Here is a 57,671-nt window from a genome sequence, read left to right as displayed (position 1 = left end):
CATTATCTCTTCGCTGCTGTGCGCCAGCCCGGCGCCATGCAACCCTCCATAGACGGCACAGGTGCCGAAGGCGATAATGGTTTTGCAACTCTTGCGCATCTCGATGGCCGCATGACGATCGTGTTCAGTCCGTATGGAGCCGGTCAGAATACCGACATCGGCCTCAGGATAGTCTTTTACATCGGTGAGCACCGGGCATTTTTGGATCTTGACATCGTCCAGCACTTGAAGAATCTTTTCATGCATATCGACAATGGCAACATGACATCCGCCGCAGTCACAGAGCCACTCAGTATTCAGGCGAACTTTTTCACCACTCATAGTACACTCCTCTAACGAGATATTTACAGCTTATCCATCAACGCTCAGGACCTTCAAACAGGCATTTTCACCGGCATGCTTTATTTCCAGTGTTGCCTTCTTTCCCATAATGCTTTCCAGTGCACCGGCGAAAAAGCCATACATCATATTGCACAGGGAGCCTTGCTGGGGATGACCGAAGCGAAAAAGCGCCTGACGAATCATGCAGTCACGAAAAACCAATTGTATCTGGGACTGTCCCTGTTCATTCTTCATTATCATTGCACTCTGGGAGGCGGGCTTAAAAGGTTCGAATCCCCACAGGCAATGATTCTGCATCAGGATTCTGCGCACTTCGGCTATCGCCTCCATTAGATCATCGGTCTGTTTGGCCCCTTCGGAAAACTTTCTTCCCAGACTGCGACCTGCCGACATTGTCATACTGCTGGCGCCGCGCCCGAGGATGGGCTCGATCCCTGCAGAAAGCGCTGCCATAAAGTTCATCGTCTCCTGCAAAGTGCGTCTCTTTTTTAAGATTTCATCCACCTTAAAGCTCCTCCTTGCGGCAATATTTCAATTCTGGAAATGAGTACCTTACAGATTGTTTCATGTTTTTTTTGCAAAAAATAATCTCCAATCTTTGCTGCTATTTTTCGTGAGAATCTTTCTCACGAATTCCCATCAAGCTACAATAGCATCGGACCTTATTCAAGTTTATTTCTACTTTTCGACCATTTACCTGTAAAAATATATGAAAATATATTTTTGATATGGCACTATAATCATTTACCTGATTACACTTAATCCTCAGCTCAAGGTCAAGGCTGCTCTTTTCACGGGTCTCTGCTGCCCGGACGGCTGCAGCGAAGTCCCCATGGACGGATTTATAGCGTCCCGATGAAAAGAGCAGTCTCGGCCCGGGCCAGAATGCTGAGTTTCAGGGGTAACCAGAATCATTAATGCGGATCCGCTGAATAGATAGTATTCAATACTCCAGTACAAGGCAGATCCGAATGGTAATGGATATAGGCAAAATATGGATGGAGATCGCAGACCATCCTGGAATTTGGCGCTGAGCATTTTACGGGATTATCATGGATGCCATTGACGATAGAATAAACAACCACAGGCTTTCCGCTACAGACCATGCAATCATTACCTGTAATCGAGACGAGATAATTACCGGATGGGACCGGCGTGCCGAGCAAACCTTCGGATGGTCGAAACAGGAAGCTCTCGAACAGAATATATTCTACCTTCTGTTGCCTCCCACCCCCGAATCAATGCCCAAACTGACGCTGACTGACATTATCTCCACCGGGGAGGAAAATCAATCCGAACAATTCACGCTCTCTCGGAGAGCCCAACATAAAAACGGCTCAGCCTTCGATGCCCATTTCCTCATTTTTAATATTAATGAATCGGATACCATTATAGTGTTGGTCAGAGATCTAGGCAGGCAACAGCGTTTTCTTGAAAAAATTAACACCTCTTATCATCAGCAGACCATTCTTGACCAGGTTCTCAAAATATCGGTCCAACCGCTTCCACTCGACCAGCAACTCGGCAAAATTCTTGATCATCTTTTTTCGATACCGCAGTTGAATCTACTGCCGAGAGGCGCCGTCTTTCTAGCGGAACCGGATAGTGACATCTTTATCGTAAAGACTCGAAGAGGATTTGCCGAACACAGTGAAATGTCTTGTTCGGAACTACCGCAGAGATTATGTTCCTATGGGCAATCGGCTCAATATGACGCAGTAGATGTTGACTCCTGCACGAAATCAAAAAGCGCCGCCAACTGTCGTCTGGCTAAACCACACGGTCATTTCTGCTCACCCGTCAAAAAAGGGAAAAAGGTGGTTGGCGTATTATGTCTCTATACACGCAAAGGGCATAATTCCCAGCCTGCCTTCAAGCAGCTCTTTGAATCCATATGCAACATCATCGCGGGCATGATTGAAAGTCGGGAGATGGACCTCCAGCTCATCACACTTGTCCACGACCTGCGTCATTCCATCCACGAAATCAAGGAAGAGAAGAAGTTTTCCGAATCGATTATTCAGGGTTTGACCCATGGCCTCATCGTTACCGACCTCGATGGCAATATACATACCTATAATGAACTTGCAGAGTCGATCATGAGCACCTTCACCGCTACCCTGGACGGCAAAAATCTCATCGACGTGGTGGGCCCGGATGCCGCGGCAAGGCTGCTTGACATTAATCACGGCAACAGCAAACACCTTGATCAGGAGTTGACGATTACCTCAGGGCATGACGGCCGGAAGATTATCGGCTATTCCGTTGTTCCCCGAGAGGATGCACACGGTAATCAGGTGGGCCGCATCATCTCCATCGATGACATATCGGAATTGAAATATGTGCGCAAGGAGATGGAGAAAATGAATCGGCTGGCCACCGTTGCGGAGATAGCCTCCGCCGTTGCCCACGAAGTGCGTAATCCCCTGGCCGGCATCAAAATCATGGCCCAATCCATTCAGGGGCAATCGGTTACCAAGGAAGAGCAGAACGAGTGTTTGACCAGGATCATCCGGCAGGTGGACAGGCTCAATTCCCTGCTGACCGAATTTTTTTCCTATGCCAGACCCGCAGAACCGCAGATCCGTTCTACTTCCCTGCTGGACATCATCACCGAAACGCAGCACCTGATCATAAATAAAATGGTGAAAAATCACATCATCTTCAGGGAAGACTACCAGAACGTCCCGCCTGTCGTAGCCGATCCAAACCAGGTGCAGCAGGTTCTTCTCAATCTCTTTCTCAATGCCATGGATGCTATCCAGCAGGGTGGCGTCATTGATCTGAAAACAGCGCACATCAAAGGTGCCGTCTTGTCGAACCATCGCAAGAAGAACCCCGGGCTGCTGCCGCTCTCCTCATATGTCACGCTTTCGGTTGCCGATAATGGAGTAGGCATGACTCCGGAGATCACTGAAAAGGTATTTGAACCATTTTTTACCACCAAATCGACGGGTACAGGCCTGGGTCTCTCCATCGTTTATCGAACACTGCGGGAAAACAGCGCCGCTATAACAGTTGAGAGCACCCCCAAAAAGGGCACCACCTTTACCCTCTATTTTTCGACGGGGGAATAATGGCAACCGTCCTTATAGTCGATGATGCTGATGACCTCATCTTTGCCCTCGGCAATATTGTCAAGCATGCAGGATATTCTCTGCTCACAGCCGTTACCGGCGGAGAAGCCCTTGCCCTGCTCAAAGCCAACATCATCGATTTGATTTTCCTGGACATCGGCCTGCCGGACACCAACGGCATCGATCTTATCCCGGCACTTCGTGAAATATCGGGCGATAGCGACATCATTATGCTGACCGGTAAAAATGACGCTAAAACCGCGGTTGAATCACTCAAGGCTGGGGCTCTTGATTATATCGTCAAACCATTCGACATCATTGAATTCACTACTGCGCTCAACAGGATTATGCAGTCCCGGCTGATCAGCAAGCGGGTCATGCTCACCTCCCACGAAGAGGGGCAGCCGGAAATGATCTGTTATTCCAGGGCCATGCTCCCGGTAAAAGAGGCCATCGCCGCCGCCGCCGGGGTGGGCGCCCCGGTGCTGATAACCGGCGAGACCGGCACCGGCAAGGAACTTGCCGCTCGCGCGATACATAATCTGCAGCAGGGCAAAAATGGGGTTTTCGTCAAAGTGGACTGCGGCACCCTATCGGCCAATCTCATTGAATCCGAACTCTTCGGTCATGAAAAAGGCGCCTTCACCGATGCCTTGAACAACAAAAAAGGCCTTGTGGAAATTGCCGACGGCGGCACGCTTTTCTTAGATGAGATTGGAAATCTGCCAATTTCACTGCAGCCCAAACTTCTTCGTCTTATTGCAGAATCGATTTTTCGCAGGGTGGGCGGCACCCAGGACATCCAGGTCTCTGTTCGTATCATTGCCGCAACCAATAGCAACATATGCGAGTACATCAAAACCGGGAGTTTTCGCCAGGATCTCTATTACAGACTCAATGTCATCCCAATCACGCTGCCTCCTCTCCGCAATCGTGAAGACGATATTCTGCAGCTCGCTGAGTACTACCTTCACTTCTTCAATCGGGAATTGAAGAGAAACATCAAAGGCTTCACCCACTCCGCCGCCGCTTCTCTGCTGTCACATGACTGGCCCGGCAATATCAGAGAACTGCGCAACCTTGTGGAGAGAGAGATGATCTTCTGCAAATCCGAATGGCTCTCATTTTCAGATCACACAACAATCACCGACAGAAAAAGTGTCTTCCTTAATCTGAGGGACATGGAAGTGGCGCATATCCGCGATGTTCTCAAGGCAACCGACAACAATAAATCCAAGGCCGCCGAAATTCTTGGGATCACCAGAACTACTCTTCGCGCCAAGCTCAACTCCGGTTAATAAATAACCAGGCGGTTATTTATTAACCACTTCAGCCCTTCCCGAGCCACGGTAAATCTTTGTAAGATAATGATTTATTACATTAATATTCAATTCCGACTTTCCGGCACTAACCTTGCTATATTCTCTGAAACAGAGTATAAATACCCATTATCCCTTGTGATTGGATATTTACACTGCATCCCAAGAACAAGGTGCTTTACAGACAGTCAAAGGAGAATGACGTGGCAATGAAAAAAGTCCTGATTGTTGACGATGAAGAAGACATGCTGTGGATGCTGCAAAGGAATCTCGATAATGGAATTCCCAATATCGAAACGTTCACGGCACAATCGGGAAATGAAGCGCTGAACATCCTCAACGAAACCGCCGTCAGCCTGGTCATCACCGATATCAATATGCCGGGAATGAGCGGACTTGAGCTTCTTACCGAAGTCAGCACCAAATGGAAAGATACCAAAGTTATTATCATGACGGCGTATCCATCCAACGCCTTTGCCAACAAAGCCAAAAAAGACGGTGCTGTGCAGTTTGTTGAAAAACCATTCGATATCAACGAAATGCGGGAGATTGTCGAAAATGTTCTGGAAGAAGGCGGCAGCGGCCAAACGAACGGAGGAATTGCCCTCCTCGATATCATTCAGTTTAACGGACTCGCCAAGTCCACCTCGGCATTAAAGATCACCGCCGGCGGCAAAGAGGGCATGATCTTTTTCAAAGAGGGGAAGGTCATTCACGCAATGTTTGGCAACGATACCGGAGAAACGGCGTTTTTCAACATTATTGAAACAGAGGGGGCAGAGCTTCAGAGTGTCAATGGAGTGGACCCGCCTCTGGTCAGCATGGGAAAATCAGTTGAATCATTAATGCTTGAAGCGGCGGTGATGAAGGATGAGGCGAAAAGCAAAACTGCTTCCGGTGTGAATGCCCTGGCCTTCTCGGAAAAAGAATTTGAACTACCACCGGCAGGAGACATAAATGCGCCTGCCGCCGAAAAGTTAGACGATATCACAACCAATTCAGGAGAATTGGAAACCACAGAGGAAAATGACATGACAGAAATCCAGAAAATCTTAGCAGAGTTTACGAACATTGATGGCGTCCATACAGCATGCCTGGTTGGACGAGATGGTTTCCTGCTGGACAGTCTGGCCAGAACCGGCATCGATGCGGAAATGATCGGCGCCATCGCCTCCTCCGGTTTCGGGTCGGCAGAAGCGATGGGAACCCAGCTTGGTCAAGGCGAACTGAACATGACCATGCTTGAATACGCTGAAGGCCCTGTTATGTTCGCACCCGTGGGCGAGGATGCCTTTCTGGTTATTGTTGCAGATAAAGATACCAATCTCGGCTGGATTAGAATCGCAATCAAGAAAAATTCGGCAAAGATAGAAAAAGTAGCTTTTTAGTGCCTTATTCCTGAAAAACTGCCCTAAAAAAACGAAAAATGTATTTAAAACTCCGTGAATCTGCCTCTATAACCATGGCACTTATCCAGCTCAGCTGGATTAGAACTTTACAGACTGTTTTCAATCTGTCTAAAAGCTCTCATCCAGCTCAGCTGGGCTAGTACCTATCCAGTTCAACTGGTTGAGAACTTGAAAATACGATTTTGGAGGAGGATCCCTGCCAACCAAAGACCCTCCGGCGCGTGCTTAAACCGCTTTTCAGCCATCAAACTCAGGTAAGGTGTTCCAGTGCCTCACGCAGACCTACGAATTTTGGTTCATATTTTTTAATGAGCATCCTCGCCTTGGCCAGCCATTCCTTTCTGCTCGTCATCAGGAAAATAAAAAAGGGCTGCTCCGGCATATGCCTGATGATAAAGTGATATTGATCGGTAGTTATCAGAATATCATCAATCAGATCATCATCGGCCAGAAGGCTGATTGCCTTACTATTCGATTTAACGATAGAGGCAAGATACGCCGAAGCTGCCGCCGTCTCAATGCCTTCCCGGCGAGTCGCCTCTGCGATAGACATGCCGTCATCCACAGTCACAACCGCCACAGCCAGAATATGCGGCAGCTCCAGCGACATTTCCTCAACAAGGCTCTGAATTTTTTTTATCATGAATTTTCCTGCTCGGCTGAAAAACTAATATGATTTACGGTAACCTCGCAAAAAGATATTGAAGTTGCCGAGATGGACCTCTGCGATAAGCGCAGATTTCAAAAAAGCCGGAAACACCAGACGAAGTATCTTAAACGGTGATTTGGCAGTACTTGTGGTACGGCGAATAGCCGTTTCAGATCTACAACGACGTAGATCGAGCTTTTTACAAGCCCATCGTTTGTTGATATTCAAGCAATACTACCATTCCAGGTGAACAATGTTAACAGAATAATGGCGCATGAGAACCATTCCAAGATTTTTTCTTGATAAACTAAGGAATTATAAGGAAAGAGCACCTTTACAAATCGCAGAGGTGCGGGTGCAGAAAGGACAAGGTCGTGCCCGGAAACGTCTGAGAGCGACAGCCCACAAGAAAACTCTGGTAAACAGAGAAAAACTTCATCAGTCCTTGGAGGAGAGCGATGTGGAGCTGTAATCCGTTACGGGCACAACCTTATTGCTGTCGAAGAAAAACTTCTGCCAAATTCGAACAGCTTGACCGGGCACGGGATTCCCGGTGTAACTCCAGATATGCAAAAATCAATCCCAGCAATTGACAATCCCATAATACACCGGAATCATAGAATTTTTCAATATAACAGTATCGGCTGTTATACAATGCGGTTCAGATTTTCGCATCAATGCGAATACAAACAACCATTAGAAGGAGGATGCAGCAGTGTGACTTGGCGGCGATTCTGCAAAATATATTACATTTCCATATATTTACAAAACCCCGGAAGGAATTTTTTAATTTTAGCATTTGCGCGAATTATCCGGCACCGATGCACTGTTTCAAGGGAAATTGAAAAGGTAAATTTACATATAGCTCCGTATTTATGGCATTAATTGAAACCCATTAACACCTCTACAGAAATGCAATTTTGAGAAAAACAGATTACCTGAGGTTATATTTTTTTATCTTCCGATAAAGAGTGGCCACATTCACCTCGGCCTTCTCAGCCGCTCGCTCGACATTGTTGCGATTTCGCTGAAGCAGAGTGGCAAAATAATCCTGTTCGAATGAGCTGAGGGCGTCGCTGTATTTTGGCAGACCGGCCAAATGGGCATTATTCTTTCTAAATTTTTTAACATCCATCAACCGCGACAACCCGTCAATCCCAACAAGACTTTCACTTTCAATGGCCAGGGTCGCTTCGATGACATTCTTCAACTCACGAATGTTGCCGGGCCAGTCATAGCCGATCATCACCTCACACGCCTCTGGAGTGAACCCCTTCACTTTAGTGCCGAAGCGGCGATTCATGATCTCGACAAAATGCGCCGCCAGTAAGGGAATATCAGTTCTCCGTTTACGCAATGGAGGTATCTCCAGGCGGACCACAGCGAGCCGGTAATAGAGATCCTCACGAAAATTTCCCGCAGCCATCTCCTCTTGCAGATCGGCATTGGTAGCGGCAAGCACCCGTACATCAACGCTGGTCGGCGTGGTTTCCCCGACCCGGTAAAACTCTTTTTCCTGAAGAAAACGAAGCAGTGCCTTTTGTACATTCATAGGAAGATTGCCGACTTCATCAAGCAGAAGCGTGCCATGGTCAGCCATTTCGAAAAGTCCCTTCTTTTCCTGATCCGCTCCAGTAAAGGCGCCCTTGGCGTGGCCGAACAGTTCACTTTCCAGAAGCGACTCCGGCAAAGCACCGCAATTAATAGCAACAAAAGGCTTGCCCCGCCTGGCCGAATGCTCATGGATAGCGCATGCTACAAGTTCCTTGCCGGTTCCGGATTCGCCGCTGATAGTCACTGAAATATCCCTGCGGGCAATCTTTCGCGCCGTATCCAACACTGTTGTCAGGGCCGGAGATTTACCTATCACTTCACCAAATCTGTCGTGGTTGGCCAACTCCTGACGCAGCTGTTTGTTTTCCTCCACTAGTGAAGTCTGCCGCAAACCATTGCGAACCCGCTGCATCAGCTCTTCGGGTTCGAAGGGTTTGGTCAAAATATCAAACGCACCGTTTCGCAGCGCATGTATCGACATTTCCACAGTGGCGTAACCGGTAATCATAATCACCGGAACGTCGTCATCCTGCTTTTTGATTAACTTTAAAACCTCCAGTCCATCCATTGCCGGCATCTTCACATCGGTTATCACCATATGGAAGTGACCTGGGTGAAAAACTTCCAGAGCTTTCTGTGGCTCGGTAAAGGCGGAAACTCGATAACCGCTGTCGGTCAGCACCGCTTCCAACATCTTACAAAGACCTTTTTCATTATCTATGACTAGAATATGAGCTCCCGCTGTCACCCGCTACCTCCATTTTGTTGCATCTCTCATGAAATAATACTGGATCGTGGCTATCTGAACATTGATGGACTTGTAAAGGGGTAGAATCTGTGATGGCTAAGTAAAAAGCTTCATATTCGAGGCGCGCAAATTTTCTATTATTTCGTCGTACTAAGGTACGTCGTAATGATAGAAAATTTGTAGCAACGAAGAAGATGAAGAGTTTTTACGACGCCATCAACATTCATTTAACCGGTAAACGCATAATTACCGTTGTCCCAACTCCGACGGTGCTTTCTATTTCGATTGTTCCCAGATGGGCCTCCACTATCTGCTTGCTTATGGCAAGGCCTAATCCGGTCCCCTTTGCCTTAGTGGTAAAAAATGGTTCATACACCTCGTTAAGATTTTCCCGGGGAATTCCCTGACCGGTATCTTCCGTAACAATCTGCAGCATCTCACTATCAAGAAAGGTGGAAATTGTCAGCGTTCCTCCCTCTTTCATGGCTGCGGCGCCGTTGAGGATAAGATTCATCATGACCTGACGGAGCTGGTCGGCATCAATGCTGATCTCGGGTAGGCCGTCCGAGAAATTCTTCTGCAGGGAGATATTTTCCGTTTCGGCATGGCTCCGGGCAAAATCAACTATCTGATCAAGAAGATCGTTAATATCAACCTGCTCAAAGGATAGTTTTGGCGCCCTGGCAAAATCGAGCAGATTCTGCACAATTTTTACACATCTCTTGCTCTCCTGTTTGATTTCCTGAATGAAGTGAAAGTTGGGATCATTTTCATCAAGCTTTTTTTCAAGATGACAGGCATATCCCAGGATCACCCCCATGGGGTTATTGATCTCATGGGCGACACCGGAGGAGAGGACTCCGATCGATGCCATTTTTTCCATTTTGGCGAGCTTTTCCTCAAGGACCTTATCCCTCTGGATCAAGTCGGACATGGTATTTATGGCGATAGCCAGTTTTTTCAGCTCTTCGGCTTCCGGAACGGTTATTTTTCTTACCAAACGGCTTCCCCCGGCCCGGGCTATCTCCTCGGTCATCATGAAAATTGGAAAAGTGAAGCGTTTGGCAACATAAAATGTAATCAGACCGGCTACACCTGAGACCAGCAGGCTGAAAAATATCACACTTGCCATGATATGCTTCTTGGTTGCCGCCGCCCTGCCGAAAAGTTCATCCTCGTAGGCCTCGACGAAGACCACCCAGTCCCAGGGAGGAAAATATTCCAGCTTAGCAATTCTGACTCGAGGTTTTTTATCCGGCTCCTGCTCCTGGAGTGACCGCATCCAGCCGGAGGTCTGTTTTTTTTCACAAAGCCGGTGCAGCATCTCCTGTCCTTCTCCATCCAGCCAGAAATTCACACTCTGCCCCTCATAGTGGGGGTGAATGGCCAGCCTGCCGCTGCAGTCCGCCGCATAAATAAATCCTGATTTGCCGACCTTTTTCTCCTTCAGCTTTTTTTTGAGATCATCAAAAGCACGGTTTTTAAAAGGTTGTTCATCATAAATTTCATCAAGATAATTGCCGGCGGATATGACCCACCCCCATTCGGAAAAGAAACGGTAGGCCACAACTTTTTCACGGGGACGAGTATCGCCAAGGAGTGCATTCTTCCAGGAATAGGCAGTAAATAAAACCTCGCCGGGAGGAGCCTTGACGGCTGAATCACACATTTCCTTGATGAAATACCGCCCGGCCTCATCCTTTGAATCGAAGATATTCTTGCCCTCGGAAACCGGATGGACCAGCAGCTTGCCGCCGCTGTCCATCACGGTTATATACCCGCCCTCACCGATACTGGCAAATTTGAGGCCGTTTTTGGCGGCTATCTTGGCGCCTTGAGAGGGCAGCTCACGACGGATCGACTGTTCATACTGCGTCTCCACCAGGTTATAGGCCAGATCGACTATATCACGAAGTTTTCTGCGAACCGCCTCTTCCCTTTCCTGCTGATAGACTTCGTACTGGCGATAATGGCCGTCAATCAGATCCAGCGAGAAATCACTCATATGCTGGAAATCGTCCCTGGTGGCGCGGGTGATACCTTCATATGCCAGCTCCATAGAGACATTGCTGACAAAAAAAGCGATGAGCAGCAGAGGGACGAGCACAAGAGGCATGACCATTATCAGCAATTTCCAGCGCAGTTGCAAATGGCGAAACCAATACATTTTCCGTACCCCCTGCAATATCAGGCTGTACAGCCCTGAAGACCGATTAACGGAAGCTTCCCAGAGCAATATCAAAATTGATAATCTTGTAAAAAGTCATCGAAGTCGCAGAGATGGTTTCTACGATAAGTGTCCGTATGGGCATAAACTCCGACTTCGAGAAAGCTTGATCTACAACGACGTAGATCGAGCTTTTTGCGAGTCCGTCAGATTGAAGAATTCATCTCTCACTCAATCATATCTCTTAAAGTCACTCCACGCTATGGCGAAACTTTCCGCACAAGATACCAGAATTCTATTTTATACTCAACATTGGTGCTTTCCGAACAATGATGGGTATGTGCCGGACCAGGAAAAAGATTCGGCTCTCCATAAGCGGTTGACACCTAAACCGAGCAGTTGTATATGCCATAACTGTTAGAAAAAATATCAGGGAGCCATCCATGCAATTTGTCACCTATTTAACTCTCGTCCTGACCATGCTTTTCTGGGGAGGGACCTTCATCGCCGGAAGAGCGCTGGCAGGCGAAGTAAATCCGGCCAACGCCGCTTTCATCCGATTCGCGATCGCCACGGTCGCCCTGTTCTTCCTGACACTTCTCTCCGACGGCAGAATTTCCATCCCTCCGCGAAAGACGTGGCTTCCTCTTCTTCTTCTCGGCCTGACCGGTGTGTTCAGTTATAATGTCTTCTTCTTCACGGGGCTGCAATATATCTCTGCGGGAAGAGCGGCACTGATCATCGCCCTGAACCCTCTGGCAATCACGATATTCGCCTCCCTCTTTCTCAAAGAACCTCTTACCGCCAAACAGTTCGGTGGCATTCTGCTCTCTCTTACCGGTGCTGTTTTCGTGATCAGCAACGGGCATCCCGCTGAGATTTTTTCCACAGGTTTCGGAGTTGGAGAAATCACCTTACTGGGCTGTGTTGTCAGCTGGGTAGCCTACAGCCTGATTGGCCGCGTTGTCCTGGTATCGCTGTCGCCGCTGGCTTCTGTCTTCTACTCGTCGCTCATCGGCTCCATCCTCCTGTTTTTTCCTGCCGCTTATTACGGGTTATTTTCAAATCTCGGCCATATTGACGCTATGAACTGGCTCGGCCTGACCTATCTCGGTTTTTTCGGAACAGCGTTGGGTTTTTCTCTGTATTATAGAGCCATCAAGAATATCGGCGCCACACGTTCCGGAGTATTCATCAATCTTGTACCGCTCTTCTCCATTCTCCTCTCCTGGATTTTATTGGGGGAGTCCATCAAAGGCGTGGTAATTCTGGGTGGCATCATGCTGCTGTCAGGTGTTTCCATTACGAACTACTTCCGCAGCAGAACCTGAGGCTTTGCCGGTCAGGACACTCAAGCTGTTTTCATTTCAATGAAAATTGTGTATCCTGCCGGATCATGCTGCCGATCAGGTTCCGGTAAAGTGCAGATCATGAGAACCGGATCACACCCTTTGATACGGCAGCGGATATACACGACAACGGAAGAGGAACAGATATGCGGGCGGTCATACAGCGGGTCAGCCGGGCAGCAGTTACGGCAGATGGTGTAACAGTCGGAGAAATAGCAGACGGTCTCCTGGTGCTTCTGGGTATTCATGCCGAGGACGGCGACGCCGAAATTAGTTGGATGGCAGAGAAAATCGCAAATCTTCGAGTATTTGCCGACAATGACGGCAAGATGAACCTTTCTCTTTTGGATATTGCAGGAGAGATGCTTATTGTTTCACAATTCACCCTTTATGGGGATTGCCGCAAAGGTCGAAGGCCCGGTTATTCAACTGCGGCGCCGCCGGAAACAGCGGAACCGCTCTATCATAAATTCATTACACAGGTGCAGGCTCTTGATATCAAGACTGCCACCGGCCAATTCGGGGCAATGATGCAGGTCACGCTGACCAACGACGGCCCGGTAACATTGCTGCTTGACTCGGATAAAATATTTTAACTCAACGCATAAGGCCTCTCAATGACATATACAGTCGGACAAAGCTACCATGGCTTTACCTTAAAAGAATATCAGCATATCGAGGAAATCCACGCCAATGTCTACCTCTTCATCCATGATGTTCTCGACTGCCCGCTCCTTGCTATAAAAAATGATGACGTCAACAAAACTTTCACGGTTTCCTTCAACACCGTACCCACCGATTCCACAGGGGTTGCCCACATTCTTGAACATTCGGTCCTGATGGGATCGAAGCGATATCCGATCAAGGACGTTTTCGGGGAAATCAATAAAGGGGGCTTGACGACCTTTCTCAATGCCATGACCGGCTCAGACATCACCTATTACCCTTTCGCGACCCGCAACATGAAGGAATATTTGAACATTATGGATGTCTATTGTGATGTGGTCTTCCATCCGCTTCTGCAGCGCACTACCTTCGAGCAGGAGGGCTGGCATTACCATAAAGAATCCCAAGAAAGCGAACTGCAGTTTCAAGGTGTGGTCTACAACGAAATGAAAGGGGCCTTCTCAGACCCGATAAGGTTGATATTTCACCATATATTCGGAGGCCTGATGCCCGGCTCCACCTATGCCCATGAATCAGGCGGCGACCCGAAAAACATTCCCGACTTGACCTACGAACAATTCTGTGAATTCCACAAACATCACTATCATCCTTCCAACGGCACCTTTTTCATTTACGGTGATGCCGATCTTGACCGCGAGCTCGAATTTCTGCAGAAAAGATTTTTGCTTCGTTATGAAGACAAGGAAGAACGCCGAGAGATCGAGGTAGGCGGACTGGCCTCCGAAACTGTATTCATAGAAGACAGTTACGGCGTCGAGTCCGAAGATATCGAAGGAAAAACATTTATTGCCGTGGGCACCACGGTTTCAACCGTGAAAAACCGGCAGCGCAATACGGCCTTCCAGATTATTGCCAACATTCTCTATAATTCCGACGGCTCCCCCTTGAAGCAAGCCATCATATCGAGTGGAATATGCAAGGATTTCGGGGGATTTTATCTTTCTTCATCCTGTTTTCGCACCTTTATGATCACCTATCTTGTCGGTTGCGAGGTAGAGAAGAGAGACGCCTTTCTGGAACTCTACCATTCCACCCTGAAATCGATGGTAGCAGACGGCCTCGATCGCGACCTGGTCATCTCCGAACTCAACAAATATGAATTCACCGCCCGTGAAGAATCTTCCAAGGCTCAACGCGGTCTCGATTTAATAAGCAAGGCCATGGCCGCCTTTAAATATGGCACCGATCCTTTTGAAAATCTGGTTAACGAAGAGCTGATCCGCACAGTGCGGGACAAGGCGCTGAAGGAGAACTATTTTGAAGAGCTCATCAGCAAATTTCTGCTCGGCAACGACTCCACCGTGGTTGTCACCCTGAAACCCGATCCGGCAAAGGGTAAGAAAACCTTCAAGGAAGAGGAGGCCAGACTGGCCGAATTCAGCAAAACGCTGGATCAGGAGAAAGAGAAGCAACTCATAGCCAGAACCCATGAACTGATGAACCTGCAGCTTCAGCCCAATGACGAGGAAACCCTGAAAAAACTGCCCCATCTTGAAATTTCCGATCTCCCTGTTTCCGTTGACTTCCACACCGTCGAGCCGACCCGGATGTTCGACAGGGAGGTTCTGGTAAGTGAGCTGATCACCAACCGCATCAGCTACCTCGACGTCGGTTTTGATTTTAAAGCGCTGCCGACCCGGCTGCTGCCCTGGCTTGATCTCTTTGGAACAATCGTTACTGAAATCGGCACCGAAAAGATGGATTATATGCATTTTGCCAAGGAGGTCGCCACCTGCACCGGCAATTTCTTCCACTCAGTCAATACCTACATGAAAAAAGGGGAGCCCGGCCTGGTGCGGCCTGTCTTCTGGCTGCATACCAAATGTCTGCCGGCCTACCTGGAAAGAACCCTTGATCTCATCAGCAGCGTCCTCTCGAGCCCATCTCTTGCCGACCGCAGGAGGATCCGGGAAATCGTCAGCCGCGAATTCGCCTGGAGCGAGCACTCGGCCCAGAGTGAAGGATACAATCTGCCGGCGATCAGGGTGCTGGCCCATCTCAGCGAGGCGGGCTACTACAATGAGCTGATCAACGGCATCACCTCCTACCAGATGTTAAAGAAGCTGGCCACCAGCTACGATGCAGAGGAAGAACGGTTTCTTGAGGGATTGCAGGAAATTACCACGTTGCTCTTCAACCGCAATAATCTGATACTCGGCATCGCCGGTGAGGAAGAGGAAATCTCCACTTTTTCAAGAGCGGCCTCATCATTGATAGATGTCCTGCCGGATTCGCCGGTTTCACCGGTCCCGCTGGAGACTGCTCAGCTTCCTGCTCATGAGGCTTTCATCACTTCTGCGGAAATCGTATTTGCCGTCCAGGGCGGACAACTGCTGCCCCAGGGCAAAGGCTACAGCGGACAATTCGAGGTACTGAAAACCTTTCTCTCGCGGGATTATCTGTGGAACAGCGTGCGCCAGATGGGAGGCGCCTATGGCTGTTTTGTCCAGTTCAGCAGCATATCGGGCAACATTGCCTTTGTCAGTTATCGTGATCCACAAGTAAAGAAAACCTATGACGCCTACAGCAAAATCCCCGATGTCGTCGCCAAACTTGACCTGCCGCAGAAAGTTCTGCAGCAGATCATCATAGGGACCTATGGTAATTTTAACCCGCACCAGAGTCCATCGACTAAAGCGGCTGTCGCCAGAAATGAGTATTTCAGCGGCGTAACTGCGGAATACAAACAACAAAGACTCGAGGAGATCACTTCGACCACCGTTGATGACCTGCGCTCCTATGCCCCTGCGTTCAGGGAAATGATGCAGCACTCCCACAGGTCCATTATCGGCAACCGTGCCAAGATAGAAGCAGATAGAGACCTTTTTGATACTTTAACCGAACTATAGTGATGGAAAGTAACTTTGACAGAAAATCCCGGGATTGGGACAAGAAACAGACACGCAGGGAAATGGCTGCCGCTGTCACCCGGAGCATTGCCGAACTGCCGCTTCATTCCGGCATGCGTGCCATGGATTTCGGCTGCGGCACCGGGCTTATCAGTCTGCCCCTTGCCCCAAAGCTTGGCAAAATCATTGCCCTTGATTCATCACCGGGCATGATTGAAGTGCTGCAGCAGAAAATCGAAGAGCAAGGCATAACCAACATTGAAGGGTACCTGGGCGAAATAACCGTAATAGAACTAGCGCAGGATTTTGATTTCATCTTTACCTCCATGACTCTGCATCATATTGCCGATATCGACACGGTGCTGACCAGATTTTCCGAGCTGCTTATACCAGGCGGTCTTCTTGCCGTCGCCGATCTCGATGCTGAGGATGGCTCCTTCCACAAAGCCGGAGCAGAAGAGCAGCACCACGGTTTTGACCGGCATCTTCTGAGTACGAAACTTCAGGAGAGGGGTTTTGCCAATATTGGATTTCGGACAGTTCACACTATCAGCAAAGAAACAGAAGATGGGACGCAGAGAGATTTCACCGTTTTTCTGGCCACCGCCGAAAAGACATGAGGACATCAATAAAGCGCTAATTCGACGGCGTTATTATGCGTAACAACCGATAATTGAGTGGCCGTGATGATTATTGCAAAGGGGGAGCATAGAGAATCCCGCCCTTATTCCAGAGATTATTGAGGCCACGCTTTAACTTCAGCGGAGAGGATTCACCCAGGTTTCTCTCAAACGACTCGCCATAATTGCCGACCTGCCTGATAATCTGATATGCCCAGCCGTCGGCTAATCCAAGACCCTTGCCGCCGATGCCGGTTTGACCGAGAAAACGCTGGACAGCCTTGCTGGACCTGGCAGCAACCATGGAATCGACATTAGACGAGGTAATCTGCAGTTCTTCGGCATTTATCATGGCAAATACCGTCCATTTGACGATATCAAACCAGAAATCATCCCCCTGACGTACGGCAGGTCCTAGAGGAACAGCGGCAATGACTTCGGGCAGGAAATAGGTTTCAGCCGGCTGCTTCATCTTGCTTCTGATCCCCTGCAGCTGAGCCCTGCCGCCGGTGATAACTTCACACCTTCCGGCTTCGAAGTCCTTGATGATCTGATCGGGTGTATCTGAAACGATGGCTTTGTACTTTAGCTCGCTCTCCTGGAGGTATTCAGCCAGATTCTCTTCGTAAGTCGTGCCGTACTGCAGGCAGACGGAAAAGTCCTTCAGTTCGAGAATGCTTTCCGCCTTGATTCTTTCGGCGACAAGAAAACCCTGTAGATCAAAAAAGGTGATTGCGGCAAAGTTCAAATTCAACGAGCTGTCACGGGTAAGATTCCAGGCATAGTTTCTGGAGAGAATGTCAATCTTCCCCGCCAGCAGCGCCGTGGCCCGCTCTTTGGGGAGTAGCGGAACATATTCAACCTTCGAGGCATCATTGAGGACCGCTGCAGCTACTGCACGGCAGATATCGACGTCGATTCCACTCCAGTTGCCGCTGCCGTTGACATTGGAAAATCCCGGTATGCCCGTGGAAACGCCGCAAAGCAGATGGCCCCGTTCGACCACCTCATCCCGGACAAAGGCGAAAGAGAATGAGGCCCCGAAAAAGAAGAGCAGGACAAAAACGGTAATAGGAAGAAATCTCTTCATTATGAATATATCTGAATTGTAGAGGTTGGCTTCATTTCCGCTGACGGGAAAACTGAAACTTACCAACATTACGCTATATTGTCTACCAGAAGCGACTTAATTGCAACTTTTGCCGATCCTTGCGGGAGACATACCATTTTCCTTGGGCAATGCCGAGAGATTTTTTCTTTTCATGTAATGACTTGTATGAACAAATGCCATTGCAGAAGTTGATTGCCCGAGCAGACGAAATGTGTGATGATAGCAGATCAGAGCTTACTCCGACAACTTTTCCGTTATACAGCAAATGATCAGAACAAATTCCAGATTCATCGCCATTGAAACCCTCCATCAACTGCGCAGCACACATACGCCTCTGCCGCTGCTGTTCCAGCGGATCTGCGAGAACTACGCGCTTGAGGGAGCCGACCGGGCGCTGGCAATGAACCTCATCTATGGTGTTCTGCGTAATTATCAGTACCTTGAAATTGTGATGACCAGGCTGTGCAAAACCCCCTTGAAGAAGCTCCACCCTCTGGTGTTCCAAGGTCTTGCCGTGGGTCTCTACCAGATTCTTTTCCTCAGCCGCATACCGCCGTCCGCCGCGGTCAACGAAACCGTCAACGGCATAAAGGCCGCCAAGGCGCCCAGAAGACTGCATGGCTTCGTCAACGGTGTGCTGCGGCAGAGCATCCGCCAACGCGATTCGTTGCCGCAGCCAGGCGATCCTGGAGAAGACGGTGAACCGGTTCTCAACCATCCCGACTGGCTGACCACACGCTGGACCAGCCGTTTCGGCAAAAGAGGCATGCAGGCTATCTGCAAAAGCAACAACCTCCGGCAGCCGCTGACCCTGCGCATTAATCGCCAGAGAATTGAGCCCACGGAATACCTTTCTCTTCTGGCCAAACAAAACATAACCGCTGCCTCAGGCAGATATGCACCCGACGCCGTTATCCTGCAGGAATACAGTGGTGCGGTAACCGCCCTTCCAGGGTTTCGGGAAGGATATTTCCAGGTGCAGGGCGAGGCCGCCCAACTTACCGCGTTGCTTCTTCGGCCAGTCCAGCACAAAGGCAGCTACCTCGACGGCTGTGCCGGACTCGGCGGCAAAACCGCCCATCTCCTGCAGCTCCTTGCGCCCCACCAGGCACGGCTTATCGCCGTCGAACCGGAGGAGCGGCGCCGCAATAAACTGCTAAGCAGCGTTAAACCTCTTGCTTCGCCGGAAACATTCTCCCTGTTCGCAGGCAACCTGCAGGAATTCGTGAAGAGTGAGACACAGTCCTTTAACGGCATTCTCATTGATGCGCCCTGCTCCGGCACCGGTGTAATCGGCAGACAGCCTGATATTCGCTGGAGGCGACGACCAGAGGATATAACCAGATACAGTGCTATACAGAAAGAACTTCTCAACCTGGGCGGCTCGGCCCTGCTGCCCGGCGGCGTACTTGTGTATGCTACCTGCTCCCTGGAACATGAAGAAAACATTGATAATGTCTCTGCATTTCTCGAGGAAAGAAAGGATTTTTCCCTGTCCGACTGTACCCCCTGGCTACCTGAAGAGGCCTCCCCCCTCATCAGAAATCGATGTTTTCAACCACTTCCTTCGCAAAACATCGACGGCTTTTTTGCCGCTCGGCTTGTCCGTAATATCACTGATGATTAGTTTATGCCTGATTGCTTTTAGCCCGGCTAAACGCCGTTTTTGAAAAAGGATGAATTTGCCCCTGAGTCCGGACACATGCAGCGGGTTGAATTTTCTAAAATAATTGGAGTTTGTAACTATTCAGCAAGAAGTTAAAAACCGGCAGTTTGCCCTGAACTGTAACTGTTCAGCAGCGCTCCAGGTAAGCACCCTGACGGGCATAAACTCCGACTTCGAGCAGCCCGGAAAAAGCTATAGTGTGCCTATGTTTTTCGGGCTGATCGTATACAGATGGGGTGCTGCTGAATAGTTACTGGAGTTTTTTGATGACACATCAGCAGAACCTGTATTAAGTTCGGGTCTCTGCTAATCTCACAGATTGTTTTCTTGTTTTTCTTTGCAATAAAAGAATCTGTCTAAAGTTTCTTATTGAGCTCAGCCTGGTGAGTCAAATACAACCGATAGGATATATGTTATGGCGGAAATACGAAGCACCATTGATATGGTTATGGAACGAGCGGCCAAAATGGCAGCCGAATCCAAGGAAGAGACAAGGGGCGGCGATGCCGTCAGGGAAGGCATGCGTCTTGCCGCGGAATACCTGCAAAGCGGAGAGGGCAATAATCTGCATGCTCTGCTGCAAAAACGGGCCAAGGAGGAGCAACCAGCCATTCTCAGGGGCATGACCGATACCCTGCTCCGCAACATTGTTCTTCCCCGCGATGAATTCCTTCTGGAAAGCAGCACCAGGGCGTTGGCCGCCGTGGCCGAACTCGCCCCGGGAGATACAACCTCAACATGTCAGGAACTGCAGCAAATCCTGAACCAGTACAGTCAGCACAAAGAGCAGATGCAGCAGCAGCTTGACGACGCTATCAGGGCACAGCTCGAACAGAAACTGGCACAACAGGGAACGCAGCTTACCGAAGACATGAACATTAATCCGGCGATGCATCCGCAATACAGGGAAGAACTCGAGAAGATGCTGACCAATCTCAACAATCAGTACAACGAAGCACTGGACCAGAGAAAAGAAATGATCCGCCGGCAGCTTTTGCCGCCAAATAACGGCTGATCAATGGATTACTCAGCTCGTCTTGCTCTATTGAGGAAAAGTCTGGCGGGAAAAAAACTTGATGCAATTTTAGTCAGCCGCCCTGAAAACAGGCGCTATCTTAGCGGTTATACCGCTACAGATCATGGCATCTCAGAAACATCCGGGCTTCTCCTGATCACCCGCAAAGGCTCCACTTTCCTGCTCACCGATTTCAGATACCGGGAACAGGCTGAGCGGGAGGCTCGTGGTTTTAAAGTTCTTCTCAACACCAAGGGACTCTTCCATCAACTTAAAAGCCTCCTGCCCGATCTGGGAATTACGTCTCTGGGCTTTGAGTCCGATTACACCCTGCACTCAACCGCTGACAAGCTTTTTGGACTGGGGCGAGACCTGGCCATTAAAATGATACCACTAAACGGCCTCGTCGAGAAAATGCGCCTGGTAAAGAGCAAGGACGAGATTGAATGTATCCGTCAGGCAGTGCATCTTAATGAGCAGGTTTTTCAAAAAACGTTTAAACAGCTCAGCGGCAGGGAAACCGAGATTGAGCTGGCTTTGGAATTAGGCGCGGAAATGCGGCGTCGGGGAGCCGAACGGGAAGGTTTCGATACCATCGTAGCTTCGGGTAATACAAGTTCGCTGCCTCATGCTGTTCCCGGCAGGAATGTCCTTGCTGAAAATGCTCCCGTAGTGATAGACATGGGCCTGGTGCTCAATGGCTATTGCTCGGATATGACCAGATCCTTCTGTTACGGCACAGCCGACACCAGATATCTTGAAATTCACCGCATCGTACGCCGGGCCCAGCTGGCCGCCATCTCTGCAGTTCGCTCGGGGGTTTCGGCAGGATCGGTGGACATGGCCGCACGAAAAATCATCGTGGACGCGGGCTACGGCAAGCATTTCGGTCACGCAGTGGGCCATGGAGTGGGTCTGGCTGTACACGAAGAGCCCAGGATTTCCGCGAAAAGCAGAAAGAAGCTCAAAGCCGGCATGGTAATAACCATAGAACCCGGTATCTATATTCCCGGCTGGGGAGGCATCCGTCTGGAGGACATGGTGGTTGTCAGAGAAGATGGCTGTGAAAATCTGAACACCGATACCACCTGGCTTGACATATGAATGATCGGTTATCAGCTTTTTCGGAGAAAATCAAATAAGCGCCGTCATCACCGCGGAGTTTAATAACCCTAACCTTATTACATCTTAAATTATGCGCCAGATTGTCATAGACGAACTCTCTCCCATGGAAAGGGATAATATCGACTCCTACCTCAAACGATCACTCAAACAGGGACCGATGATCGGACTCTACTGGATTGAACTGAGCCCTGACCTTCTCTCCGAGGTCCAGCAGGGTCATAAAGAATGCGCACCCTTCTATCTCGGAGTGGAAATGGAGAATGAATCCGTCCGCTTCGAACTGCTGGTGCGCAGCGCCGCCAACCTCCACTGCGACTGCATTGCCCATGCAACCCCGGCACAGCGCCGCTTCGTCCTCGACTTTATCGATACCATGGTGGCCGCGGAACATATCAGGTCTTAAACAGCTAAACAATATTCCTTATGAAAGAAAAAGAAGAACCACAGGGAGAGCCAATACTGAGAACTCTGGCAATGCCCGCCGATACCAACCCTCACGGCGACATCTTCGGCGGTTGGATTATGTCTCAAATGGATATCGCCGGCGGCATAAAGGCCAAGGAGGTCTCCGAATCCAGGGTGGTCACTGTCGCTGTCGACTCCATCAAATTTTTAAGGCCGGTTAAAGTCGGCGACGTTGTCTGCTGTTATGGCAAGGTCATTAACATCGGAACCACCTCCATAACCATCTCTTTAGAGATCTGGGTAAAACCGATGCAGGGACCACATAAGGAAAGACGATACAAGGTCACCCAGGCAGCATTCACTTATGTGGCGGTCGATGACGATGGCAACAAACACCCTGTCCTGCAAAGGACATAGCTTCATTATCATTCATATATTCTCGGAGTAATTCTTGTAAGAATTGACTAGCGGAAATACCTTCACTAACGGAGGTAGGAAATGAAGTGTGAAAAATGTACAACCCCAATCTCCCCGGATGACAGCTATCAACATTCAGGGAAGAATCTCTGCGAAGACTGTTATATGGATGCTGTGGCGACTCCCCGGACTTGCGATCCCTGGGCTGTTTACAGTGCCAGGAACACTATGTCTCAGGAGCCGAACCTGACCGACGGGCAGCAAAGAATCTTTGATCTCATTAAAAGCAGAGGCCCCCTGACTATGGAGCAGATCTGCACCCATCTGGGTATCTCCGAAGGTGATTTCCGTTCAAATTTTGCGACACTGAGACATATGGAACTGGCCAGAGGCTGTAAGATGGAGGACGGTATTTTATATACACTATTCGATGAGAGATCAAAATGATACCGCATAGGCAATTTTGGATCAATCTACAGCATCACATCAAGGTAATACGAACAGACGTGTGTCATTGAAGGTTAAAATATTTTTTAAGACAGCTACAATTGCCTGCGGCAAGAAGGAAGCACAGCAGCTCCTTGAAGTAGGCCTGTTGATGCCTTCGGGGGCACTGCTCGCAGCAATCGTAGACAACGGCTCAATGCCCTCCTCAGATGGAGACCAGAAGAATATTAAGCTTATCGCCGGTCCCCTCGTAAAGCTCTCCACAGACGGTCTTTCTCTGCTATCCACCCAACCTGGATACCCAACTCTTGTCCGTGAAGATAATGAAACGACACTACGGATCACTATTAGTCTGGAGCCTCTTTTCTTAATAAGCAAGGATGCCTGGACAGCAAAGATGTCACTCTATCCATCTGCCGATCCAGATTCCCTGCCGGAATGTTCGACAATTCTGGAAATGCTCAAGAATGAAGGTGTCTGCTGGGGAGTCCGGGAAAAAAATATTGCTACGGCTCTCGCCACAATGGAAGCTGATAATCTGCCCCAAAAAAACCATATCGTCGCCCGTGGTCGACTGCCGGTCAATGGCGAGAACGCCAGGTTGCGCCTTGCCTTTTCGACAGCACCGCAATCCGGTAAGGTGCAGGGTGACGGCCGCATAGATTATCGTGAACGCCGTCTTTTCATAGGCGTTGACCAGGGACAGCTGCTGGCTACGAAGGTCAAGGCAACACCAGGGATTCCCGGTGTTGATATCTTTGGCCGTGAAGTTTCTCCAGTACCGGGTAAAGACCTTTTTTTTAAACCCGGTCCGGATATCCTATGCGACCTGGATACAGGCGAAATTCGCGCCGCCTTTGCCGGTGTGCTTTCCGTTATCAATGAAAACAATGTAAAGGTCAGTGCAAAACACGTCATATCCGGTGATATCGATTTCCACACCGGTAACATCGATTCCAGAGATGCGGTTGATATCAGCGGCACGGTAAAGCCAGGCTTCAAAGTAACCACAGGCGGAGACGTAGTTATCGGCGGGAATGTGGAGGCGGCCAACGTCGACAGCCGTGCCAACGTGGTTCTGCGCGGAGGGATCCTGGGTGAGAAGGCTCTTGTCCAGGCTGCTGGCGATGTTGATCTTAATTTCAGTGAAGGCGGTTCCGTTTTCAGCAGGGGGTCGACTATCATCAGGCGCGAGGTTTATTTCAGCACAATCCAGAGCCTGGGAGACATCATCTGCCAAAAGGAATCCAGGGTAGTGGCTTCTGACTTATATGCAGGTGGCAGTATCTCTGTTTTTCAGGTAGATACGGATTCAAGTCCCAATTCCCTGCTTGCTGCAGCCACCGACCCTCTGAGATATGAGCGATACCTCAAACTTCTGAAAAACCTTCATCTAGCTCACGCCAGGATAGAAAAATGGCATCGCCATTTTGGTCCCGGCGCACGCAATGAGGGCTTGGAGGAGCTCGAAGAAGAGCTATCCGATGCCCGCTCCGAACTATTGCCGTTCAATCTTGTCCCGGTTTCATCTGAACACGATAAAACCGGAGGGCTGCGCTATGCATGCAAGCAGAAAATTTCGATACGTGGCTGGATTCAGGCTGGTGCTCTCATCCGTATCGGTAATGCTGAAACAACCTTGCAAAATAACTACGGGAAAGGTTATTTTGCCCTTAACAGTGATACAGACAAGATAGAGTTTCATGGCGCAGCTACATAAAATGGACTCTCAAATGTGATATACAAGTGTTGTTGTTGGCAGATCTCCGACGATACAGACAACACGTCGCATGCCTCAACATCATGCAATGCAAAATTCAGCTTTTATGACGCCATCACACAAGATACTGTTGGCTAATCTGCAGATGCAACTCCATGAAATGCAGGAGGATGTCCCGATGTTTGTAAATTTATGGATGGTAACAGACCCGGTTACGGTCGATCCCGCACAAAACCTTCGCCAGGCAGAAGAACTATTTGCAAAACACCGGATACGCCGTCTGCCGGTAGTTGAGGATGATATTCTAGTCGGGGTGATAAGCCCGGGAGATCTTGAAAAAGCCATGCCTTCCATTCTGGATTCAGAAGGAGGCAATGAGGAGGAATATATTGCCGAGAATACCGAAATCAGAACTGTCATGACCTCCTCCCCCTTGACTGTCTCGGCAGATGATCCGCTGGTAGAGGCAGTTCGTAAAATGCGGATAAACAAAGTGGACGGCCTGCCGGTGGTAGACGGCAACAGGCTGGTGGGCGTAATAAGCATCTCCGATGTCCTTGAAGCCTTTATCGAAGTGATGAGCACGGATAAACCAGGTAGCCGTTTTGATTTGAAAATCGATCATCAGCCGGAGTCATTTTACACCTTGATGAAGATTTTCCAGAAGCAGAACAGGGAAATCCTGGCGATCTACCAGCACCATGGGTTCAGCAAAAATCATCAGCTGGTCACCATCCAGACAAGCGGAAACGATAACGAAAAACTGCTTGATCAATTATGGGACAACAAGGTTACGGTGGAGCGGGTCACACCTATTATTTAGAGGTATTCAGTACTGCGAAAAAGGTTGTAGACCCAGGACTGTACGAGCCTTGTCGCAGAGAAGGTTGCCGATATTCTCCTCCCATGACCTCCTGAACATCCTGCAGGTTGACGGACGATCGTTATAGATGAGGCAACTTACCTTCAATCCTATCTCACCCTGCAATGCTATACAGCGATGCGGCCTTATTTCAGTTCCCTTCATAACTCTTCTTAAATGCCCCGCAGGGAGGGACATGCTACTCAGAAGGTTATTGCCCGTACCTTCCTCTGCCTCATCCTCGGGAAAAGAAACGGGGAAAAATGCACAACAGGCCCCGCACCTCTCACAGATGCCCCGGACTAGAGTTACTTTAATGCGGCCCGGCGACTGAGCAATTGGCTGAGGTAAAGGTGGCGGAGCTCCGCAGTCGGCATGTCCTGCGACAGGGGTGAACTGTTCCGTCAACTGAGAACAGACCGCCCTCTTCCTCTCTTTTTTCCAGAACGTCCAAGGCATACCGGCCTCTCTCATGGTTGGTCATTGCGATGAGCAAAATCCAACAACAGGAATCCTGATTTCGCTTATTCATCTTGCAGCTGCTTCGCACGGCACCTCTTTTTCAGCCGCACTGGAAGACAATCACAATTACTCTATTTTCAGCAGGAGAGCTCCTTAAATTATCTGCAGCAAACGATAACTTAAATGGAGAGGTGAAGGTATGGTTTGAAAGGAATAAAAGAAGTTTATCTTTTTGCGTCTGGAATCATACCTCTATCCCGGGAAAAGTACAGGACAGGATATTCCAGCGTAATTTCAGCAACGAAAGAACAAACGGGAAGAGGCCTCGGCACCTTTTCCATGAAACTGTTGGGGGAGGAAATATTAGGCGGCAGGGTAGAATTTACCTCTTCAGCTCAAAACGGCACCGTTTTTAAGCTCGACTTGCCAGACGATCCTGAAAAAAAGATGCAGAAAGATGAATAATTCAGCTTTCTCAAAGACGGAGTTTATGCCCGTACGGGGCTTATCGCAGAGTTCATCTCGAGTAAATTGTTATCTAAAAAAAATCCCCTGATGCAATAAAAGCTTCAGGGGATTCTAACGTTTCATTCCTGACAATATCACACCAGGGCGTTGATACCGTCACCGGTGATGCCGTACTTGCAGCGCACCGGACTGTCCAGCAGATTGTTCTTTTTCAGCCTGGCAACAGTATCGCTGACCAACTTTTTATCGAGACCGGTTGCTTCGGCAATATCCTTTGCCCCTGCAGGCTTGCCACAGTCCCTGAATGCCAGAAGAACTTTTTTCTCATCTTCTGATAATGCCTTGCTTCTCCCGCATGCACATCCAGCCATCCCCTAATCCTCCCTTTCTTCTTGTTGTTTGCTACACCTCTCACACAATCCGGCAAATTCCAACCTATATCCGGTGATGGTATAGCCGTCTACCGAGGTGGGAGCCTCTATACCCAGATTTTTTTTGTCCAACTCCAGGTTGTCGACCCTGTGACATTGAACACAATAGATATGGTCGTGCTCCTCAGTATCCCAGTCGAAACGTTTCTGCCTGCCACTGACCTCAAGTTTTCTAATTAAACCGATTTCTGATAAAATTTCCAGGTTCCGATAAACAGTAGCCAGACTAATCCGGGGCATTTTCTTTTTCACTCTGGTATAGAGCTCATCAGCTGTGAAATGTTTCTTGCTCTTTTGAAGCTCTTCAAGAATCATTTCCCGCTGGTTTGTCATACGTAGCTGCATAGTTTCCTCATTTAGGAATTACTATTAAAAGTAAGTGATTACTGTTAGCATGTCAAGGCCGCATCAATTCTTCCTATTGTAATCTGCTAAAATTCCTTTCAGATTTATAATTATGACTTATACTCTCTATCGTTATTGTAATGTACATCTGGACTACCTTTCCTCAGCTTCGGGAAGGGTGGAATGAGTGGATGGGAAATGCGGATTGGAAAAAGCATTTCCGTAAGCTCTTCAAGACATGATCTGTTTGTAAGGTACACAGTACTTTCTACAAAACTATACCACGTGATATTCAATACATGCCGGAACAAAAACCACTGCTTGAGATAGCAAATCTTCGCAAAGTATATAAAAATACCGTTGCCGTCGATGATGTTTCCCTGAAGATTTATCCGGGTGACTGTCTAGGTCTGCTGGGCCCTAACGGGGCCGGAAAAACAACCACCATCGAAATTATCGAAGATATAATAGAGCCGACTTCCGGGCAGATTCTCTACCGGGGTGAACAGCGGAAAAGCTCTTTCAAAGAGGAGGTGGGCATTCAGTTTCAGCATACCTCATTACTGAATTTTCTTTCCGTCAAAGAGACACTGCGAACCTTCGCCAAACTTTTCACCGATCCCGAAGATTTTGATATCTTGGTATCCAGATGTGAGCTGGGCCCTCTGTTGGAAAGAAGAAACAATAAACTTTCAGGAGGGCAGCAGCAGCGCCTGATGCTCGCCCTGGCCCTTATCAACAGACCCAGACTGGTTTTTCTCGACGAACCATCGACAGGCCTCGATCCACAGTCTCGCAGAAATCTCTGGTCTATTGTCGAGCAGATCAAGGACGAAGGCAAAACCATCATCCTGACCACGCATTCCATGGAGGAGGCCGAGCACCTCTGTGAACGCATTGCCATTATGGACCAGGGAAGAATAATCGCGGAAGGGAGCCCAGACGGCTTGATCAGGGAGCACTGCGGCACCAATTCCATATTTCTTCCCGCAGTGGCTCCCACTGATGTTCCTCCCGCCTTTCCCTATCCCTGGCACCAGGAAAAACGAGGGGTACGCATTGAATGCGCAGACATTCACGAGGCTATCGGGCATCTCAGCAGGATGAATGTCGCACTCTCGGGACTGTCGATATCATCTGCCAATCTAGAGGATGTTTTCCTGCAGCTTACCGGAAAACAGCTGCGGGACTAAAAATTATAACCTTGGATATGCCCCCATTTTTACTATGAATCTTAAACGCGTATGGTCTCTTTTTCTGGCGAGAAATCTGGAATTTTTCAGGGACAAGGCCGCCTTCGGCTGGAATTTCGCCTTTCCTTTTCTAATTATCATCGGATTCGGCTTCATCTTCGATGACCAGAATTACCAGAAATTCAAGGTGGGCATTTTCCCTGCAGAGGCGCAGGAGTCTTCCCTGCCGAATACTCTCCCCGAATCGTTTCTGGAAGAGGAGCGGATAACCTTCCTCCAGTTGCCTGATCGCCAGGAGGGAGAAGAGTTATTGCGGCATCACAAGATCGACCTGCTCCTCGACAGGCAATCTGATGAGCCGGCCTACTGGATAAACGACTCTTCTCCGCAGGGATATCTCGCTGAAAAAATCCTCCTCGCCTCTTATCTTCCAGAAGATCTGAAGATTGCGCAAAAGCGGGTCATCAAAGGAAGGGAGATCAGATATATCGACTGGTTTTTCCCCGGCCTGCTCGGCATGAACATGATGTTTTCAGCTCTTTGGGGTGTCGGCTATGTGGTTGTGCGCTACCGCAAAAACGGCACTCTGAAAAGGCTGAAGGCGACCCCTCTCACCCCCCTGGAATATCTGAGTGCGCAGACCTTATCGCGGATATTTCTGCTGATGTTCACTTTGACAATCGTCTGGATTGGCTCTGATCTCATTTTTGATTTTCAGATTCAGGGCTCCATTCTCTTGGTTTTCTTTCTTTTTTTCCTCGGGGGACTGAGTCTCTGTGCCCTCGGATTGATCCTTGCGGCAAGAGGGACCAGCGAAGAGTTTACCAGTGGCGTATTAAACTTTATCACCTGGCCGATGATGTTCCTCTCAGAGGTCTGGTTTTCTTTGGAAGGCTCACCGCAGTGGTTGAAAACGCTATCCCAGGCCTTCCCGCTGACCCACATGCTCCAGGGTGTTCGCAAGGTCATGAACGAGGGGGCGACATTCGTCGATGTGCAGTCGGAATGTCTTTTCCTTGTTGTCTTTACCGCCGCAGCACTGGCAGTGGGGGCGAAGATGTTCTCCTGGAATGAATAGCGGAATGTCCGTTTTATGATTAGATATGTTGTTGAGCAGGAATCATAAAGATAATGGTGTCACATCAGAAGCCGATGAAAAATGTGTAATGGAAAAATTCACTCGAATAATCAAATTGATAGGGAAAGAGAAGTTTGAACTGCTGCAGCAGAGCAGCGTTACCATCGTCGGTCTTGGTGCAGTCGGCGGCCACGCCATGGAAGCCCTGGCACGTGCCGGTATTGGACATTTTCGACTGATCGATTTCGACAACATCCAGCTCACCAACATCAACAGGCAGATTCTCGCGCTGACCACCACTCTGGGTAAGCCCAAGGTGGAGGCCGCCAGTGAACGGATCCTCACCATCAATCCAGACTGCACCGTTGAAGCGCTGGAAATTTTCGCCGCTGAAGAGACCATGGAGCAGATACTCGCCCCCGCGCCGGATCTTCTTATTGATGCTATCGATTCGCTCAATCCCAAAATCCAGGTTCTGGCCGCCGCACACTCTGCTGCAATTCCCATTATTTCATCCATGGGTGCGGCCTTACGAACCGATCCAACAAAGATACGCTATGGAGATATCTTCGACACCAGCAACTGCCCGCTTGCCCGGATGGTACGCAAACGGCTGCGCCGCAGAGATATCGGACGGGGTATATCCTGTGTATACTCAACGGAAAAAGTCGATTTCGAATATCAGATTGCCGAACCGGAGGAAAATGCACCGCTGCACGCAGACAGAGGGAGAACTCGCAACGTCCTGGGCAGCCTGCCTACATTAACGGGAATATTCGGTCTCTATATCGCCAACCAGGCCATCCTGCAGCTGAGCTCAGAGAAATAATCGATCATGCCGGTTCTGCCAGTTCCTCCCTATGTCCCAGCCTTCCCTTTCACCAGCGGTCATCTGCAAACGCTCTACCCCACTCTTTTCCGCAGGAAACCTATCCTTGATCCGCTGCCTGAACGATTGGAAACCGACGATGGCGATTTTATTGACATTGACTGGCATTTGCAGCGCAAAGGATCATACTCGCCTCGGCTGGCCGTGATCAGTCACGGTCTCGAAGGAAATTCCAGGCGCATGAACATGCTCGGCATGGCGGCCTGTCTGGTTGAACAGGGATGGGATGTGATCTGTCTCAATTTTCGCGGCTGCTCCGCTGAAATGAACCGGCTGCCCCGCCTCTATCATTCAGGCGTCACCGATGATCTTCACAGAGTTCTCCGCCATGGGCTTGCCACCGGTAATTACGGCCAAGCCGCTCTTCTCGGCTTCAGCATGGGCGGTAATCAAACTTTGAAATATCTGGGCGAGTCAGCTGATCAAGTTCCGCAAGCCGTTAAAGCCGCCGTGGTTTTCTCGGTGCCGGTTCAACTTGCCGACTCCGCTGCTCTCATGGGCCGCTGGCACAACCGCATCTATATGAAATATTTTATGAGCGGCCTGAAGAAGAAAATTTGCCTTAAGGCAGCGATGTTTCCAAAGCTATACGATACCGCAGGACTGGCGGGAATGAAAACCTTCGCCGCTTTCGATGACAAATATACCGGACCCATCCATGGCTTTCAAGGTGCTGCCGATTATTACTCCAAATGTTCGGCAAAACAGTTTCTGCCGGCGATTGAAGTGCCGACGTTGCTTGTTCAGGCGCAGGACGACCCTTTTCTGCCGCTGAGCTGCTATCCTGTTGAGGAAGCACGAGACAGCGATAATCTATTCCTGGAAATACCCAGATATGGCGGCCACGTCGGATTTATCGGCAAGAGGAAGGCTGCGAATTACTGGTTGGAAGAACGGACCGTCTGTTTCCTCGATGACATCCTGGGAGCCTTCCCGTGATCCGCTTCACTTACCAGGGGGAAGCTATGACAATTAACCACTACAGCACTATGGGCTTTTTATGATGCGCCTATTTATCGCCGTTCCCATTCCTGAATATATCGGCCCCCTGCTCCATGAAATGGGGCGTTCTCTGCCTGGAGGAAGGCCGGTACCCGTCGAACAGATTCATATTACCCTGCGCTTCATCGGTGAAGTGGAAGGTAGCGTCTATAAAGATATCAGAGAAAATCTCTCCACCGTCCGTCTCAGTCCCTTCAGCATAGGTATCCGGGGAGTAGGACATTTTCCTCCACGGGGCAAACCGCGCGTTATCTGGGCCGGATTGGAACCAGTGGAGGAGCTTATCCGCTTGAAGAGAAAAATCGATGCTTGTCTGGTGCAATGCGGTATAGCGCCGGACAGCAGAAAATTTTCACCCCATGTGTCTATTGCCCGTCTCAATAATGCTCCACTCAAACGGCTGACTCAATTTCTGGCAGGGAATGCTTTCCTGCAGTTCGATGAGTTTGATGTGAATTGTTTTGAGCTTTATTCGAGCAGGCTGTCCCCAAAAGGCGCGATACATACACTTGAGGAGAGATATCCCCTGCTACCCTATTGATTTTGAGGCGGAACGCTGGATCACAAACATGGCCACCAGCACCACCAGAACCCCTGGAATAACTTTTAACTCGGGAAGCCCCTTGCCGAGAAACATATCGAGAAGCAAAACCAGAGCCGGATAGAGATAGGAATAAGCCATTACTCTGGTTGGCCCGATGAAAGTCGTGGAATATTGGGTGAGGAAGAAGGTTATTACCGTGGTAAACAGGGCCAGGTAAGCTACTCCCAGCCAGATAGTGGGCGGAATCGCCCCCCAGTCCATCGTCAGCATATGACGGCCGGAAACGGGGAGAAGCCAGATACTGCCGGAAACCAGAATCCAGAAGGTCATGACAACCATGGGCTCATTCCTGTGCAGCAGGCGGACCAGCGGAGTGTACAATCCCATGGCCAGGCAGCCGGCCAGGAAGATTACATCACCCTTGTTCCACTGCATAGCCAGCAACTGTCCTATATCACCTCGGAATATTACCCATACAGCACCCGCCATACCGCAGACAAGGGCGACAAGCTTAGCCTCGGTTAACCTCTCCTTCAACAGAATGAGGGCATAGAGACCTGCAATTGACGGTACCAGGGTAAAAATAATGCTGGTATTAAGCGCAGTTGTATAGCGCAGGGAGACAAACATGCACCAGAAGAAGATAACCAGGCAAAGGCTGATGATGCTGCAGCGCATCAGAAGGGACCAGCTGAAGCGCAGCCCATGAAAGATCTTGACATAGGGGAACAATAATATGGTCGCGAAAACGAAGCGTACCAGCGTCAGAACCGCGGGATCGAGCCCCTCGGTTATGGCCTTACCGACCGTAAATGAAGTGGAGACCAGGAATGCACAAAGCACCATGAGCATGTGGATATGCAGCGATGAATGATTTGCCCGCTTCTCTTCCTCACCCCCTTCCTGGTCGGCTTTTCTCACAATATTCAACCCTTGCTGGTTAAAACTCCAAAATATTCCCGCCCGTTTCTACTCATCCTCGGACAAATCATCTCCCGGAAAGATCTCTTCCAGTCGATTTTTCAGGAGATACAACATGGCCAGTGAAGTACCGAGAAAAATTACGAGCTGGGTAAGTATCGATACGGAGGACATCAGGGAGATTACGGCGGTTATCAAGGCACCGAGGCCAAAAAAGAAGACCATAAATCCAGGCACCAACATTCCCAGCACGATACACATTCCCCCCATTACCAGCCACAGCAATCCTGCGGTTGTTAAAACCATACCTCACCTCTTTCAGTGTCTCTGAGATTTTTGCCAAAACCCATAAGATTCTTACACCCTGTAAATAAGAGTACTGTAAAGAGTCCATCTCAATCGGGAAAGTACCCTGTTAGCACTTTACAGACTATTTTCCTGTTCTTTGCAGGAAGACAGTCTGCCTAAAGTTTCTGTCCAGCTCAGCTGGTTAGACCTTTATCCCGGTTTTATGGAATCCGGGAATCGAGAGCGTCCCCTACTCCTCCTCAGCACCGAAGAAATGGTAATAAAGGACGCCAATAAGTACTATAAACATCGGTATGGTCCAGATCAGCCCGAGTCCCAGCGGAATGGTCGAAATGGTGATGAGGATGCTCATCGCAATAAGGGAAAAGAAGACCGTCCACCAGCGCTTGTGGACCGCCTGTCGGGATACCTCCAAAGCCTGCCACGGAGAGAGTTTTTTTTCAAAAAGCAAGGGGATGGCCAGAATATAGCCGACGCTCAAGTAGATTCCCGGCAGGATAAACAGCAGGAATCCTATGGTCAGCATGATCGATTGCACAATAAAGAGAAGCAGAAGTGAACCAAAACGCGAAAATCCGCTGAAGATCATCTTCCAGGAGAAGGGCTTGCGGCCGATCTTATGTACGGCCATTATAATAATTCCCGCAGTAAACACAAAAGAAAGAAAACCGAGCGCCACCTGCAAACCGCTTTCAATCAGCAGAGCCTGAAATGAATCATCCTGGAGAATAACCTCCGGCAGCAGCACAACAGCGCCGATTCCCGTACCGATGAGCAGAAGGTACATCACCAGCAGACCTGCCCATACAGCCCCTTTGACACCCTTGGAATAGTGCCAGGCATCTTTAATAAGTGTGCTGACAGTGAATCGTCCGGGTTTTGCATCCAGCTGCGCGCCTGCCGCAGCGGCAGCGATGGCTGCTTCCCTCTCTTTTTTCAACTCCGCCGGGACACACTTCGAACAGTAAACATTGCCGGCATAGTCATATTTGGAATCGGGATCAACATATTCATCACAGGCTGAGCACTTGCGAATAGCGGATTCATCTTCATCCTGTTCTTCCTCATCAACCTCGTCCTCGTCAACAGTAAATAGATCGTCACCATCGGCCAGTTCTTTATCTGTTTCATCACGGAAGAATTCTTCACCTTCATTCTCTTCTGCCTCTCCGGAGATCTCTTCTTCGGATTTTTCCTCATCAATCTCCGAAAAACTCCGGTACTCCTGCTTCTCGGTATCATCAGCGACATATTGTTCCTCGCTTTGATCTGCCGGAGAACGCTGTTCCAGAGTATCCCAGTCAAATTCGTCCGATAACGCCCCGGAAACTTCTTCATCGAGAACCAATTCCTCTTCGGGCTGCCCAGGCTCGTTGTCTTCCTCCAGGGTTATCTGCTTTTCTTCTGAGGTTCTGTGCAGATCATAACCATCACCTAAAACGGCGTCTTCCTGGAAATCCTCTATGATAATAAGGGTGTCATCCCCACTCTCGGGAACGTTATCAATTGCGATAATTTCATCCTCGATATCTGCAAGTGCGGCAACAAACCCGTCGTCCTCCGACTGTTCATATTCATCATCAAAAATACCTTTATCCCAGGAAGGAGTATGAATATCCTTATCATTCGACAAAAGCTTGCTGAGGACATCGTCTACCTCCTCTTCGCTTGCTGTATCAGGATCATTTTCAACATAATCATACAGCTGCTCAAGCTCCATCTCTCCAACAGAAATAGGCTGGAACACCTCAGGAGCAACCTCAAAAATTCTAAAACACTTTGGGCACTTGACCTTTTTATTCAGAAGTGAACTATCAGCAGAACCCTTTACCCCGCACTGGGGACAAATCATCTTCATTTTCAAACCTCCGGACTGATAAACCGTCAACTCGCCTGCTCCCTGATATTCATAATTCTCCACCAGGCAGAGAACTTATGGTAATAAGTATCTTCCACAAGAACAGCATTCCTTACCTTTCTCAAAGGAAACATGCCATCCAGAAAAAATAAGGGTAAGGAGGATCCGACACCGCAGCCTCTGCAAAGATACGTCATGAAAGATCTCCGCATTATTCAAGATACGCTCAACAAATACAATGTTTTTTTCTTCAAAGAATTCCCAACCAGAGAAAATAACATTGTTTTTTCCCTCAAATCACACCTCTTTGAGGTTGCTGTCAGGACCTGTTTGCATCCTCTTATTCTGATTTCTGGCCGGGTATGATCAAATCACTGAAAATTCATAAAATTTCAGAACTTCTAGTCTCAATCGGCGGATATTCCCGGTCAGGCGCACCAAACCGATCACTTTGCAAAAAATTTCTTATATTGATTTTACCCTCTTTTCATTATATTCCTGGTAAGATGCCGGGAAATACCAAACGGCAACTATTCAAACATCATTACTGAAGGTACTATTTCAGCAACTGGGACCTGCCATGAAAGTATTTGATCTCTCTCATACCATAGCCCCCGGCATGACTGTTTACCCCGGAACGGAAGCTCCACAGATTCTTGATACCTGCACTGTGCAGCAGGACGGCTTTGCCGAGAAAAAGATCATCCTGCACAGCCACAACGGAACTCACATCGATGCCCCGGCACATATCTTCGAGAACCGGGAGCATCTGGATGACCTGAACATCGATCATTTCTGCGGCAGGGCTTTCTGCCTTGCCGTATCCACCCCTGTTGTTGACTGTGCATTTCTTCAACCCATGATCAGGGATCTGCAAGATGTCGACTTTGTTCTTTTGAACACCGGCTGGAGTAAATTCTGGGGAGAGGACAGTTACTTGAGAGGCTATCCGATTCTCAGTGAAAATGCGGCAAAACTGCTATGCGGCTGCGGCCTTAAGGGAGTAGGCTTTGATACACTTTCAGCAGATAGAGAAAACTCCAGGGAACTGCCGATACATCGAATTCTGCTCGACAAGATGATCATTGTAGAAAATCTCAACAGCCTTGGGCTGCTCCCTGAACCTCAATTGTTTTTTTCTTGCCTGCCCCTGAAGATAGCAAAGGCCGACGGATCCCCGGTCAGAGCCGTGGGCATCTACCCTTGAAAACGGCGGCACCATGATTCGACGCGCTGACAGAAATGAGCACCAGATCCTTACCCGTATATCCTTCTCCGCAAAGAGGTATTGGGATTATCCGGATCATTACTTTATTATTTGGCATGATGAGTTGACCATCACCCCTGAATATATTGAAAACCACTCTACCTTTGTTTTCGAGACGGAGGAAGACATTATAGGATTTTATTCACTGGCCGAGATTCATACCGGGGTGAATGTCGGTGAGGGTTTCCTCGAGGCCGGATTGTGGCTCGAGCATATGTTTCTGCTGCCGCGGTATATCGGCAGAGGAATCGGCCGGGAACTTTTCCATCATTGCCTCACGATCTGTACTTCGATGGGATACGACGCTCTGCGTATTCTTGCCGATCCCAATGCGACCGGCTTTTATACCAAAATGGGATGCAGGTACAAAGGAGAGTTTCCATCTACTATTCCGGGCCGAACAACACCTCTCCTGGTATATCCTGTTCATAAAGTCAAGTAGCGGGCAGCTCATTGAGAGTAGGTGCAGGGAGCGCTAACTCATCAAGCGCGATTTATGGACAGACATTGACTGAGCGGCACGTAGAGATTGCAAACCATTGCAAATGAAGTATTCTTGGGCCTGCTGAAAGAAACTCTGCACGGCTGCCCGGAATAAGTGTCGCTCATGCAGAAACAGATATTTTTAAACAGCTGCAACTGAAAAAGAACACTGGAAAATGAATTCATTGAACCTGAAGACCTATCTGCTCTACGCCATCTATATAGTGCGTACCCATCCGCGTATATTGCTCTTTCTTGCTGCAGTGGGACTGCTCAACGGCCTGATCGTCTATTTTCCCAAGAGCGGTTTTGCAGATCTTGTCAGCAGCATCACCATCCTGTCGGCGATCTTCATCAGCCCGGTAATATACGGAATATACTACGAAATTATTGAAGAAAAGTACAGCTCTATCGCCACTGTCTTCAGAACCTATGTCGGCGGATACCTCCTTCTGCTGTTCTGCATGTATATTCCTGTCATCACAGCCACGGCGATGCTGATGTCTTCCACGGGAGCAGGCGAAAATACTGCTTATGTCATGCTGACTATCCTGTTTTTCAGCATGCTCTTTATCTATGTGGTACCGGCTTATTTTGTTTCCGGAAAAATCATTGATTCACTCATCTACGGGGTGAGCTTCTTCTTTCGTAATATAGCCGGCTCAGCGCCTCTTTTGCTAATGGCTCTGGCCTCGGAGATGCTCCTTCTTCTCTCTCATTTTACCCTGGGCGGCCTTAAGGAAAACAGTCCTTCGCTTTTTGTAGTACTGGACTTCTTCATCTACATGACTGCATCCATATTAGACTTCCTCCTCTTCATCATGCTTGTCTACATCCTCAGAAGCTCGGATATCAAAAAGAGGTGATACAGGACAAGCAGAGAGGCCACAAAGCCCCTCTGTTTGGGTCAATCTGGAAGTGATGGGATGGCGATAAGCACCCGTACGGGCATAAACTCCAACTTCAAGAAAGCTCGATCTACTGCTTACCACCTGACTCTATATCATTTTTCTATAATTTCGTCTTTTGCGGGACTGTGTTTGACTACCGCTTTAGACGAAGGCGAAAAGCGCCAGTGCCAGGCTTCCCAGGGATAACCTTCCTGGCCGAATTGCGGGTACGTTTCGCTGAAGCCAAAAGATTCGCCATGCTCTTTCAGCCAATCATAGGCTTTAGTCGAGGCAAACTGCCAATTGCTTGGGTAGAGATCCACGGAAAAGCCAAGCATATGTTCTGAATAGCCCGGCGGCGCCACATAGCGTACAAGATCCTCCCAGGTTCTGCCCCCGGCCATAAGTTTACTGAAGATCTTTTGCTGATAATTCTTGCTGCGAAAACCGGAATGAACCTGTAGATGGACATCATCCTCTTGGGCGCTCTGCGCCATTTCGACAAAGGCTTCCAAGGCCTTTTCATGAAGGTAGAGTTTTGACTGATTCAGGGTATAGGCCACCGGAATCTGCCTCAACGCAGACATATTCGGTTTCTCACCGATCTTCCTGCCCTTCCAGGGATCCGGTACAGGATAGTTTTCTCCTTCGATTACCACAAACTCGAAGACCTTTTTCTGTCTATCGGCACCGATAACTTCAATGCCAACCGGTCCGACTGTTTTCTCAACAACTGGTGGTTTAGTGGTAGTTGTCGACTCTACAACCTGCCCGGCTGCTTTCGGCGCTTGAGCAAGCGAAGCCTCAGGTTTTACCTTTGTCACGACCTGTGCCTCAGGTTGTGGTGCTTCAACAGACGGGGAAGTGGATTTCATTTCCTGTTCCTCCGGACTTCTTTCTCTAGCTGACCTGCCGCAACCGGAAAAAAGCATCAGGCAGCAGATGTAAATGATAAATGATCGCATAACTTTAAAACTCGTCCCTCTTCTCCTGAAAAGACAATATATTTACCTGATCCGGCTGAGCCGGACTCATTATAATACCCTCTGAAAGGTACCTTGATGACGTTGTAAAAAATTCGATATACCATGTATGGTATCTGAAACGACGCAGATCGAGAGTTTTACGAGCTCATAATACTTCACGCAATTGGAAAAGCTACTAACTTTTCTAAATTGTTTCGGCTCAAGAAATGTATCAAATGGGTGAGCAATATTCCACTGGCCTGCTGCCGGAAATCAGGAGAACGGGAACATTCCAAATAGAATTCTGAAGGATTTATTCGATGGTTTCCAGAGGAAGGACTGAATCGCCTTCCCCCGGACTGCCGGCCGGCGTCACTGTATCAATGGGGCCGAAAAGTTCGACCTCGGCCGGGGGAGGAGTTGGTGCGGGAGATTGAGGCACCACCACTTCATTTTCAGCAATGAGTTCAAGATAATCGATCGGCATCGTTTCGCGCGTTATCAACAAATTTTCCGGTATGAGAATTTTATCACCGATCCGGATACGTCGAGGATCAATCAATGAATTTACTTCTGCAATGCGCTGCCAGTTTTTCCCTGATCCCGTATACCACATGGAGATGGTAGTAAGATTTTCTCCCTGACGTGTAATTATATGGGTCAAATATTCTTCGGATGACGCCTGGGAAGGCTTATCTCCCAAACCGACGGGCTCGACCACACTGCAGCCGGAAAACCAGAATACACTGAATGCAAATATCAGCCAGGTAACAGCTATTTTGATTATCTTCATCGTACAATCTCCTCAGCAGGCCCGGAAAAACGCTTTAAATAATCCCGGACTTTTTGATTTTCCGGATTAATCCTCACCGCCATTTTCAAATTATCAAGGCATTCTCTGTTTTTACCAAGTTTTTCCTGAATTACTGCAAGATTAAAAAGCGCTTTATCAAGATAATCGGGTTCCAGACCAACAACCCGCAAAAACAGTTTTTCGGCATCTTCATACATTCCCGTTGTCGCATAAATGAAACCGAGATTGAAAAACGCATCCGACATACCAGGATCCAATGTTCCGGCTTTCCGGTATGCATCAATAGCCAGCGCATACTCCTTGGAGCGGGTATAGATTTTTCCTAGATTAAAGTGTGCTTTTATATTCTCAGGATCTACTTCGACGGCTTTGTGAAACAAAATTTCGGCTTCAACCGGAGAGCCCGCCATAAGCTGTTCGGCACGGCCAACCAGGGCTTTGGCATATGTCTTCTTCGAGTCAGCTGCACCGGCACTGTTTTTGTCAGCTTCCAGTAAATCAATTGCTGTCTGAAAATTATTCCTCTGCAATGCTGCGGAGGCCAGTTCCAGGGTCGTTGACTGAGGCAGCTGCGAGGGTTCTACTGCCTTAATTTCAGCTGATTGAGATGCAGCCGGTGATTGTTCCTCCGGAGGCGATAATTTGGCAGGGGCAGTCTCTTCCCGCACAGGCTCCTCTGCCGCAACCGTCAGGTTTTTTGGCGCAGCCACTTCTTCTTCTATCTCTTTCGACTGATTTGGTTTTGGTGTAAGCAACTTTTCGGGAACTTCAGGTAACTGCCCGATGGCTAACTGATGAACCTCACCTCGCTGCTGCTCGGCAATTAAGGATATATCTGGTCTCGCTGTTTTCTTCGATTCCTGAACATCATTCATCCAGTCAAATTTATCTAATCTTTCCAAAATTGCCGCGGCCTCACCCTTTAAATCTATATCCATAGTGAGGGCGGCCCCATAAAAACCTAGACCCAAAAATCCCAGCAGCACTATAGGCATCACAGGAAGTCGGTTCTTTTTACGATGTGTTTTTCTGAAATTCCCCTGAAGGTCTTCCGCCTTTGTTGCGAGATCTTCACGAGTTTCTTCCTGATGAGGATGTTCGTTTTTCAAGCTCACCATCGGTTCGGGCAACTCGTTTACCGTAAGGGTAGGATATCGGTCGGAATGCATATCGATATTTTTTTCCGGAACCGCCGAGGCATTCGGATCCAGGAAACGGATCTCATTAACGCACTCCATCACAATAGCTTTATCTATGACTTTACTGTCCTTGACATAGCCTGTCAGCAGGCAGCGGCCGCACAGAATATTGATCAACCGCGGATATCCGCATGTAAAATTCTGAATCTCGCGTATCGCCTCCCGGGTAAACAACTGTTTCTTGGCACCGGCAACCTTCAGTCGGTGTGACACATATTTCAAAGTCTCACTTTCTGAAAAGGGTTCTATATCATAAAAGAGTGTAATTCTCTGGCGCAGCGCCCTGAACTGCTTGCACAGCATCGATTCCTTGAATTCATTCTGTCCGACAAAGAAAATATTGATTAACTTCATGCCTGCATGCTCCATATTGGAGAGCAGGCGGATCTCCTCGAGAAGTTCTTTGGACAGGCAGTGAGCCTCATCAATGACCAGGAGAACGACCTTGCCTGCAGCATGAGATTTTTGCAGGAACGATTTAAAGAAAAAGAGAAACTCGGTCTTGCTTTTTATTTCTGCCGAAGGATCATAGGTCTTGGCCACCAGATGAAAGAACTCGACTGTCTCAAGTGTAGGATGATTGATATTTGCAACGATCACATTGTCATCCAGATTCTCGATAAGAGCATTGACCAGGGTTGTTTTTCCTGTTCCGACATCCCCTGTCAGTACCACATAGCCATTGGCTTCCAGCAGACCGTATTTAAGATTGGCCAGGGCCTCCTCGTGCTTTTCCCCACGCCAGAGAAACCGTGTATCAGTGCTGATATTGAATGGCAGTTCCGACAATTTGTAAAATGAAGTGTACATTCGAGGCCTTTCCCAATACAGGTACGGATGAACGAGAATCTTTTTCCCGAAGATGGACAAACACCTTCGACAGGGACATGAGGTTTGTTGGAGTTGCAGACCATCCGGAAACTTGGCGGTAATCGGATATAAATGAATTCTATCTTATCCTTTTGGTAATGACAAGGCATACGGCTTTTTCGCTCAGGACATGTTTTACAAAGGGAAAAATTCCCCGCTGATGCTTTTCCATTAACTTGATTAATCAACCGAAAGGTTATAGCCTTGAAGGATCCTTAAAGTTCTATTCTGGAGAATATATCCGGAAGATAACAAACTGTTCCTAAAAAAAACTGGTGGAGATTCAGAATGAAAGAATCAATGCGAGTAATGACGGAAAAACCACTTAATGCCGAGACCCCAAAGGAATTTTTAAAATCCTGGATAACCGCAAACGCGGTGTTTTTTAAAAGAAACCAGGGAGAAATACCGGAAAAACCAATTGACCTCTCTGAATGGATTCTTGAAATCGGCGGAGAAGTACAAACTCCTCTGCGGGTCGACTTTGAAAATCTGCTGCGCATGCCAAAAGTGATTGCCGCCAACACCATGGAGTGTTCGGGCAACAGTCGATCTCTGCTTGATCAGAAAGCTGCCGGCAATCCCTGGACAATAGGCGGTGTTGGAAACGCTGTGTGGGGTGGGGTCCTGCTCAAAACTCTTCTTGAGGAGGCGGGGCCAACGGTTGATGCCGGTAATGTCGCCTTCGAAGGATTCGATGCGCCGCTGGGCAAAGCCCAGATCAAGTTTATCCGCAGCATTCCTCTGGAAAAAGCCATGTCATCCACCATGCTTGCCTATGAAATGAATGGGGAACCGCTTCCGCTGAAGCACGGCTTTCCTCTTCGTGCGCTGGCCCTGGGCTGGACCGGAGCGAATTGCGTAAAATGGCTCAAAAAGATCACCCTGCTGCAAAAACCGTTTGAAGGTTTTTTCATGGATAATGTTTACCGGATCTACGATAAGGGTCAGGATCCAAAGACAGGAACAACGGTAACCGCGATCAGCCTGAAATCGATAATTACCCAGCCTGAAACAGGAGCCATTCTTCCGGCGGGCAGGATCACGATTCTGGGCGCTGCTTATGCAGGTGAAACAGATATAGAGAAAGTGGAAATTTCAACAGACGATGGCAACAGCTGGCAGCCTGCAACCTTCATCGGTCCGCAGGAACCTTACTCCTGGCGGCAATGGCAATATATCTGCACTATTTCACAACCCGGGGAGTATTCAGTGTTATCCCGCGCCACCGCCTGCACTGGGAAGAAACAGCCGATGCAGGCTACCTGGAACAAGCTGGGCTACGGTAACAACGGGGTTAGAGAACACGGAATAAGCTTCCGTGTTTCATAACGGCGCCTAGTGTAGCAGTGGCGTGGCCTCAGAGAAGTATTATCCTTCTTTATCGAAATCATCCTTGGAGGCTCCGCAAATCGGGCAGAGCCAGTCGCCAGGAACATCTTCCCAGGCTGTGCCCGGTTCTACACCGCCATCCGGATCTCCAGCAGCCGGATCATAAACATACCCGCAAACCGTACATACCCATTTATCCATTTGTCTTCTCCTCTTTTAAATTTTTCTTGTAAACCTGGTTTTCATACTATCTGCAACGCATTATAGCATGGCATCTAACAGATGTATACCCTCTCATGTACGGTATCGGCAATAAATCATATTGAAAAAGTGCGCTTAGAAAATATACTTTCCTGCCTGGTTGGTTGCCTCGGCAATCAATCGTTTAGCTTCCAGCAAACCCCTTGCAGAGTAGGTAATTATAGTTTCGCTTAAACTAAGCAGGGTATCGTCATCAATGAACGCCGCATATTTTCCAACAGCATTGACAAACTGCTGTTTTGACCGAAAGGCGCAGATTCCGACCACTGCGCGATAAAATTTTTGCTGCCTCTCAGTTGCTGCAGCAGTTGCTTTTTCGGCACGCAGCAAAGCGCTTTCCAAGGCGAATATCTGGATTACCGCATCGGCCAGAGTGAGCATAATTTCCTGCTCGCCTGCTGCCTTGGCTCCGAATTTATGGTGAATGTGATCTGTAAGTTCCGGGTATATGCGCTTCATTCCTTTGAGAAGGTTCTTTTCTGCAGCAAAGAGTCCTTCAGCTGCAGCCTCAACGGCCGAGCCCGGACCCTTTGCATTGACTCCCTTACGTAAACACATCCCGGCAATCAACAGGCGATTGATTTCATTGGTTCCTTCATAAATTCTCTGCACCCGCTCGTCACGGTAAAGCTGCTCAATGGGGTATTCCCCAATATAGCCGTACCCTCCGTGAACCTGCAGCATTTCATCAATAGCCAGAGCTGCCGACTCGGTGCAGAAGACCTTGGCAAGGGCACATTCCGCGGCATACTCCTCAATGCCTTTCTGGTATTGGACGTAATAATCAGCGGTTTCCCTGTTGAGAATAGCAAGACGATCATCGATCATGCCCGCCAGACGATAGACGACTGCCTCGGAAGCAAAAATCATCGCCTTTTGGGTACCCTAGCCCGGACATTTTACGAGCTTGTCTGGCTCGCCCGTAGGGTGAAATAGCTATTTTTTCTAATCAATGATTATTGAAAGTTCGGCTTAAACCATTTCAATGGCACACGCCATGGATACTCCTCCACCACCACAAAGTGTTGCCAAGCCCAGAGATTTATGACGTTTTTTCATGGCGTACATTAAGGTTACCATGATGCGGGCGCCGGTCGAACCCACCGGGTGCCCTAAACCGATACCGGAACCGTTGACGTTGGTGATCTCCCGATTGAGACCCAGCTCTTTCTCACATCCCAGATACTGGGCGGCAAAGGCCTCGTTGACCTCGATAAGCTCAAAATCCTGAAGAGCCAACCCGGAAGAATGGAGAAGATTACGCACCGCAGGAACCGGCGACAGACCCATAACCGAGGGATGACAGGCTCCTCTGGCCACTGCTCTGATTCTGGCAATGGGGTTGAGTCCGAGCTCTTTCGCCTTATCCGCCGACATTATGATCATTCCCGTGGAACCGTCATTGATGCCGCTGGAATTACCGGCGGTGACAGTACCGATCTCCGGAACAAAGGCCAGTGGTAAATTCCTCAGTTTTTCCATGGTCATGCCGGGTCTGAAATGTTCGTCTTTATCAAAGATAATGGGAGGCTTCTTCCTTTGGGGGACCTCTACGGGAACAATCTCGTCGGCAAAGGAACCATCCAATGCAGCCCGCTCCACCTCATTATGGCTGCGCAGGGCGACTTCGTCCATCTCTTCCCTGGTGATATTTAGATGCTGGGCGATAAATTCAGCAGTCTGCCCCATAATGTAGGGTTTGCCGACAAACATGCTGAGCGGGGGCTGTGTGGCATCCACCGGCCCGTCTTCGGGATGAGGGATGATATGGGAGCCGCAATGCAGGGCATGGATCAGGTTATCCACGAAGGTCTGGTCCTGAAGACGGCAGCCCCAACGGGCTCCCGGAACGGAATAGGGCACGCTGGACATATGCTCGGTGCCGCCGGCAAGAATGATGTCCGCCATACCGGCCTGGATCATGGCCATGCCCGAGACCACGGCCTCCATACCTGAGATGCAGACTCTATTTATGGTGACCGAGGTAACGGTTTCCGGAATTCCGGCCAGCAGCGAACCAACCCTGGTGACGTTCAGGGTGTCCGGGGATTCCATGCAGCAGCCATAGCGGATATCGTCGATCATGGCCGGATCGATTCCGGCTCTCCGAATGGCCTCTTTCATGGTTATACTTGCCAGCACGGCGCCGTTTAAATCCCGGAGGGTACCGCCGAAGGTGCCGATGGCTGTCCTGCATGCGGAGACGATGACAACATCTTTCATAGTAATCCTCTTAAATTATGGTGATAGTATTAAAAATCATCAGGATAAAGACCGGCTTTCTCAGCGTCAGCGTTTGATCCCGTTGAAAAGCAGATCCGTTATCAGCTTTGCCGCTTCATTGGTGGATACTTTCTCGTTAAAGATCACCCGGTTCAGACATGAATGCTCGATGGTGCCAAAAATGGCATTGCGGATATAGGCCGCCGGCAGATCCTCGCGGATTTCGCCGCAGGCAATACCCTCGTTAATGATATCTACGATGATACGGTTGAACCGCCGGACCAGGCCATAGGCTTCGCTCTGAAAATATTCTTCTGAATTCCTGACTTCCAGCAGGATAATTCTCGCAAATACCCGGTGATTGGCATACCTCTCGATAGAGGACCAGATGATTTTCTTCAGTTTATTCAGGGATCCGTCTATCCCCTGCAGATCCCTGTCGATCTGGACCAGGAACAATTCATAATGCTCTTTAAGCACATGGTGCAGCAAATCACGTTTGTCCTTGAAGTACTTATAAATCAGCCCTTCGGTTACCCCGGCAGTGACAGCGATCTCCGAGATGGTCAGAGATTCAAAGGTTCGCTCTTCCAACAGGGATCTCATCGCGTTGATGATTTTCAGCTTTCCCGGAGGACTGTCTGTAGGTTGTCTTTCCATATGACCTATAAATTACCTTTACCTGTTTATGAAAACTCAAGTTACTAATTTAAAAACATAATAATACAGCATAAGAAAATTTTTGTCATGATAAAACCAAAATGGTAAATAATATTTACTATTTCATACCCTGTCAAGCAGGCTGTTCTCTGATTACCTTACGATGATTATGATAGTAGTAAGCTTCTCGTGTGGTTGGGCTGTCAATAATTATGATGGAGGTATAAAAACCTTGATCTACTCCCTTGAAAATCTGGAACGAAGATTTGACAGCAATGTCTTTGGCCAGGATCGGTTAATAATATGAAGAGTGTTGAATTATGGAATCTTTAAAAAATCTCTATCGCATCGGGACCGGACCTTCCAGCAGTCATACCATGGCGCCGAGTCAAGCTGCCCATGAATTTCTGAGACGTTATCCTGACGCTGACCGTTATCGGGTAGAACTTTACGCCAGTCTTGCCGCCACCGGGAAAGGGCATTTGACCGATAAAGCGATTGAAGAGGCAATATCGCCCCTCTCTTTGGAGATTATCTGGAAAGAGCAGGAAGAATTACCGCTCCACCCCAATGGAATGCTGTTTGAAGCAATGGATCATAACGGCCGTGTCTTCGGCAGCTGGGAGGTCTACAGTGTCGGCGGCGGCGCCCTGATGGACCGGGAAACACGAACGACTCTCGCTCAAGTCTATCCTTTATCCAGGATGGAGGGGTTGCTTAAACATCTCCGAGAATCCGGAGGATCCTTCCCGGAATATGCGGAGCAGTGCGAAGGGGCTGAGATATGGGATTTTTTCGATACGGTATGGCGCACCATGAGAGATTCGATACAAAGGGGTTTGGCGGCCGAAGGGCTGCTTCCCGGCGGTCTCGACCTGCCCAGAAAGGCGCTGTCCATATATTCGCGTTCCAAAATGCTGAGATCTGAGCTGAGAACGCAGGGAGCTCTCGCCGCCTATGCCTATGCCGTCTCAGAAGAGAATGCCGACAAGGGCATAATTGTTACCGCACCTACCTGCGGTGCCTGCGGGGTCCTGCCAGCTGTACTGTATCATCTGCAGAAAACCCTGGAACTGCCCGATGCAGCCATCATCAGAGCACTTGCTACCGCGGGTATTGTCGGAAATCTGGTAAAAACAAACGCCGGCATTTCAGGTGCAGAAGTCGGTTGCCAGGGTGAGATCGGTACTGCCTGCGCCATGGCTGCAGCCGCTGCGACGGAATTGATGGAGGGTTCAATAAGGCAAATTGAATATGCCGCTGAAATGGCTATAGAGCACCATTTGGGACTGACCTGCGATCCCGTGGCAGGTCTCGTTCAGATTCCCTGCATAGAACGAAATGCCCATGCGGCCATGCGCGCCATGAGCTGCTGTCATCTGGCTCTACTTTCCGATGGAGAACACCAGGTCAGCTTTGACAAGGTAACTGCTGTGATGAAAGAAACCGGACAGGCACTGCCGTCTCTGTACAGAGAGACTTCAGCAGGAGGTCTTGCCAAAGCTTGCAGGAGCATCGATACATCTGCTTCTGCTGAGCTTAACTCTTTATAGTACCCCCTTGGGGTATAAGGATTTTTAGGCAACCAGGACCTTGTCCGCACCACTGCTCTCTTATTAAAGGAGGTGTTTTTTATGAACGTTCTATTCTGGTTTAAGCTCTACCTATTGACCATCCCGGTTTTTTTTGTCATCGACATATTCTGGGTCGGCTATGCCGCGAGAAATTTCTACAAGAATCAACTACATCATTTGCTCAGTCCCGAGGTAAACTGGCCGGCGGCTTTTCTCTTCTATTTCATCTATATCGTCGGAATTCTATTTTTCGCAGTCCGCCCGGGTCTCGAGGCCGGATCTCTTGCGAAAACATGTCTTCTCGGAGCGCTCTTTGGGTTTTTTACGTATGCAACCTATGATCTTACCAATCTGGCGACCCTGCGCGACTGGCCGATTACAGTGGTGGTGGCTGATATCGCCTGGGGCACTGTGCTCTGCACACTGGTCGGAGGTGGTTCATATCTCATAGGTATCTGGCTCAAATAGCAGCGCTCCAGACAGGAAGCCACACTTTCAATTATCAAATCACAAAAACATCTTTGGTTGAATTTGACTGCTATATTGACTATCTCTAATCGGTAATTATATCTGATCGTGTTGGCAGGCTGCGCGGGTGTTGAACAAGCGGGGAGGAATGGTCGGCGCGATGTGACTGTACCTTTCACGCCGGGCCGGATGGACGTTTCCCAGGAGCAAACCGATATCGAGGCTTTCTCGACTCTGGAGCCGGAAGCCAGATGGTTTCCGCAACTATATCGGGGTTGAAAGATCAGCTGAGGTAGTATCCCTGGCTCTGCATTTCCATCAGGAGAAATGCCTCATATTTTTTCCTCTCCAGAGGATAGTCCCAACACCCCATCCTGTGAAATGGCTCTCCTCCAAATCCTGTTTTGAAACGGTATAGACCGTGCATGGGATGTGAAGGATCCCGATTGGGAGCAACGCCGAACATATCGTATTCGGTACATCCTCTGCGTTTTGCTCTTTGAATCGCCTCCCATTGCAGCAGATAGGGAGCCATCAAATTTCGATCAGATGAAGAGGACGCCCCATAGAGATACGTCGCCCTTCTGGCCGAATAGACCAAAAACATGGCCGCCAGCGGTGTTTCGTTACATTCGGCAATCAGTAGTTCGACCTCCGCCGGTGAACGCGTCTCTTTCGCCCTGGTGCAAAGGATTGTTCTGAAATAACTTAAATCATGAAGAAAAATATTATTCCTCGAACAGGTTTCCCGATAGAGGGTATACCATATATCCAAATCACTCAAGTCAGCTTTCCTGACCCTCACTCCTTTCCGCTGAGCCAATCGTATGTTGTACCTCGTTTTCGCTTTCATCCTGCCCAGAATTTTTTCTTTGCTGTTTGCAAGATTTATGAAGACGGTATCTTTCGGCAGCATGTCGGTGTTTGCCTTTTTCAGATTCCAGTATTGTGTGTTGAAGTTCAACCGTATTTCCTGGTTTTTCTTCTCCGGCGGACCAACCCAGCCACCTTCCCCGAACCTTGACTCATCTTTTGCCCAAAGCGATTCCCACGAAAGGTCGTAACGCACCAGTATACAATTGGTATCGAGATAAGGACGCAATGATTCGGAAAGCTCTTCCAGAAAAAGGCCCTGATTCTCTTCGCTGGGTTCCAAAGTCGGCCCGTAGGGCACATAGCCGATTTTGCAGCCATGGCCTATCTCCTGAAAGAGAATCAGAAAATCATCTTTTATATCATCGCCTTTAGCCGACGAAGAGAAAAAGTCACCAGCCCTGATCATTATATCAAAGGATTTTGACCGAACGCCCTGTTTCTTTTTCAACTTGGACCAAAACGATGTTTGCTGCGGGACCGGTGCCCTGTTAATGTCCTGTACTTGTTTTTTGCATATTTGCAACTTCATGAATAACCGTTCTTACGAATTTTTCTTCTTCCAGATTAAGATTATCACCCCTCTCTCCGGCGGGAGATACCCGCTCCCCCGTCAACCTATATTTTTTTATTATTTTTTCCAGATTTTTTTTATCTTTTTTAAACACCCCCCTGATCCTGCATTATTGTCTGGTTCTGCAAGAAAAAATTCCACCGATGACAGTGTGCCGGCAAAAGATACGATCTACCCGACCACTATTTCTGTGGGAAAATGAGCAGCGCCAAAAAATATCCAGGAAGTCTTGGACCGGAAAAATAATATGTTCGAAATGGTGACCGGGAAAATCGATATGATTTCAGGATTGAGCATGAATGCTATCCAGCCGCCATAGCAGACAACGACCAGCCGTCTCCGAAAATACCGACGTTCAATTCAAGAGCGGCGTTGCGGGAAAAGGAAAGGCTTTCCCCTAAAGTTCCCCAATAATATTTCCCATCATTGAGGATTCATATCCCGGCAGGGATGAAAGGTCTTTGCGTAATGCTTTTGTTTGCAGCACATCGAGAAGTATTTTTATCGCCGGATGCTCAAGGAAATCATGGTGAATGATGAGATCGCAACGAACAAACTGTATGGGGACGAAATCCAGTTGGTAGGTGGCTGCTACAGCTCGTAGCCCGAGGGCTGCATCGGCCAGGCCAAAAGCGACCATTTGCGCGCCCTCCGTATGACTTAAGGCTACTCTGTCATATCCGTTTACTTTGTTTGTCTGAATGCCAAAACGATTCAACTGGTCATCAAGGAGAACACGAATGGCCGCGCCATTGTCCCGGTTGACGAAGCGCACTCCTTCCCTGGTCAGATCGGCAACGGTCGTTATGCCGTAGGGATTACCCGGCGTCAGCATCAGCCCCTCCTCGAAAAGAGAAAATCCAATGACAAGCGCTTTTGAGTTCTTCAGGAAGGTTTTGGCAAAAGCCACATTGGATTCTCCGGTTCCTGTGTTATGCAAGTGAGCTGCCGCCAGATGGGCGTTTCCTGCCTGTAATCCTTCCAGTGCCCGCCGGCTTGAAGCAAACCTGCACAAGAGCTCTGCACCTTTCCCGGTACGAGTGATATGGGCGTTTAAAATGGAAAAAGCCGGGTCGCAGCCAAGAAGCAGAATTTTTTTCTCCAGCCGTTCTTCATTCTGGAGCTTGCATACATTACGACCAACCTTTTCCAGTACCCCATCGGCGGAATGAAACCCCTCGCTTAACAACCACCTGCCATCCTGGGGATAGGCCACGAGACGGTTATTGATCCGGACAATTGACAGCCTGGAACCGGGCCTGTCTATATTTTCGGCAAGTGTGACCGGATATTCTACAGGACTGCCTTTCATTTGAAAAAGATCTTCAACCCTGCACTCAAGTTCCCCGGCCATACGAAGAGCAACCATGGTGTTTGGTACATAGCGCCCCGACTCCATATCATATATTGCCTGCCGCCCGACCCCCACCCGTTCGGCCAACTCTTTCTGAGTGAACCCTTTTGCGAGACGAATCGCTTTTACATTTGAGACAACAATCTTTTTGGCAGAGTCCATTCCAGCACCCAATATTCCTGAAGTGAGAGATTCCTCCAATTTTGCACCACGAAAAAAAGTAGTTTCCAACAGACTTGATGACGTGTATAAACATATACGATAGATATTTTATCGCATTAGTTTTATTTTACTTCTATTCACATTTTCCCATTAAATCAAAGATAAAAAGAAAGCTGCCCTGGTCGGAACATTTTGGCATTCATTTTTCCAAAGCAAAACTCTGAGACGTCTACAACATTATACACTATACCCAGACACGGCATATCCACGTTCTACCTTTTTAACAGGAGACATCCTATGATAGTTAGCTTTTTCTTTGATTCAGCCATGATCAGTGCTACGGCGCTTGGTACTGAAGTTCAGGTGGCTACAGCTTCGAATTTAACAGGCCCCATGAGAATATCCCACCGACATTCGAGCAAGCGAGGGGCTTCGCCCTCTCCCAAATTCACAAAAGCGGCCTAAATGCAGCCAGTCAGGCTACACCCTGTAATACATACTCTAAAGGAAAAGACCATGAACAAAATTAACCCACTGATATTGATGTGTTCTCTTCTGTTCATCACTTCCACCGCCCATGCGGAAAAAATCACCATAGCGGCTGCTGCCGATCTTAAATTCGCCATGGATGAGATCGCCGCCGAGTTCAAGAAGGCCAATCCGGACGATGAAATCGAGGCAATATACGGTTCTTCCGGCAAATTTAATACACAAATCCGGCAAGGCGCACCATATGATTTATACTTCTCAGCAGATATCGCCTTCCCCCGTGACCTGGCAAAAAGCGGCTTAGCTGCCTCCGAGGCCATTCCATATGCCGTAGGACGCATTGTTCTATGGAGCGCGACTCAGGATGCATCGACGATGACACTGGAAAGTCTCACCGATCCCCAAATTACCCGTATTGCCATTGCCAATCCAAAACACGCACCTTATGGAAAACGTGCGCAAGAGGCATTGCTTTCCACGAACCTGTGGGACAAGGTGGAAAAAAAGCTGATTTACGGCGAAAATATCGCTCATACCGCCCAGTTTGTCCAGACCGGTAACGCCCAGGTCGGCATTATCGCTCTGTCACTGGCCGTCAATCCGGAATTGACCAGCAAGGGAGGCTATTGGCTGATCCCGGACAATTTTCATGAACCGCTGGAGCAGGGATACATAATTACCAGGCGTGCTGCCGACAGCAATTTAGCTCAGCACTTTGCCGACTACATGGGGAGCCTGCCCGCCCGTGCGGTGATGACCAAATACGGTTTTGTTCTCCCCGGCGAAGCATCCGGCAAGTAGGCGGCAGATCTTCCGGGAGGATTGATGTGGAGAATCTCATACATCTGAGCGAAAATGATTTCCAGGCCATCCTGCTGACCATTCGCCTGGCGAGTATCGTTACCCTGATTCTTCTTGTGCTGGGGACGCCGATCGCATGGTGGCTGTCGCGAACCAGGAGCAGGTTGAAGGGGCCGGTAGGGGCCGTAGTTGCTTTGCCACTGGTTTTGCCGCCTTCGGTTCTCGGCTTCTATCTCCTGCTGGTTATGGGACCGAATGGTCCGCTGGGACAACTCACTCAGGCGCTGGGCATCGGGCTCCTGGCTTTTACTTTTGAGGGATTGGTGATCGCTTCCGTCTTTTATTCCCTACCCTTCATGGTGCAGCCCTTACAAAATGCCTTTGAAGCAGTCGGAGAACGGCCGCTCGAGGTGGCTGCCACCTTACGTGCCTCCAGGCTGGACACCTTTTTTACCGTGGTAGTGCCCCTGGCGCTTCCAGGTTTTCTGACCTCCTCAATTCTTACTTTTGCTCATACGGTGGGTGAATTCGGTGTAGTGTTGATGATCGGCGGCAACATACCGGGGGTGACGCGTGTTGCTTCGGTGCAAATTTACGATCATGTGGAAGCAATGGAATTTAGCCAGGCACATCACCTCTCGGCGATGATGCTGATTTTTTCTTTTCTCGTGCTGCTTGCCCTCTACGTCTGGCGTCCCAACAGGAAGAAAGGAACTTGATATGACCTGTATTAATGCACGATTCCGCCTCGATTGGCCGGGTTTCACCCTCGATGTCGATCTAAAGTTACCCCTGAGTGGCGTGACCGCGTTATTCGGCCACTCAGGCTCAGGAAAAACTACACTGTTGCGTTGCATAGCAGGATTGGAACGTGCCCCAGAGGGCCATTTGAGCATTAACGGCGATGTCTGGCAGGATGATCACCATTGGCTTCCGACGTATAAACGCCCACTCGGTTATGTTTTTCAGGAAGCCAGCCTTTTCACCCATCTCTCGGTAACAGGGAATCTGCGTTACGGTCTGAAGCGGTCTACCGACCGGCAACTGGTGAGCCTGGAGCAAGCCATCGAGCTTTTGGGGATCGACCATTTGCTTGATCGAAAACCCGATCGGCTCTCTGGTGGTGAACGTCAGCGGGTGGCTATCGCCCGTGCCCTGGCAGTAAGTCCACGCCTGCTTCTCATGGACGAACCCCTGGCAGCCCTCGACCTGAAGCGCAAGCGGGAAATTCTCCCGTACCTGGAGCGTCTTCACGACGAACTGGAAATACCGATTATATACGTCAGCCATTCCCCGGATGAAGTGGCACGGCTTGCCGATCACATTGTTGCCATGGAAGACGGTCTGGTATCGGCCCAGGGACCATTGGCGGAGACCTTGACGAGGGTCGAGTTGCCGATTCGAATAGGGGAGGATGCTTGCGCGATTTTGGAGGCGACAATCAAGACCGTGGATGACAACTGGCACCTTGCACAAGTTGAATTTTCCGGAGGCTGCCTATGGTTTCGCGACCCCGGCCTGCCCGTCGGTCGCAAGGTAAGGGTTCGCGTGCTCGCTCGGGATGTCAGCCTGGCGAGGCGGCGGCCTGAGCAGAGCAGCATTCAGAACGTTATAGCCGGCAAGGTCGATGCCATCGGCGCGGATGAACACCCCGGATTGACTATTGTGCGGATACGGGTTGGAGATTCCAAGCTGGTTGCGCGATTGACCAAACGCGCGGTGGCGACTCTCAATCTGGAGCCTGAGCAAAAAATTTGGATACAGGTGAAATCCGTGGCCCTGATGGAATAACAAATGCTGCACAACCCTCCCTCGCGTGAGGAGAGTCTCACATCCTCCATCACGTATGTCCTCTTTGAAACACTCGGTATAAAATCATCTCTTTCACCACAGGTCTTTTTTCATATCCTATTGCATGGTAAACTGCCGTAAAAAGATACCCGCAAAATACCGCCCATAACAACAAGGAAACTATAGCCATGAGATATTCCGAGGCCCGGCAGGGCAGAGTTTTCATCCTTCGCCTCGAAGACGGCGAAATCGTTCATGAGGTTATCGAAGAATTCGCCAGAGAAAAAGAGGTCAGCGCTGCCTCACTGATTATCCTCGGTGGAGCCGACGATTCCAGCAGACTGGTCGTCGGACCGGAGGAAGACCGCGTCCTGCCGCTCACCCCGATGATTCGGGAACTGACCCGAGCCCATGAGGTTGCCGGTGTCGGCACTCTATTCCGCGACGAGAAAGACACCCCCGTGCTGCATATGCATATGGCCTGTGGCCGCTGGGATATGACCACCACCGGCTGCATTCGGGCTGGAGTCAAGGTTTGGAGGGTGATGGAGGTGATTGTATACGAACTGACCGAAACAAGCGCCAGGCGTGAGGTCGAGCAGCCGCTTAACATTCCGCTACTGCAACCATAGCAGGTACTTCAAGGGTAATTCCTGGAAACTGGAATCAGATCACCTTTCCCTGCTTTCCGCTGCGATTCATATCTCCCACACATCCACAAGAGAATTTTTCATAAAGCGAAGATCAGGGAACGCTGTTTAAATGTTGAATCAAGCTGTACTATTAAACATTTAAACAACGTTCCCTTCTCCGTCCTCCGTCCCCTTCTCCGTCCCGATATTTTGTGGTCGTCGCTGCCTCACGTGGAAACGGTCAAATATGTCGTGGACTGTAACGGATATCGTGCCCTGTATTCTTTTGTTTCTTTAAATTTATGTAAATCTCTCTCCCAGTGAATATCGAAATACTGCCAATGGTGGTATAGCTCAATTTCTTCTTCTTTGACTTCTTTATCTGAAAAGACAGTTCTCTTAACTTTCCTTTTTTCAATAATCCCATGTGGGGAATTAGATTTCATGTAAACGATGACAACTTTGTAGAAATTCAAAAATATATCTTCTAGGGTTGAATAGTTATTTGTATTTAACATTGACTTAATATGCTGATTTGAATAGCACAACGTTTGAAGCCAGCCGCGCCGTTTTTTAGGCGTCGGCTGGGCTGACTTGTTGTATGATCTCTTAAAATAAATACCAAGTCCTTCATGAAAAAAGGGATCTGAACTCTTATCAAAAAAGATTATCTAACGATAACCGGTGCATTTACAGTAGGGCGATCGCCGCAATATATTTTCCCACTGATCACGATACAGCACATACACTCGGAACACGCAACGTACCAGTCTTTATCTGCTGGGATAACAGGACCAAAACATATATCCCACTCAGCATCATCTTTAAGAATGGTGTTCTTTTGCTCCGCTGAAGGCTTCTCTGTGTCAATATCTCTATTTTTTTGTTCCGCAGAATCTAGCGTGCCTTTTAAGTCACTAATAGCAGCTCGTTTATCAAAATAACAATATCCATCTTTTTCAATAAACCAGCCACTATTAACTCGAGTATCTGTACACTCTTGTGGCTGGGCCACTTCATTTACAGCAATATCTTTGGGAAATTGGGTAATTGGGCCAACATTCTGTATTGTACAGCTACAGAGAATTAAACTTAGGACGGGTGTTAAAAATAAAGCTGTTTTATTAGTTAAAAACATAACTCCTCCTTTAGGTAGTGTTTCTATTTTAACCATAAGTTAGTACCGTATAACGCCTGGGTTCAGCCACCGGTTTGGAGCGGTAGTAGAAAATCGGTCGGCTGCAGCCCTGTGTTATGCGCTCATGGTTTACCGCCACTTGCGACGAATACAGATACGTCGAGCACTTTGAACGGTCGAAACTCTTGCCAAGCGAACGACTCACACCGTTCCTCAAGAACGCTCCATACCGGGCGACGGCAGTCGGCGGCTCCGACCCAATTTATGAAACGCGCGCCCAACGTCAAACGGTCGCTGTACACGTCAATGATAGAAAAGCGTGTGCCCGAAGGGCACACATCGAACACCAGCGAGCAGAATTCTCGCCAGTTCTCCAGGCACGTGAGTCCGAGGGAGACAAACACGTGCTGCGGTGACTCCTTGTCGATAGCATCTTCCAAAGTTTTGAGGCCGTCGGATCGGGAGAAATCGGCCTGAAGGAACTCAAAGCTCGGACTGACGGTGCATCGTTCGGCGCGGGTCTTCGCATGCTTGAGCATTCCTTCGGAGCCGTCAAAAGCCATCACAGCCCCCTCCTCACCGACTTTTGTATGTGTAGCGAGCATGGGGAAATCGACCCCTGTGCCACAAAACACATCTGCCACGCTGGAACCAAAAGACAGGCACAATTGCTCAACGGCTGCTTTGCAAGGCTTGCGGTAGAAGAGGTCTCCGAATGTTCCGACGTCGTAGAACGGGGCAAATTTGTCGTACCAACGTGATTCAGCCACGGAGACTCCTTGATGCATAACATTACAAAATCACCGGCTTACCCGTGTGCATTTTGCTTGTTAGGTTTTACTATATTGTTGATATAAGCTCTTAGCGGCCTCATTTTGATACCAAAATGGGGCTTCTAAGAGCTTTTTTAGGGATTTCGAAAAATTTTTCTTTTTATAAGCAACATGTTACAAAATTTTTCTTGGTCCGAACCCATTTTAATCCATTTTAGCCCATTTTAAGAATTTAAGATTTTAAGTAAAGATGCGAACCTGTTCCATTTCCCTTAACTATCATTATAGATCATTTAATGGGTGCGATCCGTCTTTCCATGGCGAGTCAAAAAATTCGTCTATCCAGCTTTCAGGAACATCACCTGGGAAATCATGCTGCCAGACAGGTTGCTTATCCTTATCTATGAGTTGCGCCCTGACCCCTTCCCGAAAATCGGGATGCCGGGTGCATTGAATCGCCATAATCAGCTCCTGACAGAAAACCTCCTTTAAAGTCAGCCCGTGCAATTGATGCATCTGCCGCCATACAAGGCAGGCGGTGGTGGGGCACCCATCTCGCAGAGAATCCAGCCCTTTTTTTAGCCAACGATCGTCAGTATCGATTTGCATAAGTGTGCAATATACCTCTTCCACGGAATTCAAATTGCTCAGTTTGTGGATTAGGGATAGATGAGGAGCCAAAAGCGAACTCGGCTTTAGATGCTCATACTGCCTTGAAATCTGATTAAAGAGTTGACTAACCTGAGAATGATTGCTTTCCTGGCTACGCCACGCCAGACTCTTTAATTCTTCGTACAGGTTCTCTTTCTGATCGGCAGGTATAAATGCATCTGCCAGATGAACCTGGAGGGCATCCTCGGCATTGATATTCAGACCGGTAAGCCCCAAAAACAGGCCGATGGAGTTTGGCATGCGGTTAAGAAACCACGTTGCGCCAACATCCGGGAACAGGCCAATGGTAATTTCAGGCATGGCAATTTTTGAAGTTTCAGTCACGACCCGGTGACTGGCACCTGCCATGAGCCCCAGGTCCCCAGCCC

Annotated in this window: 56 protein-coding genes (1 of these 56 running past the window's edge); 31 read left to right on the top strand and 25 right to left on the bottom strand. The window is 48.8% G+C overall.

Features of this window, described 5'->3' with window-relative positions; translation table 11 throughout:
* Nucleotides 1-321, bottom strand: partial view of an NADH-quinone oxidoreductase subunit B family protein gene (locus JWG88_RS11225; protein ID WP_205233851.1) — the start only. The gene continues 615 nt to the left of window position 1, outside the view; 321 of the gene's 936 nt are visible here — the first part of the coding sequence; the start codon lies at nt 319-321; its stop codon lies beyond the left edge, outside the window.
* Between the two features lie 30 nt (nt 322-351).
* Entirely contained in the window at nt 352-846 is a 495-nt protein-coding gene (locus JWG88_RS11220; RefSeq protein ID WP_205233850.1) for a hypothetical protein, read from the bottom strand.
* 548 nt (nt 847-1,394) lie between these two features.
* Between JWG88_RS11220 and JWG88_RS11215 the strand changes: the two genes are divergently transcribed.
* The 3 genes from JWG88_RS11215 (at nt 1,395) to JWG88_RS11205 (ending at nt 6,126) form a co-directional block, all read left to right on the top strand.
* Nucleotides 1,395-3,419, top strand: coding sequence for an ATP-binding protein (locus JWG88_RS11215; RefSeq protein WP_205233849.1), 2,025 nt, complete (start codon nt 1,395-1,397; stop codon nt 3,417-3,419).
* Complete coding sequence (locus JWG88_RS11210) at nt 3,419-4,717, top strand: sigma-54-dependent transcriptional regulator (protein WP_205233848.1); 1,299 nt, start codon at nt 3,419-3,421, stop codon at nt 4,715-4,717. The genes JWG88_RS11215 and JWG88_RS11210 overlap by 1 nt, the downstream gene beginning before the upstream one ends.
* Nucleotides 4,718-4,947: 230 nt before the next feature.
* Nucleotides 4,948-6,126, top strand: coding sequence for a response regulator (locus tag JWG88_RS11205; RefSeq protein WP_240194432.1), 1,179 nt, complete (start codon nt 4,948-4,950; stop codon nt 6,124-6,126).
* Between the two features lie 271 nt (nt 6,127-6,397).
* On the opposite strand, the gene JWG88_RS11200 is transcribed toward JWG88_RS11205, so the two are convergent.
* The 3 genes from JWG88_RS11200 to JWG88_RS11190 form a co-directional block, all read right to left on the bottom strand.
* Complete coding sequence (locus JWG88_RS11200) at nt 6,398-6,790, bottom strand: hypothetical protein (protein ID WP_205233846.1); 393 nt, start codon at nt 6,788-6,790, stop codon at nt 6,398-6,400.
* A 940-nt stretch (nt 6,791-7,730) separates the two neighbouring features.
* Entirely contained in the window at nt 7,731-9,098 is a 1,368-nt protein-coding gene (locus tag JWG88_RS11195) for a sigma 54-interacting transcriptional regulator (protein WP_205233845.1), read from the bottom strand.
* Nucleotides 9,099-9,321: 223 nt separating this feature from the next.
* Entirely contained in the window at nt 9,322-11,265 is a 1,944-nt protein-coding gene (locus tag JWG88_RS11190; protein ID WP_205233844.1) for a sensor histidine kinase, read from the bottom strand.
* A 443-nt stretch (nt 11,266-11,708) separates the two neighbouring features.
* On the opposite strand from JWG88_RS11190, the gene JWG88_RS11185 reads away from it, so the two are divergent.
* The 4 genes from JWG88_RS11185 to JWG88_RS11170 all read left to right on the top strand — a co-directional run bounded on the left by JWG88_RS11185 (nt 11,709) and on the right by JWG88_RS11170 (nt 16,770).
* The gene (locus JWG88_RS11185; RefSeq protein WP_205233843.1) at nt 11,709-12,596 is read left to right on the top strand and encodes a DMT family transporter; all 888 of its coding nucleotides are present in this window, start codon (nt 11,709-11,711) and stop codon (nt 12,594-12,596) included.
* A gap of 164 nt (nt 12,597-12,760) precedes the next feature.
* On the top strand, nt 12,761-13,210 hold the full coding sequence (gene dtd, locus JWG88_RS11180) for a D-aminoacyl-tRNA deacylase (protein ID WP_205233842.1): 450 nt from the start codon (nt 12,761-12,763) through the stop codon (nt 13,208-13,210).
* Between the two features lie 21 nt (nt 13,211-13,231).
* The gene (locus JWG88_RS11175) at nt 13,232-16,150 is read left to right on the top strand and encodes an insulinase family protein (protein ID WP_205233841.1); all 2,919 of its coding nucleotides are present in this window, start codon (nt 13,232-13,234) and stop codon (nt 16,148-16,150) included.
* Between the two features lie 2 nt (nt 16,151-16,152).
* Nucleotides 16,153-16,770, top strand: coding sequence for a class I SAM-dependent methyltransferase (locus JWG88_RS11170; RefSeq protein ID WP_205233840.1), 618 nt, complete (start codon nt 16,153-16,155; stop codon nt 16,768-16,770).
* Between the two features lie 70 nt (nt 16,771-16,840).
* On the opposite strand, the gene JWG88_RS11165 is transcribed toward JWG88_RS11170, so the two are convergent.
* Nucleotides 16,841-17,860 (bottom strand): amino acid ABC transporter substrate-binding protein, encoded by a 1,020-nt coding sequence (locus tag JWG88_RS11165; protein ID WP_205233839.1) that lies wholly within the window; start codon nt 17,858-17,860, stop codon nt 16,841-16,843.
* Nucleotides 17,861-18,146: 286 nt separating this feature from the next.
* Between JWG88_RS11165 and rsmB the strand changes: the two genes are divergently transcribed.
* The 8 genes from rsmB (at nt 18,147) to JWG88_RS11125 (ending at nt 25,499) form a co-directional block, all read left to right on the top strand.
* Entirely contained in the window at nt 18,147-19,508 is a 1,362-nt protein-coding gene (gene rsmB, locus JWG88_RS11160) for a 16S rRNA (cytosine(967)-C(5))-methyltransferase RsmB (RefSeq protein WP_205233838.1), read from the top strand.
* A gap of 454 nt (nt 19,509-19,962) precedes the next feature.
* The gene (locus JWG88_RS11155) at nt 19,963-20,562 is read left to right on the top strand and encodes a DUF6657 family protein (protein WP_205233837.1); all 600 of its coding nucleotides are present in this window, start codon (nt 19,963-19,965) and stop codon (nt 20,560-20,562) included.
* A gap of 3 nt (nt 20,563-20,565) precedes the next feature.
* The gene (locus tag JWG88_RS11150; protein WP_205233836.1) at nt 20,566-21,666 is read left to right on the top strand and encodes a M24 family metallopeptidase; all 1,101 of its coding nucleotides are present in this window, start codon (nt 20,566-20,568) and stop codon (nt 21,664-21,666) included.
* A 91-nt stretch (nt 21,667-21,757) separates the two neighbouring features.
* The gene (locus tag JWG88_RS11145; RefSeq protein ID WP_205233835.1) at nt 21,758-22,090 is read left to right on the top strand and encodes a hypothetical protein; all 333 of its coding nucleotides are present in this window, start codon (nt 21,758-21,760) and stop codon (nt 22,088-22,090) included.
* A gap of 20 nt (nt 22,091-22,110) precedes the next feature.
* Entirely contained in the window at nt 22,111-22,509 is a 399-nt protein-coding gene (gene yciA, locus JWG88_RS11140) for an acyl-CoA thioester hydrolase YciA (protein WP_205233834.1), read from the top strand.
* 81 nt (nt 22,510-22,590) lie between these two features.
* Nucleotides 22,591-22,956: a hypothetical protein gene (locus JWG88_RS11135; protein ID WP_205233833.1), complete on the top strand. Its 366-nt coding sequence runs from the start codon at nt 22,591-22,593 to the stop codon at nt 22,954-22,956.
* A 61-nt stretch (nt 22,957-23,017) separates the two neighbouring features.
* Nucleotides 23,018-24,676 (top strand): flagellar assembly protein A, encoded by a 1,659-nt coding sequence (locus JWG88_RS11130; RefSeq protein ID WP_205233832.1) that lies wholly within the window; start codon nt 23,018-23,020, stop codon nt 24,674-24,676.
* 178 nt (nt 24,677-24,854) lie between these two features.
* Entirely contained in the window at nt 24,855-25,499 is a 645-nt protein-coding gene (locus JWG88_RS11125; RefSeq protein WP_205233831.1) for a CBS domain-containing protein, read from the top strand.
* A 6-nt stretch (nt 25,500-25,505) separates the two neighbouring features.
* On the opposite strand, the gene JWG88_RS22165 is transcribed toward JWG88_RS11125, so the two are convergent.
* Nucleotides 25,506-25,997, bottom strand: a complete 492-nt coding sequence (locus JWG88_RS22165) for a YkgJ family cysteine cluster protein (RefSeq protein ID WP_205233830.1) — start codon at nt 25,995-25,997, stop codon at nt 25,506-25,508.
* Nucleotides 25,998-26,204: 207 nt separating this feature from the next.
* On the opposite strand from JWG88_RS22165, the gene JWG88_RS11115 reads away from it, so the two are divergent.
* Nucleotides 26,205-26,465 (top strand): hypothetical protein, encoded by a 261-nt coding sequence (locus JWG88_RS11115; protein WP_205233829.1) that lies wholly within the window; start codon nt 26,205-26,207, stop codon nt 26,463-26,465.
* Nucleotides 26,466-26,602: 137 nt separating this feature from the next.
* On the opposite strand, the gene JWG88_RS11110 is transcribed toward JWG88_RS11115, so the two are convergent.
* Entirely contained in the window at nt 26,603-26,839 is a 237-nt protein-coding gene (locus JWG88_RS11110; protein ID WP_205233828.1) for a phenylalanine--tRNA ligase subunit alpha, read from the bottom strand.
* 3 nt (nt 26,840-26,842) lie between these two features.
* Entirely contained in the window at nt 26,843-27,244 is a 402-nt protein-coding gene (locus tag JWG88_RS11105; RefSeq protein ID WP_205233827.1) for a Fur family transcriptional regulator, read from the bottom strand.
* A 299-nt stretch (nt 27,245-27,543) separates the two neighbouring features.
* On the opposite strand from JWG88_RS11105, the gene JWG88_RS11100 reads away from it, so the two are divergent.
* From JWG88_RS11100 to thpR, 5 genes are all read left to right on the top strand, one after another.
* The gene (locus JWG88_RS11100) at nt 27,544-28,437 is read left to right on the top strand and encodes an ABC transporter ATP-binding protein (RefSeq protein WP_205233826.1); all 894 of its coding nucleotides are present in this window, start codon (nt 27,544-27,546) and stop codon (nt 28,435-28,437) included.
* Between the two features lie 34 nt (nt 28,438-28,471).
* Nucleotides 28,472-29,515 carry an ABC transporter permease gene (locus tag JWG88_RS11095; RefSeq protein ID WP_205233825.1) on the top strand — a complete coding sequence of 348 codons (1,044 nt, stop codon included), beginning with the start codon at nt 28,472-28,474 and terminating at the stop codon, nt 29,513-29,515.
* An 88-nt stretch (nt 29,516-29,603) separates the two neighbouring features.
* Complete coding sequence (locus JWG88_RS11090; protein WP_205233824.1) at nt 29,604-30,344, top strand: tRNA threonylcarbamoyladenosine dehydratase; 741 nt, start codon at nt 29,604-29,606, stop codon at nt 30,342-30,344.
* A 6-nt stretch (nt 30,345-30,350) separates the two neighbouring features.
* The gene (locus JWG88_RS11085; protein WP_205233823.1) at nt 30,351-31,343 is read left to right on the top strand and encodes a YheT family hydrolase; all 993 of its coding nucleotides are present in this window, start codon (nt 30,351-30,353) and stop codon (nt 31,341-31,343) included.
* A gap of 61 nt (nt 31,344-31,404) precedes the next feature.
* Nucleotides 31,405-31,947 carry an RNA 2',3'-cyclic phosphodiesterase gene (gene thpR / locus JWG88_RS11080; protein ID WP_205233822.1) on the top strand — a complete coding sequence of 181 codons (543 nt, stop codon included), beginning with the start codon at nt 31,405-31,407 and terminating at the stop codon, nt 31,945-31,947.
* Here thpR and JWG88_RS11075 read toward each other — a convergent pair.
* From JWG88_RS11075 to JWG88_RS11065, 3 genes are all read right to left on the bottom strand, one after another.
* On the bottom strand, nt 31,936-32,871 hold the full coding sequence (locus tag JWG88_RS11075) for an EamA family transporter (protein WP_205233821.1): 936 nt from the start codon (nt 32,869-32,871) through the stop codon (nt 31,936-31,938). The two genes, thpR and JWG88_RS11075, sit on opposite strands and share 12 nt — an antisense overlap.
* A 48-nt stretch (nt 32,872-32,919) precedes the next feature.
* Nucleotides 32,920-33,177: an NfeD family protein gene (locus tag JWG88_RS11070; RefSeq protein WP_205233820.1), complete on the bottom strand. Its 258-nt coding sequence runs from the start codon at nt 33,175-33,177 to the stop codon at nt 32,920-32,922.
* 232 nt (nt 33,178-33,409) lie between these two features.
* Nucleotides 33,410-35,038 carry a hypothetical protein gene (locus tag JWG88_RS11065; RefSeq protein WP_205233819.1) on the bottom strand — a complete coding sequence of 543 codons (1,629 nt, stop codon included), beginning with the start codon at nt 35,036-35,038 and terminating at the stop codon, nt 33,410-33,412.
* A 580-nt stretch (nt 35,039-35,618) separates the two neighbouring features.
* Here JWG88_RS11065 and JWG88_RS11060 point away from each other — a divergent pair.
* From JWG88_RS11060 to JWG88_RS11050, 3 genes are all read left to right on the top strand, one after another.
* The gene (locus JWG88_RS11060) at nt 35,619-36,245 is read left to right on the top strand and encodes a cyclase family protein (protein WP_205233818.1); all 627 of its coding nucleotides are present in this window, start codon (nt 35,619-35,621) and stop codon (nt 36,243-36,245) included.
* A 13-nt stretch (nt 36,246-36,258) separates the two neighbouring features.
* On the top strand, nt 36,259-36,747 hold the full coding sequence (locus JWG88_RS11055) for a GNAT family N-acetyltransferase (RefSeq protein WP_205233817.1): 489 nt from the start codon (nt 36,259-36,261) through the stop codon (nt 36,745-36,747).
* 217 nt (nt 36,748-36,964) lie between these two features.
* A complete protein-coding gene (locus JWG88_RS11050; protein ID WP_205233816.1) occupies nt 36,965-37,654 on the top strand; it encodes a hypothetical protein in 690 nt (229 codons plus the stop codon).
* 137 nt (nt 37,655-37,791) lie between these two features.
* Here JWG88_RS11050 and JWG88_RS11045 read toward each other — a convergent pair whose 3' ends face one another.
* The 3 genes from JWG88_RS11045 to JWG88_RS11035 form a co-directional block, all read right to left on the bottom strand.
* Nucleotides 37,792-38,553, bottom strand: coding sequence for a M15 family metallopeptidase (locus JWG88_RS11045; protein ID WP_205233815.1), 762 nt, complete (start codon nt 38,551-38,553; stop codon nt 37,792-37,794).
* A gap of 403 nt (nt 38,554-38,956) precedes the next feature.
* On the bottom strand, nt 38,957-39,436 hold the full coding sequence (locus JWG88_RS11040; RefSeq protein WP_205233814.1) for a LysM peptidoglycan-binding domain-containing protein: 480 nt from the start codon (nt 39,434-39,436) through the stop codon (nt 38,957-38,959).
* Nucleotides 39,433-41,466 (bottom strand): AAA family ATPase, encoded by a 2,034-nt coding sequence (locus JWG88_RS11035; protein ID WP_205233813.1) that lies wholly within the window; start codon nt 41,464-41,466, stop codon nt 39,433-39,435. Before JWG88_RS11035 ends, JWG88_RS11040 begins: the two co-directional genes overlap by 4 nt.
* A gap of 348 nt (nt 41,467-41,814) precedes the next feature.
* Here JWG88_RS11035 and JWG88_RS11030 point away from each other — a divergent pair, with 348 nt between their 5' ends.
* On the top strand, nt 41,815-42,858 hold the full coding sequence (locus JWG88_RS11030; RefSeq protein WP_205233812.1) for a sulfite oxidase: 1,044 nt from the start codon (nt 41,815-41,817) through the stop codon (nt 42,856-42,858).
* Nucleotides 42,859-42,897: 39 nt separating this feature from the next.
* Here the strand turns inward: JWG88_RS11030 and rd are convergent, their stop codons facing one another.
* From rd to JWG88_RS11010, 4 genes are all read right to left on the bottom strand, one after another.
* Nucleotides 42,898-43,059: a rubredoxin gene (rd, locus tag JWG88_RS11025; protein WP_205233811.1), complete on the bottom strand. Its 162-nt coding sequence runs from the start codon at nt 43,057-43,059 to the stop codon at nt 42,898-42,900.
* A 135-nt stretch (nt 43,060-43,194) separates the two neighbouring features.
* The gene (locus JWG88_RS11020) at nt 43,195-43,989 is read right to left on the bottom strand and encodes an acyl-CoA dehydrogenase family protein (RefSeq protein ID WP_205233810.1); all 795 of its coding nucleotides are present in this window, start codon (nt 43,987-43,989) and stop codon (nt 43,195-43,197) included.
* Nucleotides 43,990-44,091: 102 nt separating this feature from the next.
* Nucleotides 44,092-45,342: a thiolase family protein gene (locus JWG88_RS11015; protein ID WP_205233809.1), complete on the bottom strand. Its 1,251-nt coding sequence runs from the start codon at nt 45,340-45,342 to the stop codon at nt 44,092-44,094.
* A 66-nt stretch (nt 45,343-45,408) separates the two neighbouring features.
* Nucleotides 45,409-46,002, bottom strand: coding sequence for a TetR/AcrR family transcriptional regulator (locus tag JWG88_RS11010; RefSeq protein ID WP_205233808.1), 594 nt, complete (start codon nt 46,000-46,002; stop codon nt 45,409-45,411).
* 320 nt (nt 46,003-46,322) lie between these two features.
* On the opposite strand from JWG88_RS11010, the gene JWG88_RS11005 reads away from it, so the two are divergent.
* Together JWG88_RS11005 and JWG88_RS11000 are read left to right on the top strand one after the other, a co-directional pair.
* Nucleotides 46,323-47,555 (top strand): L-serine ammonia-lyase, iron-sulfur-dependent, subunit alpha, encoded by a 1,233-nt coding sequence (locus JWG88_RS11005; RefSeq protein ID WP_205233807.1) that lies wholly within the window; start codon nt 46,323-46,325, stop codon nt 47,553-47,555.
* An 81-nt stretch (nt 47,556-47,636) separates the two neighbouring features.
* The gene (locus JWG88_RS11000) at nt 47,637-48,044 is read left to right on the top strand and encodes a DUF2177 family protein (RefSeq protein ID WP_205233806.1); all 408 of its coding nucleotides are present in this window, start codon (nt 47,637-47,639) and stop codon (nt 48,042-48,044) included.
* A gap of 283 nt (nt 48,045-48,327) precedes the next feature.
* Here JWG88_RS11000 and JWG88_RS10995 read toward each other — a convergent pair whose 3' ends face one another.
* The 3 genes from JWG88_RS10995 to JWG88_RS10985 form a co-directional block, all read right to left on the bottom strand.
* Nucleotides 48,328-49,449 carry a lipid II:glycine glycyltransferase FemX gene (locus JWG88_RS10995; RefSeq protein ID WP_306793096.1) on the bottom strand — a complete coding sequence of 374 codons (1,122 nt, stop codon included), beginning with the start codon at nt 49,447-49,449 and terminating at the stop codon, nt 48,328-48,330.
* Nucleotides 49,409-49,585 carry a hypothetical protein gene (locus JWG88_RS10990; protein ID WP_205233804.1) on the bottom strand — a complete coding sequence of 59 codons (177 nt, stop codon included), beginning with the start codon at nt 49,583-49,585 and terminating at the stop codon, nt 49,409-49,411. Before JWG88_RS10990 ends, JWG88_RS10995 begins: the two co-directional genes overlap by 41 nt.
* Before the next feature lie 303 nt (nt 49,586-49,888).
* Nucleotides 49,889-51,007, bottom strand: a complete 1,119-nt coding sequence (locus JWG88_RS10985) for an XRE family transcriptional regulator (protein WP_205233803.1) — start codon at nt 51,005-51,007, stop codon at nt 49,889-49,891.
* A 516-nt stretch (nt 51,008-51,523) separates the two neighbouring features.
* Between JWG88_RS10985 and modA the strand changes: the two genes are divergently transcribed.
* The 4 genes from modA to JWG88_RS10965 all read left to right on the top strand — a co-directional run bounded on the left by modA (nt 51,524) and on the right by JWG88_RS10965 (nt 54,720).
* Complete coding sequence (gene modA / locus JWG88_RS10980) at nt 51,524-52,297, top strand: molybdate ABC transporter substrate-binding protein (RefSeq protein ID WP_205233802.1); 774 nt, start codon at nt 51,524-51,526, stop codon at nt 52,295-52,297.
* A 38-nt stretch (nt 52,298-52,335) separates the two neighbouring features.
* The gene (modB, locus tag JWG88_RS10975; RefSeq protein ID WP_205234212.1) at nt 52,336-53,016 is read left to right on the top strand and encodes a molybdate ABC transporter permease subunit; all 681 of its coding nucleotides are present in this window, start codon (nt 52,336-52,338) and stop codon (nt 53,014-53,016) included.
* Between the two features lies 1 nt (nt 53,017).
* On the top strand, nt 53,018-54,088 hold the full coding sequence (gene modC / locus JWG88_RS10970; RefSeq protein WP_205233801.1) for a molybdenum ABC transporter ATP-binding protein: 1,071 nt from the start codon (nt 53,018-53,020) through the stop codon (nt 54,086-54,088).
* A gap of 188 nt (nt 54,089-54,276) precedes the next feature.
* Complete coding sequence (locus JWG88_RS10965) at nt 54,277-54,720, top strand: PPC domain-containing DNA-binding protein (RefSeq protein WP_205233800.1); 444 nt, start codon at nt 54,277-54,279, stop codon at nt 54,718-54,720.
* Nucleotides 54,721-55,387: 667 nt separating this feature from the next.
* Here JWG88_RS10965 and JWG88_RS10960 read toward each other — a convergent pair.
* The 3 genes from JWG88_RS10960 to JWG88_RS10950 all read right to left on the bottom strand — a co-directional run bounded on the left by JWG88_RS10960 (nt 55,388) and on the right by JWG88_RS10950 (nt 57,651).
* On the bottom strand, nt 55,388-55,858 hold the full coding sequence (locus JWG88_RS10960) for a hypothetical protein (RefSeq protein WP_205233799.1): 471 nt from the start codon (nt 55,856-55,858) through the stop codon (nt 55,388-55,390).
* Between the two features lie 122 nt (nt 55,859-55,980).
* On the bottom strand, nt 55,981-56,628 hold the full coding sequence (locus tag JWG88_RS10955; protein WP_205233798.1) for a methyltransferase domain-containing protein: 648 nt from the start codon (nt 56,626-56,628) through the stop codon (nt 55,981-55,983).
* Between the two features lie 285 nt (nt 56,629-56,913).
* Nucleotides 56,914-57,651 carry an enoyl-CoA hydratase/isomerase family protein gene (locus JWG88_RS10950; protein ID WP_240194406.1) on the bottom strand — a complete coding sequence of 246 codons (738 nt, stop codon included), beginning with the start codon at nt 57,649-57,651 and terminating at the stop codon, nt 56,914-56,916.
* Nucleotides 57,652-57,671 lie beyond the last annotated feature (20 nt).

The organism is Desulfopila inferna, assembly GCF_016919005.1.
Lineage (GTDB): Bacteria > Desulfobacterota > Desulfobulbia > Desulfobulbales > Desulfocapsaceae > Desulfopila_A > Desulfopila_A inferna.
Note: the sequence above shows the minus strand (reverse complement) of the source record. Positions and strands in the feature narration are given on the sequence as shown.

Coding starts and splice junctions, on each gene's coding strand:
- JWG88_RS11045 (WP_205233815.1), bottom strand. CDS start 38,553: ATGAAATCCACTTCCCCGTCTGTTGAAGCACCACAACCTGAGGCACAG.
- JWG88_RS11170 (WP_205233840.1), top strand. CDS start 16,153: ATGGAAAGTAACTTTGACAGAAAATCCCGGGATTGGGACAAGAAACAG.
- JWG88_RS11135 (WP_205233833.1), top strand. CDS start 22,591: ATGAAGTGTGAAAAATGTACAACCCCAATCTCCCCGGATGACAGCTAT.
- yciA (WP_205233834.1), top strand. CDS start 22,111: ATGAAAGAAAAAGAAGAACCACAGGGAGAGCCAATACTGAGAACTCTG.
- JWG88_RS11210 (WP_205233848.1), top strand. CDS start 3,419: ATGGCAACCGTCCTTATAGTCGATGATGCTGATGACCTCATCTTTGCC.
- modA (WP_205233802.1), top strand. CDS start 51,524: ATGAACAAAATTAACCCACTGATATTGATGTGTTCTCTTCTGTTCATC.
- JWG88_RS11030 (WP_205233812.1), top strand. CDS start 41,815: ATGAAAGAATCAATGCGAGTAATGACGGAAAAACCACTTAATGCCGAG.
- JWG88_RS11060 (WP_205233818.1), top strand. CDS start 35,619: ATGAAAGTATTTGATCTCTCTCATACCATAGCCCCCGGCATGACTGTT.
- JWG88_RS10960 (WP_205233799.1), bottom strand. CDS start 55,858: ATGTTTTTAACTAATAAAACAGCTTTATTTTTAACACCCGTCCTAAGT.
- JWG88_RS11005 (WP_205233807.1), top strand. CDS start 46,323: ATGGAATCTTTAAAAAATCTCTATCGCATCGGGACCGGACCTTCCAGC.
- JWG88_RS11185 (WP_205233843.1), top strand. CDS start 11,709: ATGCAATTTGTCACCTATTTAACTCTCGTCCTGACCATGCTTTTCTGG.
- JWG88_RS11105 (WP_205233827.1), bottom strand. CDS start 27,244: ATGCAGCTACGTATGACAAACCAGCGGGAAATGATTCTTGAAGAGCTT.
- JWG88_RS11150 (WP_205233836.1), top strand. CDS start 20,566: ATGGATTACTCAGCTCGTCTTGCTCTATTGAGGAAAAGTCTGGCGGGA.
- JWG88_RS11085 (WP_205233823.1), top strand. CDS start 30,351: ATGCCGGTTCTGCCAGTTCCTCCCTATGTCCCAGCCTTCCCTTTCACC.
- dtd (WP_205233842.1), top strand. CDS start 12,761: ATGCGGGCGGTCATACAGCGGGTCAGCCGGGCAGCAGTTACGGCAGAT.
- JWG88_RS10950 (WP_240194406.1), bottom strand. CDS start 57,651: ATGGCAGGTGCCAGTCACCGGGTCGTGACTGAAACTTCAAAAATTGCC.
- JWG88_RS10995 (WP_306793096.1), bottom strand. CDS start 49,449: ATGAAGTTGCAAATATGCAAAAAACAAGTACAGGACATTAACAGGGCA.
- rsmB (WP_205233838.1), top strand. CDS start 18,147: ATGATCAGAACAAATTCCAGATTCATCGCCATTGAAACCCTCCATCAA.
- JWG88_RS22165 (WP_205233830.1), bottom strand. CDS start 25,997: ATGCCTTGGACGTTCTGGAAAAAAGAGAGGAAGAGGGCGGTCTGTTCT.
- JWG88_RS11000 (WP_205233806.1), top strand. CDS start 47,637: ATGAACGTTCTATTCTGGTTTAAGCTCTACCTATTGACCATCCCGGTT.
- JWG88_RS11175 (WP_205233841.1), top strand. CDS start 13,232: ATGACATATACAGTCGGACAAAGCTACCATGGCTTTACCTTAAAAGAA.
- JWG88_RS11090 (WP_205233824.1), top strand. CDS start 29,604: ATGGAAAAATTCACTCGAATAATCAAATTGATAGGGAAAGAGAAGTTT.
- JWG88_RS11095 (WP_205233825.1), top strand. CDS start 28,472: ATGAATCTTAAACGCGTATGGTCTCTTTTTCTGGCGAGAAATCTGGAA.
- JWG88_RS11035 (WP_205233813.1), bottom strand. CDS start 41,466: ATGTACACTTCATTTTACAAATTGTCGGAACTGCCATTCAATATCAGC.
- JWG88_RS10985 (WP_205233803.1), bottom strand. CDS start 51,007: ATGGACTCTGCCAAAAAGATTGTTGTCTCAAATGTAAAAGCGATTCGT.
- JWG88_RS11190 (WP_205233844.1), bottom strand. CDS start 11,265: ATGTATTGGTTTCGCCATTTGCAACTGCGCTGGAAATTGCTGATAATG.
- JWG88_RS11165 (WP_205233839.1), bottom strand. CDS start 17,860: ATGAAGAGATTTCTTCCTATTACCGTTTTTGTCCTGCTCTTCTTTTTC.
- JWG88_RS11010 (WP_205233808.1), bottom strand. CDS start 46,002: ATGGAAAGACAACCTACAGACAGTCCTCCGGGAAAGCTGAAAATCATC.
- JWG88_RS11155 (WP_205233837.1), top strand. CDS start 19,963: ATGGCGGAAATACGAAGCACCATTGATATGGTTATGGAACGAGCGGCC.
- thpR (WP_205233822.1), top strand. CDS start 31,405: ATGATGCGCCTATTTATCGCCGTTCCCATTCCTGAATATATCGGCCCC.
- JWG88_RS11200 (WP_205233846.1), bottom strand. CDS start 6,790: ATGATAAAAAAAATTCAGAGCCTTGTTGAGGAAATGTCGCTGGAGCTG.
- JWG88_RS11015 (WP_205233809.1), bottom strand. CDS start 45,342: ATGAAAGATGTTGTCATCGTCTCCGCATGCAGGACAGCCATCGGCACC.
- JWG88_RS11125 (WP_205233831.1), top strand. CDS start 24,855: ATGTTTGTAAATTTATGGATGGTAACAGACCCGGTTACGGTCGATCCC.
- JWG88_RS11020 (WP_205233810.1), bottom strand. CDS start 43,989: ATGATTTTTGCTTCCGAGGCAGTCGTCTATCGTCTGGCGGGCATGATC.
- JWG88_RS11145 (WP_205233835.1), top strand. CDS start 21,758: ATGCGCCAGATTGTCATAGACGAACTCTCTCCCATGGAAAGGGATAAT.
- JWG88_RS11100 (WP_205233826.1), top strand. CDS start 27,544: ATGCCGGAACAAAAACCACTGCTTGAGATAGCAAATCTTCGCAAAGTA.
- JWG88_RS10965 (WP_205233800.1), top strand. CDS start 54,277: ATGAGATATTCCGAGGCCCGGCAGGGCAGAGTTTTCATCCTTCGCCTC.
- JWG88_RS11205 (WP_240194432.1), top strand. CDS start 4,948: ATGAAAAAAGTCCTGATTGTTGACGATGAAGAAGACATGCTGTGGATG.
- JWG88_RS11070 (WP_205233820.1), bottom strand. CDS start 33,177: ATGGTTTTAACAACCGCAGGATTGCTGTGGCTGGTAATGGGGGGAATG.
- JWG88_RS11040 (WP_205233814.1), bottom strand. CDS start 39,436: ATGAAGATAATCAAAATAGCTGTTACCTGGCTGATATTTGCATTCAGT.
- JWG88_RS11050 (WP_205233816.1), top strand. CDS start 36,965: ATGAATTCATTGAACCTGAAGACCTATCTGCTCTACGCCATCTATATA.
- JWG88_RS11065 (WP_205233819.1), bottom strand. CDS start 35,038: ATGAAGATGATTTGTCCCCAGTGCGGGGTAAAGGGTTCTGCTGATAGT.
- JWG88_RS11055 (WP_205233817.1), top strand. CDS start 36,259: ATGATTCGACGCGCTGACAGAAATGAGCACCAGATCCTTACCCGTATA.
- JWG88_RS11215 (WP_205233849.1), top strand. CDS start 1,395: ATGGATGCCATTGACGATAGAATAAACAACCACAGGCTTTCCGCTACA.
- modC (WP_205233801.1), top strand. CDS start 53,018: ATGACCTGTATTAATGCACGATTCCGCCTCGATTGGCCGGGTTTCACC.
- rd (WP_205233811.1), bottom strand. CDS start 43,059: ATGGATAAATGGGTATGTACGGTTTGCGGGTATGTTTATGATCCGGCT.
- JWG88_RS11110 (WP_205233828.1), bottom strand. CDS start 26,839: ATGGCTGGATGTGCATGCGGGAGAAGCAAGGCATTATCAGAAGATGAG.